This window comes from Arcticibacterium sp. (genome assembly GCF_055134445.1).
This window is the reverse complement of the sequence record NZ_JBSRVI010000006.1, coordinates 1-54,251: the sequence shown is the minus strand read 5'-3', so window position 1 is coordinate 54,251 and position 54,251 is coordinate 1. Positions and strand designations below refer to the sequence as shown.

The window sequence follows — 54,251 nt, the reverse complement described above, 5'->3', positions numbered from 1 at the left end:
TCTAAAAAAGTCCTTTCGCGAATTCCATTAGCTTCATTCAAGATTTTTCATCAGCCTAAAAAGTAATTACTCTAAAAATAAATCGGACGCTATGGATATTATGAGGTGGAACGCTCATAAACTTAAGGGACAGCCAGACTTAAAACGATGAATTGGTAAATATTTTAGCGAAAACGCAGCACATAAGCAACTCTAAATAAGCACACTAAAGTCATTGCTAAATATATTAGCCAATCTTTGCTAGCAAATTGTGCAAAGTTGCAATATCTTTGTATCAGACAAAAAGAAAAACCTCAAACGCTAATAATATTACCAATGGCAGAAAACAACGAACGCCTAAAAATACTTCAAACCACAATTGACAAATTAGACAAAGCTTTTGGCAAAGGTACTGTAATGAGACTTAGTGACACCAAAGTTTTGGATGTACCTACTATTTCTACAGGATCGCTTGGTCTGGACTTAGCTTTAGGTATAAATGGTTTTCCAAGAGGTAGAGTCGTAGAAATATATGGACCAGAATCTTCTGGTAAAACTACACTAGCCATGCACGCCATTGCAGAGGCACAAAAAGCAGGCGGAATTGCGGCATTCATTGATGCCGAGCACGCTTTTGATAGGCTTTACGCAGAAAAATTAGGAATCAACACCGCCAATCTTCTTATATCTCAGCCAGACTATGGTGAGCAAGCTCTAGAGATTGCGGAACATTTAATTTCTTCTGGAGCTATAGATATATGTGTGATTGACTCCGTAGCCGCTCTTGTTCCTAAAGCCGAACTAGAAGGTGATATGGGAGATAGCAAAATGGGCCTTCAGGCTCGTTTAATGTCTCAAGCACTTCGTAAACTTACTGGTACTATTAACAAAACTGGATGTACTTGCATCTTCATCAACCAGTTAAGAGATAAAATTGGGGTAATGTTTGGTTCTCCAGAAACCACCACCGGTGGAAACGCCCTTAAGTTTTACGCTTCAGTAAGAATTGACATTAGAAGAATAGGCCAAATAAAGAATAGCGACGCCGACATAGTGGGTAACCGTACCAGAGTTAAAGTGGTTAAAAACAAAATGGCACCTCCATTTAAAGTAGTAGAGTTTGATATTATGTATGGCGAAGGGATTTCTAAAGCTGGAGAAGTTTTAGACTTGGGTGTTGACTTAGATATTATCAAAAAATCTGGCTCATGGTTTTCTTACAAAGAAGACAGACTTGGACAAGGACGCGACTCTGTAAAGAATCTTATTAGAGATACTCCTGAACTCTTGGATGAAATAGAAATGAAAATCAAAGAAGCCATCATTGGTAAAGATGAAATACTTCTTGGAAAAGATGCAGAGAAAGAAAAATAGAAATACAAATAAAAAAATACAAAAGGTATAAATTATTATTATTAGGAAAGCGTTAAAGAGTAGGAGACATTCTCCTGCTCTTTTTATATGAAAAAAATCTTCAAGTTCCTCGCTTTAATTTTATTGGTGATATCTCTAACTTTCTATTTCTCATTTTTCAATGAGATTAACTATGGTCTTAAACAAACCAAAGGTCAGTTAAATGTCATTTACAACACCACTCCAATAAATAAAATACTGGAAGATGATAATTTCCCAGATAGTTTAAAGGCCAAAATTCTCTTAATTGAAGACATCAAAAAATTCACTGTAGATTCTCTAGGACTTAAACCTAGTAGAAGTTACAAGGATTATTATGACCAAAAAGGCGAACCCATCATGTGGGTTTTAACAGCCTGTCCACCGTATAGTCTTGAAAATAAAAAATGGAAGTTTCCAATTGTTGGTACTTTCGCCTACAAAGGTCATTTTGATAAAGAAGATGCACTGGAGGAGTTAGCACTACTCAAAAGCCAAGGCTTAGATGCTCGAATTTCTGAAATTTCTGCTTGGAGTACATTAGGTTATTTGTCAGACCCTATTTTAAGTAGTATGCTAGAGTTAGATGAGGGTTCATTGGCTGCACTTCTCATTCATGAATTAACGCATGGCACTCTTTTTGTAAAAAACAACCTAGCTTTCAATGAAAATCTGGCTGATTTTATTGGGGATAAAGGGGCATTACTTTTCTTGAAAAGCAAATACGGCGAAGATTCCAAAGAATTGAAAAAGTACAAAAAAGTAAAAGATTTTAATACGAAATTTTCCAAGCATATCAGGAGAGGTACAGAAAAACTTGACAGCTTGTTTCAAACCTTTTCCCCAGAAATGTCGTCTATAAAGAAGGACCAGTTGAAATATGACCTTATAGATGAGATTATGATTTCCGCTGATACATCAAACAGCAACCCAAAATATAAGTACAAAGGAAGAGGTTCTTTAAACAATGCGTATTTTACGGCATTCAGAACTTATCAAGGAAAACAAAATGAGTTCGAAGAGGAATTAAATTCAAAATTTAACAAAGAATTTAAGGACTACGTAGGACATTTAAAGGACGAATTTCAGAGTTTAGGGAAATAATGAAAAGACGACTAATACTTTTATTGACATTAAGCATAGCCTTTGCTGCATTTATTGACAGGGGCTATCGAACTGTGGAAAATAATAGCTTCCAAGCTGGTGAAAATTATACCTATAAGGTAAAGTATGGCTTCATCACCATAGGGCAAGCAAAGGTAGATGTTCACAGAAAAATATTTGAGGTAAATAACCGACCGTGTTACAGAGTAAATGTTACTGGAAAGACCGCGGGTGTGGCAAGTCTCTGGAAAGTCAGCAATGTTTACAGATCATTTATCGACACCACCGCTTTTATACCTCATAAATTTGAATACAGTGCTAGAGAAAACTCTTATGAAAGAGACCAAACCTTTACTTTTGATCATAATAGAAACACGGTAAAGAAACTGGAAAAAGAGAAAATCACCGAATACAAAGTACCTGAATATGTGCAAGATGTTATATCAGGCTATTACTTCCTCAGAACCGTGGATTTCTCCCATATGAAAATAGGAAGTAGCGTAAAAGCTCCTTTGTTTTTTGACGACGAGCTTTATAACATGCAGGTTAAATATGCAGGTAAAGATGAAATCAAGACTCGTTTTGGTAAAATGAGGGTTCTCAAACTAAACCCTATACTTCCTAAAAACGATTTGTTTGAAGGTAATGAGGCCATAAGAATATTCGTTTCTGACGATGAAAACCGTGTGCCTATTAGAATGGAAATTGAATTTTCTTTTGGGACGATATCCATGGAAATTATCAATTACAAAAATGTCAAAAATCCTTTCATTTGGTCCTGACAGCTTTTCCTTCATATCTTTCAGGCATTAACCTTTCTTTTACTTATTGGTAAATATTTATTAGGACTTCCGAAGTTTCTTTTAAATATATTTATTCATATTTAGGATCTAAAACCTTAAATAAATGAGCCAATCTGAATTGCAAATGGTCATAGATAGAATGATATTGACCATTACAGCCGAAATACCAAATTTTAAAAACAGTCCTATAGATTGGAATATATCAGAGGGAAATGTAGCTCTCTGCATTTTAGACGATTCTGGAAATGTTTACGGAAAAATCTGGGGAAATGACAAAGTAAGAGGTAGAGGATTTTATGATATCGCATATAGAAAAGCTTCCCAAGTTTGGATTACAAACATGAAGACAGGAGAATACGAGGTTGAAGTATTTTCTGGACGAATAAACTATAAAGATTTCGGAATTGAACTACCTGATTTGATGGGATGGGAAGGTGGCCAGCCGATTCAACTTGACATCGACACTAGAATTTATTGTGGCTTTAGTGGCTTTGAAGGAGTTAATGACTTATCTCTGGTTAAAAATGCCGCCGAAAACGCTACATCTAAAACCTAACCGACCTTCTAGTTCTTCCAAAAATATAATAATCCAAAGAGTACCTACCTGGACCCCACATAAATAAAGAAATATAAGGAATAAGAAAAAGTAGTCCTTTTTCCATGCCATCAAAACCTTCTGAGATTTTCACAACAAAAGTAATCACGAAAAGTGTAAAAATGAGGATGGACAATGCCGGTCTGGTAAACAACCCGAACAATAGCAAAAGAGAGCATCCTAGTTCGGCGAAAGTTGCAGAAATTAAGGAAAATCCTTGACCCATACCTATAGGATCTGAGAAGCCAAATTCTCCATTCAAGATTTTTTGCAGCTTTTTAAATCCATGAGGAAGCATTAAAATGGCCATGCCTACTCTTAAAAAGAAAATTGCAAAATCTACATAAGGAGGTAAAGCAGTTACTCTAAAAAATCTATTTAACATACTCAAAAATGTTGTTTATCAAAAAATAGGATAACGGAATAATTCCATCCCGAATTGCCAAGATATGACATTAATTATTCTACTTCCTCATAGTCTACATATTGGCCTCCCTTAAAACCCTTAGTGTCTGTATCCTTAGGAACATAGTCAACATTTATTTGACCTTCTTGCTTCATATTAGATTGCTGACCCTTGTTGGCCTTTTTCTGCTCATTGACCATTTGTTTCCCTACAATCAACCAAAATAAGAATCTTCTTACTGGCGGTACAAAGGCAATTATGAGTATAACGATTAAAATTATTTTGAACATATTGTCTAACTTTTTCTGAAAGTAAAATTATATAAAAGCACCGTTTTTTTCACTAGAGTAACTCTAATAATAACGGCAAAGTTTCCTCGCTGCTTGGTCTTGGAGCATTATCATTTACCAAAATTCCTTTTTTGTCGATAACCATATATCTCGGTATGCTAGAAACCCTGTATTTTATAGAAACATCATAAGAATGACCATTTTCTCCAAAATCTTCTAAACCTAATTTCTGAACTGCCCCCCTCCATTTGTCTAAGTCTTCGTCTATAGAAATGTAAAGAAAAACTATCTCCTTCTTTTGCTTACTTGTAAGCCCTTCATGCATCGCCTTACTATAAGGAAACTCCTGCCTACATGGTCCACACCAACTTGCCCAAAAGTCTACATAAACTACCTTACCTTTAAATTTCTCAAAAGTAAAAGCGTGGTCATTTAGATCCATTATTGCGGGCAATTCAGTATCCTTTTCTTTTGCTTTAGAGAGTTCCGTTGCTCTGCTAGTTTCTGCAGTTAACAGTTCGTCATAAAAAGAGTCCGACAGGAATTCCTTCAATTTGTCACAATAAACCTGGCTAGTCCAAAACCTAAAAGCAGAAGTGCTCAGCACCTTATAGTTATTCTCTATCAGTCTGGTTAAAGTGTAATCTAAAACATCTCCTCTTAAATATTCTTCCGCAAATTCGGCTTTATCTTTCATGGATAAAACACCGTCTGCATATTTATTAAAACCTTTTTTTTCAGAATTAAAATACGTTACAAAATAGGGCAAAAACTCCCTATAAGATTTAGACAGCAATCTTTTTGGATTATTTATCTTATTTAAATCTAAAGCGGAAGTCATAATTCTAGGCAGAGATGTTACTTGCTTTAATCCGGTATTTTGGTTACTTCTGTTAATAGCGTAAGCCAAAAGTAAATGCCAATAATTATAATTAATGTTGGCTTGAGTTAAGTCTATAAATTCCTCTGAAAGTCTGTCGTATTTATCATAAGACTTGAGAAACTCCATTTGCTTATTTCTCTCCTCAAAAAGACTTAATTCCCAGTCATCCACACTAACTTGGTTTAACTTCTCATATTGAATCTTCTTATTGAAATCATCCCCAAATTTCGCATCAAATTCTTCAACAAATTTGGCGTGAGTTGGTTCTTTAAGCAATTTACCGATAACATCCTCTTGAGAAAATGTGGCAAGGGTATAAACATCGTCCTCATTGGCATTGAAAACCTCGGAAAACGCTATCTCATAAGGTGTTAAGGCCACAGAACCCAATAAAATAGAAAACAAAAGAATGGTGTATCTCATAAGTATAATATAGACCGAAATAGATTAGTAATAAAGTCTAAACGATTATCAAATTATAAAGTTCTTCAAATATGCCATAGAATTTCTATATAATTGACTCAAAAGCAGACATAACCCTAAGAACATACACTATTCTAATTACTTTTTTGTCAAAAAGTCTCATTTTTGTGGCTTCAAAATCATCAATCTAAATGAACTTAATTAAAACTCTTCTTCTTTTTTCTATCTCAACTTTGACTTTTGCTCAAACGCCAATTGAATTTGAAATTGACGTCACCCAAAATACGGATACCTTTTACGTTTCAGCTAATTTGGCAGAACCCTTAAGCAAAAACAAGGGATTATATCAATTTGCAGCTACCGCACCAGGCACTTACCAAACTCAAAACATTGGCCGCTTTGTTAGTGATTTTAAAGCGTTTAATAAAAAAGGGAAAGAGATAAAAGTTTCCTATAAAGAACCCAATCAATATATCATTTCTAAGGCAAATAAAGTAAAAAGTATAAGTTATAAGGTCGCTGAGACATTTGACACCGAAGTCGAATCTTACCCAGTTTATATGATGTGTGGCAGTAGCATTGAGGATGACCATTCCTTAATTAATGCTCATACCATGATAGGATACTTTAGCGGCAAACAAAGCCAACCCATAAAACTGAGCATAAAAGGAAGAGATGGATGGCAAACGGGAACGGCTCTTAAAGAGGCTGAGGGTTTTCTATGGGCCGACTCTTTCGATGAAATAGTAGACTCCCCTATTCTTACTGGAAATTTGACTTTTGCAGAAACCAAAGTGGCAGATACGCCTGTTCGCATTTTCACTTATTCTGAATACGGCAAATTTACCTCTCCTGCCCTACTTGAAAACATGAGAGCAATGTTAGAGGCATCTAACCAATTTCTGATAAAGCTTCCTGTTGATAGATATACCTTTCTATACTACTTTATACCTAATCCTGATGGAGTAACCGGAGCTTGGGAACACGCTTACAGCTCTGAATACGTCCTAGCCGAGAACGAACCTACAGCGGCTTACATGAAAGAGGTTACAGATATTGCTTCTCATGAGTTTTTCCATATTGTAACCCCTTTAAATATTCATTCAGAAATTATTGAGTCTTTCAATTTTGTAGAACCTACGCCATCAAAGCATTTGTGGTTATATGAAGGGGTTACAGAATGGGCATCTAACATTCTATTATATCGAGGTGGTGTAGTTGATTTTGACTCCTATATCAAAAATGGCATCCGTCAAAAAGTCCTTATCAATGATAATTATTTTGACAAATCTTGGAGTCTTGCAAGAATAGCAGAAGAGTCTTTCAATGAAGATGGAGCTAAACAATATGGCAATATCTACTATAAAGGGGCATTGGTAGCAGGTTATCTAGATATCAGGCTACTAGAGCTATCCAATGGAAAAAGAGGATTGAGAGAACTTATGCTAGAACTGGTGAGTAAATATGGAAAGGGTAGACCTTTTTCTGAAAAAAACTTTTTCGAGGATTTAGTTAAAATGACTTACCCAGAAATTGCAGACTTTATTCACGATTATATTGAAAACGCTGAGCCGCTTCCTCATAAAGAATATCTTGATAAAATAGGATTGAGTTTCTCTGGTGAAGGAAAAGACTTAGAAATAAGAAAAATAGTCAACCCTAACGACAAGCAACTTTTACTTTTTAACGCTTGGAGCAAGAATTTATAATCTAAAATTAAATGTATCAATTTCTACTTAGCAGCCATTCAATCATTCGCTGGTTAGTATTGTTGGCATTATTAATTTCTACATTTAAAGCATATCAAGGATGGATAAATCATAAAAGGTTTACCATCCTTGACCAAAGGTTATTTAAACTCACCACTTCAATAGTCTATCTGCAATTCACTTTTGGAGTTTTGCTCTATAGTCTAAGTCCAATTGTCAAGCACTTTTGGTTCCATCTCCCTTCGTCCATTCAAATGAGAGAAATCCGCTTCTTTGGCATGGAGCATATTACGATTATGGTCATTTCGGTTTCATTGATAAGTATAGGTGAAGCAAAATTAAAGAAGTCCGATCTGGACATTGAAAAATTTAAGATAATAGCCATTTTTTTCACAATTGCCCTTCTACTAATTCTTTCTTCTATTCCTTGGTCCTTTTCTCCACTTACATCAAGACCGCTTTGGAGATGAAACTTATTCCATAAAAATAGGAGAATAATGTACGGAATATATAACACTTTTTCTTCATAACTTCAATTGTATCAGGCATAAGAAAAGATTTTTTAAGATAAATCACACTTACTGCACTTCTTCAAAGCTTAGCATTTTAATTTCTAAATGGAAGCATTAAACGGCTATTCAAATAGTACCGCTTATTCGAGCTTACATTAAGATTGAGTTTGATATTGCATGATAACGGGTAACCCACTATCTTCATGCTTTAACCCTATTAAAAATCATGAATAAACTCTCTTTACTCCTTTTTCTTAGTACGTTGATATGCTCGTGCACAGAAAGTGAAAAAGGCAGTGACTCCCAAGTAAATATCGTATACATTATGGCAGACGACCTCGGCTATGGCGATGTTGGAGCTTTTGGTCAGAAATTAATTAAGACACCAAACATTGATAAACTGGCTACTGAGGGTATGATGTTAACCAGACATTATGCAGGAAACACCGTATGTGCTCCTTCAAGATGCACCTTAATGACAGGTAAGCATAATGGGCACGCCAGAATTAGAGGTAACAAAAGGGTGCCACTAGAAGACGAAGACTTCACTGTAGCAGAATTACTAAAAAAGGCGGGATACGTCACTGGGATTGTGGGTAAATGGGGACTAGGCGAAGAGCAAAGTTCTGGTATTCCAATCAAACAAGGTTTTGATTACTTCTATGGTTATCTAAACCAAGCCCATGCTCATAACCATTACCCCGCTTGGCTTTATGAAAATGAGTTGAAAGACAGCCTAGGAAATGAAGTGGAATACATGACCACAGGAAATAATGCCGGTATAAGCGGACATTCCACCAATAAAAAAACTTACGCTAATCATAAATTCATAGAAAAAGCAATAGGATTTATTGAAGAGAACAAAAGCAAACCTTTTTTCTTGTATTTGCCTGTTACAGTGCCTCATGCCAATAATGAGTCACAGCACTTTAATGAATCTGGAATGGAAATACCAGACCTCGGTATTTATGCCGATGAAGATTGGCCAGAAAACCAGAAAAGACATGCTGCCATGATCTCTGAGTTGGACAGAACGGTTGGTCTGGTTATGGAAAAACTTAAAAGCGAGGGGCTAGACCATAAAACGCTCGTGATTTTCACTTCTGATAATGGCCCACATGCGGAAGGTGGAGCAGACCCAGATTTTTTTAATAGCAATGGAGACCTTAGAGGTATAAAAAGAGATCTCTATGACGGCGGAATTAGGGTACCAACCATAGCCAGATGGCCCGAAAAAATAAAGGCAGGAACCTCCTCTGACCATGTATCTGGATTTGTAGATTTGTTTGCTACATTGAAGGCTTTGGTAAACGTGAGTGACGAACATCCAACGGATGGCATTTCCTTTTTACCAACTTTGCTTGGTCATGAACAACCAAAACACGAATTCCTCTATTGGGAGTTTTACGAACAAGGCGGAAAACAGGCCGTAATCTTCGATGAGAACTGGAAATGCATTAAACTCTTTTTAAACGACAGTACGAAAAGCAAAGTGGAATTATACAATATTGCTGAAGATCTGGGTGAACAAGTAAACCTAGCAGATTCCAACCCCGAACAACTGGCCAAAGGATTGTCCATTATAAAAAGAGAACATATTTTTTCTCCAGATTTTAAATTCAATTTTGAATGATAAATAAACTTTCTGAAGACCTTCTTCTAGCCGTTAAAAAGAATGAAGAGACTTCAGCACTAGAAGCCCAAATGGCTACGCTAGACCTAAAAGAACTTGAAAACGAAATTTCTAATGATGAAAGTAAAAAAGCCTTTTGGATAAACTGTTATAATGCATTTTATCAAATTCTTAGAAAGAAAAATATGGTAAATCTGTCAGAGATTTACACCACTAAAGCGATTGATATAGCTGGTCAGAAATTGAGTTTAGACGACGTTGAACACGGGATATTAAGAAAAAATCGGATAAAGGCCTCTCTAGGATATCTCCCGAACCTATTCGCACCTGCATTACTAAAAAAACTCGCGGTCGATAAAATTGATTATAGAATCCATTTTGCTCTAAACTGCGGAGCAAAGAGCTGTCCACCTATCGCTTTTTATCATACACAGAAGATAGAACAACAGCTAGAAATGGCTACGATGTCATTCCTAGAGTCTGAGACCACTATTTTCTACGACACCATGGAAATCCAAACCAGCAGCTTACTAAGCTGGTATAGAGGAGATTTTGGTGGCTCCAAGGGCATAAAGTATTTGCTTCAAGAAAAACTTAACATTCCTACTAGAGGATTTAAACTCACTTACAAAACCTACTCATGGGAAGACCAGTTAGGAAACTTTAAAGAGTAAAAATACTTTTACACAAAATTGAAAAATGAATTCAACCCAATCAAAATGAAAAATAATAGAAGGAACTTTCTTAAAAATGTTGCCATAAACTCAGCAGGTTTGGGTTTATTAGGCTCTGTCCCATTAAACCTTTCTGCTCAGAAAAGTATCATAGCGTCGTCATCGTCTACACTTAAAACTTGGGCAAAGCCTAGATTGAAATTTGCCGTCATAGGCATGAATCACGGCCACATTTACAGCATGACAGAAGCCATTAAAAGAGGTGGAGGAGAACTGGTTTTGTTTTATGCCAAAGAACAAGAACTGAATACGGCTTTTGGTAAAAGATACCCCGAGGCTAAACTTGCCAAAAGTGAAGCAGAAATACTCGAAAATCCTGACATTAAACTGGTGCTAAGTGCTGGTATACCCGTTGAAAGAGCTCCGCTAGGAATTCGAGTAATGAAAGCAGGAAAAGATTATATGTCTGACAAGCCAGGCATTACAACCTTGAAACAACTGGCAGAAGTAAGAAAAGTACAAAAAGCGACCAAGCAAATTTATAGCATCGTTTACAGCGAAAGACTTGAAAACAGAGCGACGGTTAAGGCCACAGAATTAGTGGCAAGTGGTGCTATCGGAAAAGTAATTCAAACGATAGGTCTTGGGCCGCATAAAATGAGACCTGAAACTCGTCCAGATTGGTTTTACGATATGAGCCAAGTAGGTGGTATTATTACAGACATTGCTTCGCATCAATTCGACCAATTTTTACACTTTACCAATTCTACGGAAGCCAAAGTTCTGGCCGCTCAAGTAAAAAACATCAATCACCCCCAATACCCCGGTTTTGAAGATTTCGGGGATGCTATGGTGACCGGAAATGGCGGTTCTGGATATGTGAGAATAGACTGGTTTACACCTGACGGCCTTAAAACCTGGGGAGATGGAAGATTGACAATTTTGGGAACGGAGGGCTTTATTGAAATAAGGAAAAATATTGATATCGCGAGGTTTGATTCAGGAAACCACCTTTATCTGGTCGACGGAAAAGATACCATTCACATGGACTGCAAAGACGTAGATTTACCCTTTGGTTCTCAAATGGTAGATGATGTATTAAATAGAACAAATACCGCTATGACACAAGAACACTGTTTCTTGACCATGGAATTAGCGTTAAAAGCTCAAAAATTAGGACTAAAAAACTTTTAAGTATTATGTTATTTAAAAATATACTTTTCGTACTCTCTCTTTTCCTTATCGTTTCGTGTGGCTCTGACAATCAATCTATGACTAAAGAGTCTCAAGAAAACGTCCCCCCTCAGCCCAATATTTTATGGATTTCGGCAGAAGACTTAAGTCCCAGAATGGCAGCTTATGGCGACTCCACTATAGCTACTCCAAACCTTGATAGACTAGCAAAAGAAGGTGTTGTATACGACCATGCTTATACATCCGCAGGCGTATGTTCGCCTAGTAGAAATGCTATTATTACGGGCAGATATCAAACCAGTAACGGTGGACAGCATATGAGAACCATGGGCATACATGAGCCTGTGGAATTGGGTCTGCCGTCCATGTACAACTCCGTACCACCTGCAGATGTGAAATGTTTCCCTGAATACTTAAGAGCTAAGGGTTATTATACCACCAATAACGACAAAACAGACTATCAATTTACCGCCCCTCCTACCGTATGGGATGAAGTAAGTAAAACAGCAGACTGGAGAGGAAGACAAAAGGATCAGCCCTTTTTCTGTGTTATCAATTTCACGACTACGCACGAATCTCAAATTTGGGCGAGAGCCGATCATGAGCTAAGAGTGGATCCAGCCAAAGTGCCCCTTCCACCCTACTATCCAGATAATATAACCTCAAGAACAGATGTAGCCAGGCATTACAGTAATCTTTCTGAACTGGACGACCAAATAGGTGAAGTACTGGCTAAGTTAGAAGATGACGGACTCCTAGAGAATACCATTGTTTTTTTCTGGGGAGACCATGGAGACGGACTTCCTTTTTATAAAAGAGAAGTTTACCGAAGAGGTTTGCATATTCCTTTAATTGCGAGGTTTCCAAACAAGGAAAATGCGGGTACTAGAAACAACGATTTTATCAATGCTATAGATTTTGCACCAACCATGTTATCACTAGTGGGTATAGAAAAACCTTCTCAGATGCATGGAAAGGCTTTTTTGGGCGAATTCAAATCCGACAACGATCATGAATTTATTTTTGGTGCAAGAGACAGAATAGACAACGATTATGACCGCGTTCGATCGGTCATGGACAGGAAATTTCAATATGTCAGAAATTATGAACCTGAAAAACCATTATATATGGATGTGGACTTTAGGAAAGGAATTCCTACCATGAAAATGCTTCTGGCCATGAAAGATGAAGGAAAACTCAATAAAGAGCAGTCCTTTTGGTTTCAAGAAACCAAGCCCAAAGAAGAGTTTTACGATTGGACAATAGATCCTTACCAATTAAATAACTTGGCAGAAGACCCCACTTATTCAAAAGAGATTAAGCGATTAAGAGACGTCATGGACAATTGGATAGCATATACTGAAGATTTAGGAGCTATTCCAGAGACAGAAATGCTAAAAAATATGTGGAATGGAGGTACTTCTGCACCAATCACATCAGACCCTATTGTTTATAAAACCGGTAATAAGGCAAAGCTCATGAGCATGACCGAAGGAGCCTCTATTGCCTACCGTATAAAAGGCGTTAAGAGGTGGGAAGTTTATACAGAACCCTTCATTTTAGGAAATGGAACTTACGAAACTATGGCCATGCGAATAGGCTACGAACCTAGCCGTATTAAAGAGTTTTAAGGCTTATTAGGTCTTGTAGCACAGAATTTATCTCATAGCTCTCTTTTTTTGCGAAAGAGGAATTGTATATATTGGCCTCTCATACTAAAAAGTACCATGAAAAACATTTTCGATTCGGCGGTTACAAATGAAGTTATTCACAGAATAAATCAGCTAACACCTGAAACTCAGGCACTATGGGGTAAAATGACGGTGGCACAGATGTTGGCTCATAACTGCGTTACCTACGACATGATTTATGACGACTCCTTTCCAAAAGCGGGAGCGTTCAAAAAAATCATTATGAAGCTTTTTGTAAAAGGCATAGTGGTAGGTCCTAAGCCATACAAAAAAAATAGTCCTACGGCACCGGCTTTTGTGATTACGGATAAAAGAGACTTCCAAAAGGAGAAGAAAAGATTGATTGAATTTCTTAATAAAACGCAGCAACTAGGTGGTAGTTATTTTGATGGTAAAGAATCCAATTCTTTTGGAAAACTAACAGAAAGTGAATGGAATACCATGTTTTATAAGCATATAGATCACCATTTAACACAATTTGGAGTTTAATAGAATGAGATTAGAGGAACTTAAGCGTCCGCCATTTCTTCAAAAAGGAGATACAATAGCCGTGGTTTCTTTATCTTCTGTTTTAGATGAGAAGCGGCTTTTATTGGGTCAAGAAATCATGCATGAACAATTTGGACTCAAAACACAGTTAGCAAATAATGTGCTTAATGTTTATCATAATTTTGCTGGAACAGATTCTGAAAAGATAAGCTCATTTCAACAAATGCTGGATGATCCTAAGCTTAAAGCGATAATAGCGGGTAGAGGTGGCTATGGTGCTTCAAAAATCATTGACAAAATGGACTGGACGGCCTTTAAGGAAAATCCAAAGTGGATTGTAGGTTTTTCGGATATTACGGTCGTTCATCAGAAAATACAAAGTTTAGGTTATCAGTCCATTCATGGGCCTATGATGGTCACCTTAAGTAACGATAAAACCTCCACGACCTCGCTTAAAAATGCTCTTATGGGCAAAAAACTCTCCTACAAAGAACGTGGACACGATTTTAATAGGATAGGAAAGGCTAAAGGTCAAATTATTGGAGGAAACCTTTGCCTTTTGGCTCATAACATTGGTTCGCCCTCAGACATAAGTTTTGACAATAAAATTCTTTTCCTAGAAGATGTAGGAGAATACTATTATAATATGGACAGGATGATGGTTCAGCTAAAAAGAGCCGGAAAACTGCGTAAGTTGGCAGGCCTTATAGTGGGACAATTTACTGACAATAAAGACAATAGCACACCTTTTGGAAAATCTGCCTTTGAAATAATTCAAGATCATGTAAGTGAATATGATTATCCTGTTTCGTATGATTTCCCGATTGGGCATGCCCAAGAAAACCGAGCCGTGAGGTGTGGCGAAATAATGAAACTAGGCGTTCTAAAAAGCAGCGTTAAACTAAGCTCTTAAAAACTAAAAAATATGAATAATACCAATCCTCTAAAAGAAATTCAAAAAATTTATATGATCAGTGCTTTCGGAATTTTACTTCTAGCAGCGGTTTCCTTTTATCTCATTCAATCTGGTAATGCTGGCCGAAATGCAGATTATATGGATATTCTCTTTAAAGCTATTCCTATGTCCATCGTTATAGGTCTTTCTGCTTCATTTTATTTAGGTAATAAGCACCTAAAAACAGCCTTAAAAACGAAAGGACTTAGCCAGAAACTTGAGCATTTTAAACAGTCCACTTTGATCAAAAATGTTTGTTTAGCGATACCCGCAGTGATAGCTTCTGTGGCTGCCATTCTTACAGGGGAATCCCAGTTTTTGTTTATATCATTGGCTATTTTGGTGGTTATGTTGATCGCTTTTCCATCTAGAAACAAAGTTGTTTCTCAGTTAAAGTTGGAACAGAAAGATATTACGGAACTGGACAAATGGATGTCTAATTAATTGTTTTAATTGCAATGAAAGAAGTTTTAGAAAAATTCTACACAGCGTTTTCAGGAAAAGACGCCGAAGCCATGGTCTCTTACTATCACGATGACATTTATTTTAAAGACCCTGCATTTGGAATATTAAAAGGTAAAGACGCTAAAGATATGTAAGAATGCTCTGCAAGAACGGCGGAACTGATACCGTAATAACCTTTTCTGAACCTATAGCCGACCAAACCAAAGGACTTGTCAAATGGGAAGCACGTTATACTTTTAGCAAAACGGGCAAGAAAGTTCATAATGTAGTTTTGGGGAAATTTAAATTCAAAGACGGGAAAATTATTGAACATATTGATACTTTCAACTTATACACTTGGGCTAAGCAAGCCATGGGATGGAAAGGCATTTTACTCGGTAACACCAGATTTTTTAGAAAGCAATTGCAAAAAACGACTGGAGCGGCTTTAGCAAAGTTTCAGACCATCTGAAACCCTTCAAAAAAAATAGACCTCAAAAGCCTTCCTACAAACATTGGGAGGCTTTATTTATATCCGGTTCAAGCTGCCACATATCAATAAATGCCATTTATCTCCAACTAATACACTTTGAACTTCCAAATAAAGCCTTTCACCGCTATGTCACTTTTCAGATGAGTGATACTGCAACTTCCTGAGCCATCTCGTCATCTGAAGTACAAATTAGTTCAAAACCACTCATCCAGTTTATTGAACCACTTGTGTATAAACTATTACCTTGTTATGCATAATACCCATAATTTTGAACCAAGATTTAAAGGGAACCCGTTGTTCAACCCTCTGTTTCTCCTTGATCTAAAAAAGCTATTACGACATAAAAAATACAAAAAAATGAAAAAACTATTACTTAGCTTCTTCGCCCTTACAATGACATTGAGTTCATGGGCACAGTCTACTTATTCGGTCACAGGAAAAGTACTTGACGAAAATGCAGATGTGCTGCCGTTTGCCAATGTTCTTTTACTAAACTCCTTGGATAGCACATTGTCCAGAGCCATTGCTTCCGATATGGATGGAGAATTCTTCATGGATAACATAAAATCTGGAAACTATTTTGTGAAAATATCCATGGTAGGTTATTTAGATTTCCTTTCTCCAAAATTCAAATTAAATTCAGATTCGCCCATCTTTAAATTTCAACCTATCAAACTTCAAATATCTGCAAATGAACTTGGTGAAGTAACTGTCGTAGCTAAAAAACCATTCATAGAACAACAGATAGACCGCATGGTTCTCAATGTAGAAAACAGTATCGTGGGAAGTGGCAACACCGCCCTAGAAGTTTTGGAAAAAGCACCAGGAGTGGTAGTTGATAGACAAAACAATGCCCTAAAATTAAAAAACAAAAATGGTGTCCTGGTACAAATTGACGGAAGAAGGAGTTATTTATCTGAAGAGGCTCTCATGCAAATGTTGAGTAACATGAACTCAGATGAAATTACCTCTATAGAAATCATCACCAATCCTTCTTCAAAATATGACGCCTCAGGGAACTCAGGTATCATAAACATCAAACTCAAGAAAAACAAGGCATTCGGAACCAATGGTACCTTAGTTTTATCTGCTGGAGACGCCTATCTTCCAAAAGCTACTGATGATCTTTACAGAGGCTCGGCTAATCTGTCCTTGAACCATAGAAACGAAAAGTTTAACGTTTTTGGAACAGGGAATTTAAGCAGAAACGCTTTTTATAACGATAACCACCTCATGAGAACCACTAACTTTGAAGGACTTAAAAGTACGTTTGACCAAACTTCACAAAGGAACGGAAGTGGAATATACAGCTCGGCTAGAATTGGAGCAGACTTTTTTGCGAATAACAAAACTACGATAGGTGTCATGCTAGACGCCAACAACTGGAACGGCACCATGAAGTCAAACGGATTAACAAACATTATGGAAAGCCGTAGTGACATAGAAACAAGAAGCTCACTTATTCCATTATCTAACCGAGAAATGGACAACTGGAACTACTCGGCCAATTTTAATTTAAAGCATAACTTTAATGATAAGGGCAAAGAGATGACTTTTGATGCAGATTACAGCGGTTTTAATAACTATGCCTTTCAAAGTTTTGACACAGAGTATTTTGACGCCAACAAAATCATCACCAATAATATTATTCAGCGAAACACTACACCATCAGACATCAACATATATGCGGCTAAAGTAGATTTTGTAATACCAACAGCGGATAAATTTAAAATTGAATTTGGAGCTAAAACGAGTTTCGTGAAAACAGATAATGACTTTGCGTTTGAAACAAGAATAGACCAAGAATGGATTATTGACCCAGGTAAAACTAACCATTTCATCTATACGGAATTTGTGAATGCCGCATACTTTAATATTGGAAAACAATGGAATAAAATAGGTTTCCAAACAGGTCTTAGAGCAGAGCACACGCAGTCTGAGGGTAATTCTTTGACATTAAATAAAATAGTGCCACGCTCTTATTTAAGCTTATTCCCTACCGCATTCTTGAATCAAAAAATAAACGACAAAAACAATCTAAGGTATTCTTACAGCAGAAGAATTGGAAGACCAAACTATCAGCAACTTAATCCTTTTTTATTCTTCTTAGACCCTTATACTTTTGAAAAAGGATATGAATATTTAAAACCGCAGTTTACCGACAATTTAGAGCTTACTTACTCTTATAATAATGCGGTATCTTTAACCTTGGGTTACGCATATACCAAGGACAATATGTTTGGCGTAATAGAGCAAGATGACCAAACTCGTCAAACTTTTCAAACAAACACCAATTTAGAAAAGGTAGAGAATTATTCTGCAAACCTATCTTTCCCTGTTCCAATCACGAAGTGGTGGAATATGCATAATAATGTAAACTTATATTATGTAAGATACCAAGACAGTAATTTAAGTGGGGGTGTATTAGACGTAGATCAAGTGGCCTTTAACTTTTATACCGGAAGTACATTTACCATGAAAAAAGGCTGGTCTGCTGAAGCTAACATGTGGTTTAACTCACCGCAAGTTTTGGGAATTATCAAACAAACTTCTCCTCAGTATTCTGTCAATGCGGGAGTTCAGAAAAGTTTCTGGGATAAAAAAGCTCGTTTAAAATTAAACATCAATGACATATTCTTGACGTCCTTCTTCAATGGTGCCATTGATTATCAAAACATAGATTTAAAAATCGAAAACAGGTGGACAAGCAGGAATGTAAATCTTAGCTTCACCTATAATTTCGGTAACCAAAACGTAAAAGGTAGCAGAAAGAGAAGCACTGCCACAGAAGAGCTAAAAAGCCGTGCAGGCGGAGGTTCGAATTAAGACTTTTAGGTACAGTTTAAATGAAGGTAAAAGAGCCTCTGACACGTTTCAGAGGCTTTTTCTATATAGCCTCATAGTATTTTAGTGCCAAATCTTCAACAAAAGTACTTTCGGATCCAGCCTGCATAAAACCAACGTGCCCCCCTTTTTTGGGTTTAACCAAATGAAGCTTACAGTTATTTTCTGCGGTACCTAAATCATAACAGGAGTTTCCCAAAAAGGGGTCGTTTTCTGCCTGCACAATTAAAGTAGGTACATTAATGTTTCCCAATATGGGCTTAGCAGATGCTTTTTTGTAAAAATCCATGGCGTCCTTATAGCCATGAAGTGGTGCCGTGTATTTATTATCGAACTCAAAGAAATCTTTGGAAGGAACATCTAGGTCTTTGTGATTAAGGAGTGGATTATCAGGAAACTGACCTGCTTTATATTTAATCTTAACAGCAAGCTTATTTAAAAAACGCTGCATGTAAAAGCGTTTCCATTTTTTCTGAAGTTCTAAAACAGAATCTTTTAAATCTAATGGAACAGATGCCACGGCTGCAAAGATGACTTCTTTAGGTAGTTTTTCTGGGTGCTCGGCTAAAAGTCTCAAAGTTAAACTACCACCCATACTAAACCCCGCCACCACTACTTCTTTATAGTTCATTTCCTTTAGGGCATATTCTAATACATACCTTAAATCTTCGGCATCTCCATGATGATAAAACCTTGGTAGTCTATTTATTTCTCCACTGCAACTTCTGCAATTCCAGCCTAAACCATCAAAACCTTGATCTACAAATTTCTTGATCATTCCAGTGACATAATGCCTGCCGGCATCACCTTCTAGACCATGGGTCACTAATATAAGTCTATCGCTACCCGTTTTAACCCACTCTAAATCTAGAAAATCGGTATCTGGTAGCTCAATCCTTTCTTTCACATAAGGTAAGTTTACCGTTCTAAAATAGCTCGGATAAATGGTTTGAAGATGGCCGTTAAACTGCCAAAAGGGAGGTTTAAAAGAAGTTTTCAATGATTTAACTGTTCTAAACATAAAAAACACCAGCACATTAAAACAATGTACTTAATGATAACCTAACCCCAAAACCATAGTGATAGTTTAAAATTTGATAAAAAGAATGCTTTCGCTTTTCTTTGTAAAAAATTAACCCACTATACCTTCTTAAGAAAAGAAGACATAGCGGGTCAGTAGAATAGCTTTTTCAAGCTTATATCACATTATAAAAACAGCTTATTAGGAAAGCTAGTTTTAGTTTAACGCATAATTGCTTTTTTGGTTAATCTCTCCTTTTCATTTATAAATGTTACAAGAAGGACACCACTTGGACTGTTTATTGGACTAATTTGATATCCTTCTGATGTTAGGTTAATGTTATAAGAAATATCTCTTCCTGTTATATCAGAGATGCGGACCATCGGGTTATTCATATTAGTCTTTACTTCTATCCTATTATTTTTAACAGGGTTTTCGAAGACCATATAACTCCCTCCTTTTTCATAATTCACAGAAATAATCTTGGAAAAGACAAAACCTCCGTCCATATCCCTCAGTTTTAATCTATAATAGTTAACCCCTTCGATTGGGCTCATATCATTTTCATTGTAAATAAAGGTATTGGCATTATTAACCATTGCAATCCCCTCAAAGCTTTTTGCATCCCTGCTTCTTTCTAAAACAAATGAATGAAAATCCTGATAGTCCGAAACTTCCCAAGAAAGCTGAACCCTTTTTTCGATTTGCGTTCCTTTCAAAGAATGAATCTTTACTGGAAAAACACCCCCATTGACCCCTACGGTTGGCCCTGTTTTTAAAGTGTTATTTGTTAAAGCACCAGTTTCTATGATTGAGGTTAGTTGAAATGAATCTTTTGGAAGGTTACTCAACCAAATGACACCATCACCGCTGAGAAAATCTTCCCCTCTTAACACATCTACAACCTTCTTAATTAATGCACCTAAAAGATCTAAAGGATTTTTTACCCAAGTTTCCACTTGTTCAATATAGCCCTCTACAAACTCACCACTTCCAGCTATGATACCATCATTAATCATATTTCCCTTAATTAGAATATCACCTTCCACAATAATTTGGTTGTTATTAACACCTGGAATATTTGTGGCTCCAGGTACTCCGATTTGGAGGTCGGCACCTACTCCTATATAACCGTTATTATTAAATACTCCGTGTGAAAATAGATCCCTAGTTACATCTATTCTTGCAGAAGAAGCATTCGTAATTGTCCCTAGAGCACTCTCTAAATAACCGGCCAACACCCTTCCTCCATTTAAATTGTTCAAGGTGCATCCTGCTAGTCTAATTCCTGCTTCACCTAAGACATCAAAGTCCATGACGGCATTTTCTCCATCATTATTTATCAAACAACCAGCTACTATCTCAACAATTCTATCTCCAAGCAAATTGACTTGAGCAAAATTATTCAAAACGCCAATTTGTATAGGAGAGACCAAATAAGTTGTACCATCGGCATACTGTCTGTTATGTATTATACTGATAGAGTCTTGGTTAATATTAATAGTTCCAAGATTAGAAGCACCTAAAATCTCTATGCTTTTACAACTCAGGTTTATGATACCCGAATTTAAAAGATTTTGGGTAAGTAATGAACCCGAATTAAAGGTAAGTAGCCCACCTAGATTATTCCATAAAGTATCTCCAAAAGTGACCGGACTTGATGTATCACAGATAAGCGAACCTCCGTAATTCTTTACTTTTCCTGCCAAGTTAATTACTGGATTACCTAAACCTATCTCCACTAAGCCACCGGTGTTAATGCCTAAATCAAAATTCCCAGAAAACCCTGAAACGGATAAGGCTGGAGCTGCAGGAATCCATTTTCCATTTTCTGTGACACAAATAGATGCCCCGCCTAAATGGTCTGTAATAAAGCCAGTCCATTCGGAATCAACACATATCCCACCATTATTTGATGGTAAATTGGCTGCTCCAGTGGCTACAGTCCAACCAACCCCGCAAACGCATTGCCCTATTAATATATAAGGCATAAAGAGAAATGAAAATAAAATTATCTTTTTCATGGCGTATGGATTTAAGGTTGAAACTGATTAGAACCAAAATCGGATACGGAACCCGTCTTCAGGGTAAGAGACGCCACTGAACCTAAGTTTTTTAGTTTAGGCTTTTGATAATTCTTCTTTCTTGAGAAACTGCTGTTTACTATGTGAACCTTTTTCATGATTGTATATTTTTACTAAAACTTTTGAGTATTACAATCTGAAAAAAGGGAAAACTATGCCATGAGGTTGGGAAATTTTGTTCAATAAAAAGAAATATTAATTTATTGACAATTGTCAATAAATTTAAGATGCAAATAACCAAAAAATGATTCGGCTGAATTCCATGCCAAAATAAGGAAACGTCTTAAAAAGAAAAAGCCTCTCTAAAAAGAGAGGCTTAAGTACCCAGAGCCGGGGTCGAACCGGCACGATATTGCTACCATTGGTGTTTGAGACCAACGCGTCTACCAATTCCGCCATCTGGGCCTAATTCGTGTTGGGAGTGCAAAAGTAGAGTATCGGACACTATTCACAAAGGTTTTTCAAATCTTTTTATAAAACTTTTTTAGGTGCCCACTTTACCTGCTATTCATATCTTAAAGATTCTATTGGATCTAGCTTTGAAGCCTTGTAAGCAGGATAAAAACCAGAAAGCAATCCTACACTAATACAAACCACCAAGCCTATCAAAATCCAACCCCAAGGAACAAGAAAGCTAGATTCATCAAACATGAGTGAAGAAACCAAGTTTCCGCCCAAAATACCTAGCAACACGCCTACTATGCCACCGAATAGGCATATAATAATCGCCTCTATTAAAAACTGCAATCTTATTTTCATTGGGCTAGCCCCTAAAGCCTTTCTAACGCCTATTTCTCTGGTTCTTTCTGTAACAGATACCATCATAATATTCATTAGAGCTATGGAAGCCCCTAAAAGCGTAATGATAGATATAACCAAACCTCCTATCTGCATGCCTCCTGTAATATCCTCTGTTTGTTTCACCAGACTATCGGCTCTTTCTACCTTAAAGCTATCGTCTGCACCTATTTTATCTCCCCTCACCCTTCTCATTACTGCGGTAGCCTCACCTATGGCCTCTTCAATATTTGAAACATTCTTAACGGAAGTAGTTATCTCATAAGAAAATGAACCATTGGTATCATATTGCCTTCCCACACTCAGTGGAACTAATATAACTCTATCATCTCCGCCTCCAGATAAACTACCCTTCTGATCAAGAACACCCACTACCTTAAACTTATCTCCGTAAAACGAAATCTCCTTTTCTAAAGGAGACTCTTTCGGAAAAAGTGTTTTAGCCAGTTCAAATCCAATCACCGCAACTTTGCTGGATAATTGAAGGTCTATCTGACTAATATTTCTTCCGTTTTGAAGCTCGTAGGCCTTAATGCCCAAAAACGCCTCATCTATACCTATAATTCTGGTGTTAGGATTCGTTTTGATGGAGCCTCTTTTTACCTCCGCACTTCCAGTAACACCCGTATATACACTCACCAAAGCAGTCTCTTCCTTCATAAAGAGCTCCTTAAATTTTTTGGCCTCTCTGTAAACTATTGGAGGAACTTTTTTCTCCTTAATACCACTGCCTCGTCCTTGTCGCTGTTCCACTAGAATGTCAAAAGTATTCGCACCAAGACCCGCCATACTTTGATTTACATTATTTTGAATACCATCTACAGCAGTAAGAATGCCTACCAATGCCAAGATTCCAAAAGCAATGATGGCTGCCGTTAAAACTGCTCTAAGCATATTGGCTTGAATAGATCTAAATCCCTCCGCAACATTTTCTTTTAAATTCATCTCGTCTAATTGGATCAATTATTGATTTTTAAACTATTTGACAGCATTTCTTACACTATTCGGAAGCCAAATCGGTTATATTTACAAAATTGGACAGAGTAATTAAAACTAACAAACCAATGAAACGAGTCTTATTGCCGCTTATCATTTTTTTGACTATTTCTGGGTCTCTCAGAGCCAATCAGCTCTTAATTCCTATGGATAATACGCAAACAAACCATCTTAAATCTTATGGTTTGGTTTATTGGATATTGGCAACTTACGAAATCGAGGTGGATTGGTTACTCAATTATAGAGGAGGCAGTTTTATGGTCCCAGTGACCCAAGAATTTATCAACGAGTGCATCATTAGAAATATTAGTTACGAAGTAATTTCTGAAGCTGACGGAGCTCAAATATTAACGATAGTAAAAAATCCAGATGCAAATATGGATGCCGTTAAACTTCAAAAGATACCCAAAATAGCTGTTTATTCACCAAAAAGCACTCAACCTTGGGATGATGCCGTAACCATGGCACTCACCTATGCCGAAATTAAGTATGAAAAGATTTTTGACGAAGAGGTATTAGAAGGAAAACTTCCAGAATACGACTGGCTGCATCTCCATCATGAAGACTTTACTGGTCAATATGGCAAATTCATTAAAATGAGAGGCCAGTCCTGGTATCAGCAGCAGCAAATGGAAGCAGAGGAAATAGCAAGCAAATTTGGCTACGATAAAGTGAGTCAATCTAAACTGGCCGTAGTTAAAAGAATAAAAGAGTTCGTATTAGGTGGCGGCTACATGTTTGCAATGTGCAACGCCACAGACACCTATGACATCGCTTTAGCCGCAGATGGATTGGATATTGTAGAAACACCTTATGATGGTGATGCCGCCGACCATTCCGCCGATTCTAAACTTGATTTTAATAGCACTTTTGCTTTTAAAGATTTCTCTTTGATTTATGACCCGTATACCGTTGAATTTTCAAATATTGACAATACAAGCCAAGAAAGAGGCATACAAGAAAATAATGACTATTTCAATCTCTTCGAATTCTCAGCAAAATGGGATCCTATTCCTACCATGCTAACTCAAAACCATCATAACCTTATTAAAGGATTTATGGGGCAAACTACCGCATACAAGAAAAACCTTATTAAACCTGAAGTAGTTATACTCGCCGAAAACAGAGAATTAAACGAAGCCAGATATATTCATGGAACAGTAGGCAAAGGGTTTTGGACATTCTATGGTGGCCACGACCCAGAAGATTATCAGCATTATGTGGGAGAAGAGCCCACAGATTTGAATTTACATCCAAATTCTGCAGGCTATAGACTCATCCTTAATAATGTATTATTTCCTGCTGCCAAAAAGAAGAAACTTAAAACCTAGGCGTGTACTAACTCTCGTTTTGTTTCATTAAAACGCTCTGTTTCTTCAAGAGCAGAATAGCTCGTGTACAAATACCAGCTAGAAGCCATCAAAACTATATTCTTAACAATGTATTGTCCTGTTAAGGTCAATATCATAAAAGATTGCCATATTTCTGCCCTTAGAAGAATTAAGGGTAAGAAAGCACAAATCATGTGCATAAAAAGAGCATAAAATGCTATTTTGGTAAGTTTCGGAAAAAGCCAGATTAACCCTAATGCACATTCTCCAGCCCCAAAAACAGTTAGAAATGAATCAATATCCATGAATGGAGAAAGTGTTAAGTTGAACAACTTTACCACCAATTCCTCTGCAGGTGACACACCAATAATTTTCAAAAACCCAAACCAAAAAAACACGACAAAAAGTGCCATTCTGTTTATTTTATCTACATTTCTAGTAGACCTTATATTTTCTATCATTATATATCTTGTTATGAGACACAGCCGAAATCATTTGAAGTATGAATCGGCCATATACTCTTTGTGCTTTTAAATCTGATTTAATGTATTTGGCTGCCAATGCTTTTATGACCTATCCCAATAGTTAAACCGAAATTGATAAGATAATCGGCAAACGCAGCATCACCCGCCCTTGGCGTTCCCGTGAGTTTTTCAGTTTCCAAGTCTGTCAAACTCTGAGGTCTGTTTCTGTACAACACTACCGGTACATTTAGACTAACCATCACTTGATTTTTCATAAAAACAACCCCTGGATCTAAAGAGCCCGCCATTCCTGGTCTTCTAAACCCTAGGCTACCTCCTATGACATCTTTTACAGGAACGCCTTCAAATCTTCCCCCTAAGCTTAGGCTTAAATTTGGGTTAAAAAATGAATAGCTTAGTCCAGCAGAAAGGGAATATTGGTCAGTCACCGACATAATAGACTCGTTTTCTAAAAGAGGGCTTAAGGTTTCTCTATAAGTTCTTGTATGATTGACTTCTTTAGGATTAGAAAGATAAAACCCAGAACCATATACGCTAAGTCTCGTTCCTAATTGCTTAAAACCTTGTAAACCTAAAGTAACACCAAAACCGCCATCACCTGGCTGAATAGATTGGTCTACTGGCCTTAGCTCATCCGTTCCATTTGGACCGACATTATAGAAAGTACTTGTAGCTCCATATTGCCCAGTTGGAAGCTTAAGACCCAAGTTTAAAGACATATTGGCGTTATGAGCTTTGGTTACATCTCTCACCCAGTATCCCACGCCTATTCTAGCATCACCCAAGCCCTTTGAAAACGAAGAATGCCTTTCTGTTCTACCATGTTCATATAAAGAACTGCGTTCATTATAAACTAAAGGGAGATTAGCCGTAATGAAGGTCTTGTTTCCTAATCCATAGGTAAAATTCAAATCTAAAGAATGACTGTAATTAATAACCTCGGAGCCATTAGCCACCCTGTCTGGCTCTTCATGTGTTCCTCTAAAGTGTCTAAACGATTTGAAATATCTATAGTTGGCACTAAAAAGTGCGTAACCTTTACCTGTCTGAAGAGAAGAATTAGGGTTTCCTGAACAGGTAGAAAAGTGCCTAATAGCCACACAGCCTTGTGCAGAAACATATATATAAGGAATGATAAGCAATAGTAATATTGCAAGTAGTTTTTTTAACATCTTGATTATAATTTAATGTATACAGCAATGCACCAACATGCTCTATTGGTGATTTTTAAATTTAGCCCTTACATTAAATTAGTTGCGGAGGAGGCGTATCAATTAGAGATATGACGGAGTTAAAAGCAGCATTATGACAAAAAATCACTCGCTGTTTTTCTGTGAAATAAAGATTCAAATACTGAAATCCATCATCTGAATTTGTCTTAAGCTTCAAAAACATCCAATTGGATAACAGAGAGCGACTATCAGAATTCTGATTCAGTGGGTCGTCTTCACTAGCACCTACACTATCAGATAGCATACTAAAGATTTCTCTAGCGTTATTGTTTTTTATATACTTAAAATAGAGCGTATCATTAGCAAAATTCCTTTCTACCAATGTATAGAACTCGCCATTTTTTTCTAAAAGCCCATTCCCTTTTTTAGGAGCATCCCATTCAGAAGCATAAGGGAGAGCCATTGACATCTTTATTTCTAAAATTTGAGGTCCTTCTGCTTTACTTAAATGAGATGCGGTGGTAATATCACCCTCTCTTTCTAGCAAGCTTAAAAGTATAGTAGGAACTAAGAAGAGGTTCGCCAAAAAGCAAACCGCTAAAAGTATTCCACCAAACTTTAGTTCTTTCCTATTATTCACCACAATCAAATTTCATCCGAAATTTATATTAATTTAGAAAGAACTCCAATTCTTACAGCGAAATATACAATATTCCTACCTAAAAGAGCCTAGTCAAGAAACATGCCATTCAAAAAATGAATAATATGCTTTTTGATTTTCAATTTCACTATCGTCACACAGGTCTACAGAATGGTACTGAAAGTATTTCTATTTAATTTTGGTCCCTTTTAAGAACTGTTCTGGATTGATTTTTGCAGCACAAAAGGAAGCTCACTTATCTAACTATTATGTATAAAAAGTTCTACCAAGCAATCCTAATTATAGTGTCTGCATCTATTTTTTGGTCTTGTAACCCTAAAGATGAATTAGAGATTAAGGCTAACGACATCGACATTGCCCTTGAGAATGCTCTTATAGCCAGTTCAGATGGAGTGGGTAAATCATTTTATCAAATGCCTTCTAGTGATGATTTCTCTAAGATACCTCAAGATCCCCTAAATAAACTTACCGCTGCAAAAGTAGAACTGGGTAAACTATTATTTCATGAAACGGGCATTGGTCAACATCCTACCAAGTCTATTGGTATGAATACCTATTCTTGTGCCAGCTGTCATCATGCCAAAGCGGGTTTCCAAGCTTGTATGCCACAGGGTATAGGCGAAGGTGGTATAGGATTTGGTCATTATGGTGAAGCCAGAAAGAAAAACCCTGCATATGCCGATGCCAATATTGACGTGCAACCTATTAGGTCTCCCTCTGCTATGAATTTAGCTTATCAAAAATTAGTTCTTTGGAATGGTCAATTTGGCGGAACGGACAAAAACATTGGTACAGAAGCTTCTTGGACAGCTGGAACCCCAAAAGCAACGAACAAACTCGGTTTTGAAGGTATAGAAACTCAAGCTATAGCGGGTCGAGATGTTCATAGATTAATGATCGACAAGATTTTCATGAGCAATGTAGGCAACTACAAAGATCTCTATATTAAGGCATTTGACGAAACAAGTTTTAATAATCCTCAAGAGTTAAACAAGAATGGCTCTTTAGCAATGGCCGCTTATGAAAGGGTTTTATTGTCAAATCAATCGCCATTTCAGCAATGGTTAAAAGGAGACTATAACGCACTGCTAGATGAAGAAAAACAAGGAGCTATTTTGTTCTTTGGTAAGGGTAACTGTGCCAGTTGCCATAACGGACCATCTTTAGCAAACATGGAGTTTAAGGCTATTGGCATGAAGGATTTAACCAAAGGCAGCTACGGAAACCTAGAGGTATATAACGTTACTGATCAAAGTGTGGAACACAAAGGTCGAGGAGGCTTTACAAACAGACCTGAAGACATGTATAAGTTTAAGATACCTCAAATTTATAATTTAAAAGATTCTCCCTTTTACGGACATGGAGCATCTTTTACATCAATAAGGGATGTGGTTGCCTATAAAAACAAAGGGGTCTCTGAGAATCCTGTAGTTCCTAATGCTCAATTAGACCCTAACTTTAAGCCACTGAATCTAACAGAAAACGAATTAGATCTGATAACATTGTTTATTAAGAATGGTCTTTATGACCCTAATTTAGAACGATATACTCCAGCCAGTTTACCATCTGGCTTGGGCTTTCCAAACAACGATATTCAAACAAGAATTGATCTAGGATTTTGATTTAGTTCTCAATCCTAGCTCTTTAAAAATTTCTGTTTCTTTCTGAGCGTAAAAGGAACTGGTAGATATCAAGTTGGCTGCTACATTAGCCACCATGCCGGCCAATAAAAAATAGAAAATGGCGGAGTGTCTATCTGTCATTTCAAGCACCAAAATAGCTGCTGTAAAGGGAGATCTCGTTACTCCAGTAAGGAAGCCAATCATACAAACTAACACCATAAGATTATGGTTCTCTTGGCCCATATGAAACGTACTTACGAGCAAATGACCTAACGCCGCTCCTGATGATAAGCTGGTGGAAAAAATACCTCCAGCTCCACCAATACTAAATGAGAGCAAACTGCCAATCATTCTAGCAGGAAGCATAAACCAAGGTAATTCCTCACTGGTAAACAGTATTTCATTAATTAAATGCTTTCCTGTACCCATAGAAAAATTCCCTGTAAAAAAGACTAAGGCGGCAAAGAGCATCGAAATGCCTAAAACAAACAAAACCTGGTGGCCTCCTTTTTTAACTTTCTTCCTTAATTTTGAAATTTCTGTAATGCCTTTGGTGAAAACGGAGCCTAAATAGCCGGAAATAAATGCAAAACCAGCTACCCAAAATAAACTTAAAAAAGGCAATTTACTTATTTTAGGAAAACCTAAAAAAAGGTAAGATCCAAGAAACAACTGAGCCGTAAGACCAGAGATGATAACGGCTCCAAAAACCGCAGTACGAAATTTACCTATATGTGATTTTGTGAGCTCTTCCACCACATAAACTATCCCCCCAAGTGGTGTATTAAACGCCGCTGCCAATCCAGAAGCTCCCCCGGTAATAAGCATCACTTTTTGAGAAACCTTCGGCCATTTCTCTGGAATTAACCTATAAACCGTTTCAAATATAGAACCTGAAATTTGGAGCATTGGGCCTTCTCTCCCGATAGCACCTCCACCTAGCAATAATGCTAAACTGCTAACAATTTTAATTAAAATGATTTTCAGGTTCAGAAGCTTATCCACCAATAAACCATTTCTAGTACCCGCAATATTGACTGCTGCCATGAGCTGCGGAATACCCGAACCTCCGGCATTTTTCTCATATCGCTGCACCAGATACCAGCTTAAAAACATAAAAACCGGGGCTATTACAAAAATTAAATAGGGATTAAATTCAAAGATAGCTATGCTGGTCGTTTCTACAAATTCAAAAGCTTTCTCATAGCCTACAGATACAAGACCCACTAACACAGAAGCTATCCAGAAAGGGATAGCTTCATAGGGTATTTTACTTAATAAATTCGCTGGCATCCGCTGAATAAGCTTCAAACCAAAGCGTGATTCTTTCCAATCTCGCAGTTTACGCTGCCAAGCTATTTCCCACGGTTTTAAATGGTATTTTGGTCTCAAGAAAAAATCACACTTTAATATTCCTAATCTACTTCAAACTTGACAGATAACTCACTAAATCTACCAATTGTTTCTCTTCGAAAGGAAATTTAGGCATAAGAGATATATTTAACTGCTTTACGGAGGTTACATCTTTCAGTAAATAAATAGTTTGTTCAGATTGTCCTAAAAGTTTAACATTTAATTCATTTTCAGTCTTAGAAGTCACGATCGCCTGAAACTGCGTACCGTCCTTTAATTTTATCTCCTGAGTTTCGTATCCAAAACCCATTCCCTCGGAAGGATTAAGTATAGCATTATAAAGACCTTCTTTAGATAGCTTCGCTCCTATTTGACTAAGTCCAGGTCCAAAGTCCACGCCTTTTCCACTTGCCAAGTGGCACGAGGAACATAACATTTCAAAGGTCTTCTTCCCTTCGGCCACATCACCAGTTTGTTTTATCATTTTGGCAAGGTCGAGTTTTGATTCTTCGTCTTCGCCAAAAAACTCAGAAGCCTTTGCTCTGATGTCTTGATGCCAAGTTCTCATCATATGATCCTTGGCTATATCCATTACGTCTGCGGGTACTTTGTCTGCCTTAATTAATTCCCATAGACGCGACTCGCTGTCCCAGCCATTCATGGCCTTCATAGCTTCTTGTCTTAGAGATAAATCCAATTTAGGATTTTGAAAAATACTAATTAACAAATTGGTTATTGGTTCAGAATCCACAGCACCAAAACGTTCGGTTGCATTTTTCGCTTTTGCAATATCCGAATCCAGACAAAGGCTCTTTACTTCATCCATGCCATAAAATTTCACAAAAGTGTTGGCAGCAGATTGAATATTGCTTGTTTCAATGTCCGTTCTAAGAATCTTAAGGAGTCCTTCTTTTTGACCCTTTAGGTCAAATTTGGCCACTATATCTAGGAAGTCTTCACTACTTAATTCGTTCACAAAGTTAGAAACCTCATCTTTTAATTTAGGATAAGCCCCAAGATCATTGATGTCAAGTTGTCGGAAAATAACAGTCTTCTCTTCCACTTCCTTTGCTTTGCCTAACAGGTTTAGCAGAATGCCATTCTTGTCGCCAGTTTTTTGAAAATCCATGGCTCGGTAATACCTCCACTTAGTATCCATAGGTTCATTAGCTATTATCTGTCCAAGTAAATCTAAGGTTCTAGAACTTCTACTTCTCCAAACTATATCTTTTGCTGCTGAAGAAGTAGCCCATCCATCATCTACGGCATCTAAATATTTAGATAAGTAATCGTTCCATTGATCCTCTGCGGCTATGCCCAACGCTTCCAAATACCATCTATCTTTCCCATCATACATGGACGCTAATTTTAGCCATATTTCTGGAGCACTTTTATAACGAATAGCCAATGCCACCTCTCTTCTCACCTGAGCCGAAGCATCTGCGGCCAGTTCATTATACAAGGTGGAGAAATCTCCTTTTAATTCTCTAGCCGCTCTTACAGAAACAATCCTGATATGAGCATCTGCATCTTTTGAGGCCTCTGTAAGATAATCTTTGCCATTAGGAAGTTTACTTAATAACCATAAGGCTCTGGCTCTCATTCGAGGGTCAGTGGACTTATAAAGCTCTTTTAAACCATCCTCTGCTTCGGTTCCCATATCATGAAGTTTATTCCATGCTATATATCTGGTAGCAACATTTGGGCTTTGTAAAGCCATAATGTTTCCTGCCAGACTTTCAAAATCTGGCTTGTTAACTTTATAAGTATTTCCTTTAGGAGCTACTCTATAAATTCTTCCTCTGTTCTGATCGCCAATGGCATGCCCACCCACGCCCGGGTCGTACCAATCTGAAATAAACAAGGAGCCATCAGGTGCCACTGTCAAATCTGAAGGTCTAAACCATCTATCCCTTTTAGACCCATCCAATATATTTAAAATCTTGGCCGTGTATCCTGCACCATCATCCGTAACAGGATATGCTCGTACCACGTTTGGCCCAGCATCTGTATGAATCATCTGATTCTGATATTTTTCAGGAAGTAGTTTACCTTCATAAACGACCATTCCGGTAGGAGAACCTGCATAGGTTTGAAGTACATTAGGCACAACACCAGGGTCGTTTAAGTGCCAATGTCTCAATGGAATGGAATCCTCCATATTTACCCTTCTGGTTCTCCAGTCTGAGCCTGTCATTTCATCTTTAAAGCCATAATTTCCGTAATCCATGACATAGTTTATCCTAACCCCTCTATTGCCATCGTCATCGTTGTCAGATTGCCACATGAGACCATAAGAATCTACAGCTACCTCGTAATTATTTCTAAAGTTCCAAGCCAACAATTCGACATTGTTGCCTTTCAAATCTGCCCTATAAACCATGCCTTCTCTGTATGGTTTACCATCGGATCTCATCACTCTTCCTTTACTATCATAAAGCGGTTTCCCATTTTTAGTCAACAAACCCTTTCCTGCATTTCCATAATTAAAGTAGAATTTCCCATCTGGTCCAAAAGTAAATGCATGCATTCCGTGGTCGTGGTCTTCTCCGCCAATTCCTTCGAACAAAATTTCTTTTTTGTCTGCTACATCGTCTCCGTCCTCATCTGTAAAAACAAAAACATAAGGACTCACAGAAACCACCACTTTATTTCCAAACACGCCTATTCCTAAAGCAGCATTAATGTCTTTGCCCTGATAGAAAACCTTGCTTTTATCTGCTTTTCCATCTCCATCCGTGTCTTCCAGAATTAAGATTCTATCACCTTCCTCATCTATCGTATTTTTAGGATTAAGCTTAGACCTGTAATTATACCCCTCACAAATCCATACTCTTCCCTTGGAATCTATATCCATGTTGGTAGGATTTCGCATCATTGGTTCTGATGCAAAAAGTGTAACTTCTAAATCCTTATCCCCTAAATCAATTCCTTCTAATGCATACGCTGAACTTCTTTTTTGTTCGTCTGAAAGGGCATCATATTCGTTTTGTGATAATTTCTGATGGCCACTATTACATGAAATCAGTAAAGCAGAAGCAAAAAGAAAAGACAGGATTTTCTTCATTTTAATAGAATGTTTTTGGGTTTAGATATCTTGTATTATTACTTCCAATAATTCTTTTAGCGAACAGAAACCTATTGAGATTAAAGTCATCATAAAACTCCGATTTAGGATTAAAGCTCCCATTTTTAACCATGCCCGAAGAATGAATAAAGTCTAAATCTCCAAGATATATGGCTACATGAGTAACCTTAGGGCCTTTATCAGACTGTCGTCCAAAAAAAAGAAGATCACCTTTTATCAGATTTTCGAAACCGTTTTCAGTGTCAATTTCATCACCAATCAAAGCCTGCTGAGAAGCATCTCTAGGGAGATAAATCCCATTCATCAAAAATGAGGTCCTAGTGAACCCACTGCAGTCTACACCTTTCCAGCTGGTACCGCCCCATAAATAAGGCACACCCATCAATTCTTTACTTCCATCAGGTGCATTTTCAGGCTTAGCATTATGGACGAAGTCTGATAAAGATTTCAAATGATGATGTGGCAAATAAGCTATCCTTCCATCAGGATATTGAATTCTTGAGTATTGACTTCCCTTATTCAAAAGTTTGAAAATATTACCAAAAGTGATATCCGAAACTTTTGCACCGCTTCCCTTCTCGGATGCATAACTAAAACCAAAAGGCTCTGTGTAAAGCACCTTATCCTCATCTGTGTCAAAAAAGTTTTCAAATGAAATGGCAGAGCTTTCTATGAAACCTATATACGCATCAGGTGTTTGAACCCGATACCAATATCCCGACTTCTCCAAAACTCTTAGTGGCGTACCCAAAAGGGCCTGAGTAGATAACTCTGAAGATTCTTGAGCCTTAGCTCTAATATTACCAACAGATACATTGATAAATGCCAAAGTATCTGACTTTAAGCCTTCAGAAGGTAGTTTTTCTAAGGCATTGGTAATGCCAGCACCTTTTAATAAATCTTTAACCTTTTGGCTGACAATAACATTGTCAGTTTGCCCTTTAAGAGAATCATTTATGATCTCATAAGTAAATACAGCGGTTCGTTGATCTGGTGTATAAGAGGATTTAATTTCCTCTAGGGCGTTTTCTAATGCTTCATTCGATTCAGAGATTCTGCATGAACCTAAGAAGAAACAAATAGATGTAATGAAAAATAAAGTTACTTTTTGTCTTGAAAATGATTCCATCCTTGAGCAGTAATCTGAACTTTCTCGCCAGAGTTTGTGACTAAAATATTGCTTTTATCCTCAGTAACGAAACCTATCGGAGTAATTTCTGGAATAGCTTTAACCTTTTCATAATCCGCCTGACTGACCGTCATCAATAGTTCATAATCCTCTCCACCATTCATAACTACGGTTATTGGACTGATATTAAATTCATTAGCTGTTGTCAAAGTCTTATTCTCAATTGGAATATTATCTACAAAAACCGTCAAGCCTACACCAGAGCTTTTACTAAGGTGTAATACCTCAGATGCCAATCCATCAGAAATATCGATCATACTGGAAGGTACAATCCCTTTTTCTTTTAAATCATGGATAATATCAGTTCTACCTTCCGGCCTCAATTGCCTTCCTACGATGTACTCGTACTCACTTAATTCGGGCTTCATTTCTGGATTATCAAGAAAAACCTGCTTTTCTCTCTCCAAAACCTGCAAACCTAAGTATGCTGCTCCCAAATCACCCGTGGCACAAAGCACGTCGTTAGGCTTGGCTCCGCTTCTGTAAGCAATAGCCTCTTTAGCCACTTCACCCACTGCAGTAACAGAAAGCACCAATCCAGACCTAGAAGAAGTGGTATCTCCGCCTACTAAATCTACTTTATAATTCTCGCAAGCGGCGTTAATTCCCGCATAGATCTCCTCTACGGCTTCAACCGAAAAACGATTACTAAGCGAAATACTAACGGTAACCTGTTTAGGTATACCATTCATGGCAGCTATATCCGACACATTTACGGCCACGGCCTTATAACCTAAATGTTTTAAGGGGGTGTATGAAAGGTCAAAATGAACGCCTTCTACCAACATATCTGTAGAAATCAAGGTGTAGTGCGTACCAGAATCAATAACGGCCGCATCATCTCCAATTCCAAAGATGGTTGAAGGTTGATAAATTTTAACTTTCTCTTTCAGCCTGTCTATCAAGCCAAACTCTCCTAAATCTCCTAGTTCCGTTCTTTCCATTTTCGATTAGAATAAACAAAAAAAGGCAGGCTAATTGCCCACCTTAGTTTTTAAATAAAGTTTTTTATTGTGGTATAAGTGTATACCTATTCGTGGTATTCCCTGTTTTAGGATATATGTCGTTCATCGTAATAACAAACTCTGAACCGTCCTCTGAAATACTATTTATCGTAAAAGTCAATGTCCCTCCTGTTCCTGTTGGCTCTGGTGAAATTCCAGAAATTACCAAAGTACTTTCTCCCTGAACGGCATAAGTACCCGTAAAAGTCTGACCACCTATCTCTGTTATAGAAGCTTGCGGTGGAGAAGAAAGGTTAAGTCTGTAGGCAGAATAGCCCGGCTTTAAATTCGAACTTCCTCCAGAAGAATAAACTGTTGAACTGTTTTCAACCACATTCCTTGCTACCCAAACCTTTGCGATTCTCTCAGAGATGGGGCTTATCTTCTCTTTACAAGAAAAAGTAAAACTAACCAACATCACTGCTACTGCTAAAAGACTGCTTGTTCTTTTCATTCAATCGTTTAATTTTCGATTTTTAAATATATGCGAAATTATTTCTTAATAGTGCAAAGCACAATTTTTTTGCCAATTATTTCAAACTTAATAAGCTAAAACTTGTTGTCTACTTAAAATACGACATTTCCTCTTCAATGGATGCTTTAAAGAAATACAAAAAACAACAACTGGCTTTAAGAAACGGACAAGATAAAGATGAAATCTGGGTGGCCTTTAACGGCATCATTTATGACGTAACTAGCTCCAGGCTATGGAAAAACGGTAAACATTATGAGCACTGGGCGGGTCAAGATCTCACAGAAGAATTGGCCGATGCTCCACATACGGCATCTGTTTTTGAAAAATTCGTTAAAGTAGGGCAGCTAGAAGAATAAACTTATTCTAAACATCATCTCCCTATGAATTTTAGAACTTAATTCCTTTGTCGTGTTATTTTTGCAAAGCGTTATTTATGACGCCAACCAGATTTAATATTTTGAAATTTTAATTTTAGTAATGAAAAAGTATCTAGACACTTTCCTTCTTTTTGGTAGCCTTGGACTCATCGTTATCTGGGTAGACCAGTTTATTTACAAAGATGTGGATTTTAAAGACTGCTATTTCTTTCTCATGTTTTCTATTGCTGGTTTCTTAATATACCTATACAGAAGAGGCTTAAAAAAAATGGAAGAAGATAAAAATAAACCATCCAAACCCAAAATTAAGCCTACTATAAACCAGAAATCAAAGAAAAAGTAAAACAATAGGAAGCAAGAAAACACCATCGCCCACCCATCGGTAACGGTCTTGCTCTAAAAAGAGCTCTTGTTTGGCAGGCATAAAAGAGAGTATCTGACTCATTATCGCTAATAATAAGCCAACTTGATGTATATAATCCCAACCACCTGAGAATAAGAAAATGGCTGAAAACAAGACTACAAAGCCTAAAATGCGGACGATTCTTACGGTAGTTTTTTGACCAAAAAAATCAACTGTATTGTCGGACGCTTTCTTTGAAAAACCTTCAAAATAGGAAAAAATTAGAAGGTTTTGTGAAGCAATTAGGAAAAACATAAAAGCCAATATCCACCCACTGAGATTAATAGAAGAATGCTCTACGTAGGCTATTCCTATTACTGCCAAACAATAACAAATGGCCGTAGTTGGTTCCTTTAACCATTGCATTTTATTCGTTTTCAATATTTTATTCAAAATGAAAAAATAAAGTACCAAACAGGCCGAAAGTATGCAACCGTACCAAAAAACTGCTTTTGGAATAAAAAAACATAATACACTAGCTATTAAGGTTAGCACTACCACCAAAACAGATAGGTTGAATTGATGCTCTGCATGAAACCGATGCCTTTCCGAAGGGTTTTCTGGATAAACTTTCAAGTCTAACAGTCTATCTAAGATGTAAATAATCCAAGTAGAAATACCCAAAAGAAGTATGGAAGGAAAATCAATCTGTCCATTTCCATCTGGTAATTTCCAGAATATCATAGAGCTGAGCATGGCTCCCAAAACCACGTTTAAACTGAGAAGATTAAAAAAATGAAAAGCTTTCTTTAACACGTTTCTGCGGGAATAATATTCATACCTAATTCTATTTCTCCCTCTTTGGCTATTACAAAGTTTCTGCCAAACAGAACCTTTTTGCCTTCTCTCCTATACTGGGCAAGCGTTTTCAAGGGTTCCTTGTCTCTTTCTGAGCCATCTAGTTTGTTGGTCACCATAATACATCTAGCACAGTTTTTCACGCCTATAATTTGAGTTTCTCCTATGTTTAATGCTCTTAAAGCATCTTCCTCAAAAGGCTTAACGCCGGAAATAACAATATTGGGTCTAAACCTCAACATCTCCACAGGACTTTCTAATCTACCGTTCAAATCTGCTAAACTAGCCTCACTTATCATTAAGATAGGATATCCGTCTGCATTACTTACGATTTCATTCCCACTGATAGCATATTTAAGGTCAACTTTTCTCCTTGAGCTTTCAGGCTGAAACATGAGCTTGACCTTTTTCAATAGCACCTCAGAAAACCATTGACTAATACTTGGAGAAACTTCTAGAGCATCAAAAACATCGTCCCATACTTTGATGGCCTCCTTTGGAGTGGGAATATCTTCAGATTGAAACGGCACCAGTACGGCATTTCCAGTTCTATCATCCGAAACCCTTATACCATTATGTTCAATAATGGTTTTTAAATGCACCATTTCGGGCATTTCTCTTTGAGTAATATGATAGTTGTTTTCATCCACTAGCACCCACCTTCTATCAAATTCTAGCCCCCTAGCCGTCAATAAACTCTTACTTAGGCTTATTCCTGATAAAGATTTGATAGGATAAATATAAAGCGAAGTGATCTGCATGACGCAAAGTTAAATCACCCAAAATATTTTACAGTATTTATTTGCCAAACTTTAATCCAAACGAAAACACCTGTGTCATATATTTCCTATTCGCCTGACTGGAAGAACCCGCAATACTCGTATTTTGTATGACCTCTAATTCCTGATTTTGAACTTTATTTTGAACCATTTGGGCGAATATCGTAATGCCTCCAATGCCCAATTCGCCTACCAAACCATACCTAAATGGCAAAGTACTGACTCCACCAACCACTATCGGCGTAGTCGGAATGTCGTCTTTTATTTTTGTGATGGAATTACCTACCACATTTATTCCTACTGTTGGCCCAAAACCAAGAGAAACCACTCTTCTTTCCGTATTATCATTTATAATCACCGTAGGCACTAGTTTAAAATTAAAGCCTGCTTTCACCACATTATATGGCACAGTAGTAAAAGCTTGAGTTCCACGCTGTCCGTCAGAATATTCCCATAATATATTGTCAGAATTGGAAACAAATGAACCAGAAGCCAAGGTATCTTGACGATAGCTGGGTGAAAAAGGAAAGTCAGAGCCACTCTGTTTCACTAGATTAGAAACATTAGAATCAAAATTCCCTTTGGCTTTACCAAATTTCTCAAAACTAAAAAATGCCTCTAAGCCTCCTTTAAGTAAAATGGAACTGTGCCCAGATTTATATAATTCAAGATGGCGATTGGCAGAAGCTGCTAAATAGGGTGACTGAAAAACTTTTATAACGTAAGCTTCTTGACCGCTAACATTATTAAAAAGCGTATTAGACTGATTTCCAGTATAAGCGTTTAATAAGGTGGAAATTAAACTCGCATTAAAAATCTCATAATCTTCTGCAAAATTAAAACCCAAATAGTAGTTCATATAATACTTAGAAAGCGTTTTCTTTTCTTTCAAAAGGTACCGCTCTCTAGAATTATCTTTCAAAAAGGCCTTTTTTGTCTGACTGTCGTCCAATTTCTGCTTCATTTCCAAAAGCATTTTATTGAAGTCATAGTTTTTCAAATCGTCATAAGCACTCGGGTCCTTTGCAATGAAAATCAATTCAGAACTATTCCCAATAATTACCTGAAGTGTGTCTGACTGGCATATGACCTTCCCTGACCATAGAAAAAGCAAAACGAATAATATTTTCTTCATGGTTTAAAGTTTGGTTTTCGTTTCCGTTTTGGTGGATTCCACAAATTTCGCCCAAAGCTTCCCTATGGTTTTTTTCTCTTCAGATTCCCATTCCCCAGTCCTGTTATATTCTCCCACTTTCTGAATAAAACGAACCACCTTGACATCAGAAGTAACCAACATTTTATCTTCTTCTGGAATCACTAATGTTATTTTTTTACCGGACATACCACTTTTTGTGTTATCGTCTTCTATTGGCTTTACAGCCTCCAAATTTGGAAATTTCGTATGGACTACCGCTACCGAAGCCAAGGCTCTAGGCTCTGGTTCCACAAAACTTTCCATTTTTAAATCCACAATAGGTTTCAAAGTGCTCAAATTCACCGCATTCTTAAATCCATCATCATTCCTTTTCTTAGTTTGTGACTTTATCATACCGTTTTCCGCGAATGCCAATGGAGCTTCTAAATCCATTTCAGGCTTCACTTCTTCTGACACTAAAACATCATTGCTTTCCACATTTAAATGGATACTAGAATTCGCCGTCACATCAGAAATTGCCTTAGTTTCTTGATGGTCAAAACGCCAAAACAGTAAAATGCTAATTGCAGCCACAGAAGCTGCCAAGCCTATCGGCCAAAATGCGAATCGCTTCTTTTTTTGAGTCTCTTGCTCTATTTTAGACCAAACAGCGGCTTTATTCCACGCTACCTCAGAAACTCTGTCTTGAAGAATATTCCTTATTTCTTCAATATCTGAATCTAGTTTCCTTTCCATAGATATTTGTAATTTTATTTCTTAACATTTTCTTTGCATGGCTTAGCTGCGACTTAGATGTCCCTTCAGAAATCTTAAGTTCTTCTGCTATTTCCTTATGCGAATACCCCTCCATGACATACATATTAAACACGGTTCTATAGCCTGGCGGCAAATGAGCCACCAATTCTAAGATTTCATTAAAAGCCATTTGTTTTAATACATCAGGTTCTAATGCCAAATTCTCTGCAACGCTTTGCGGCAGCATTTGAAAAGAGCTTTTTCTTCTAAGTTCTGATAGACATTCATTAACAACGATTCTCTTTATCCAAGCTTCAAAACTTCTTTGATTCTCAAAATTCCCATTTTTTGCTGCTTTAAATATTGACATAAAGGCATTTACAACCATATCCTCAGCGGCCATGGCGTCGCCCATGTACCGTTTTGCCAAAGCAAAAAGTACATCACTATATCTCTCAAAGACCTCTTTTTGAGCTTTTTCGTTATTGCTCTTTAGAAGTTCTATAGTTTTCAGCAAAATCAATTTTGATTCTATTTGTCTATATAATGCCTTAAAACTAAAAAAGGTTGTACGGTACAATTTAGAATTACATAAAATTATGCTTCCATATTTAACTTTCCTTGGCTAATTTCGCAGCTCCAATAGAAGCAAGAAGCTGTCTAAATAAAACGATTTAAGCCAAAAGATGAGAGAAATTCAATTCAGAGATGCTATAAAAGAGGCCATGTCGGAAGAAATGCGTAGAGATAAAGACGTTTTTCTTTTAGGTGAGGAAGTAGCTGAATATAATGGTGCCTACAAAGCTAGCCAAGGAATGCTAGACGAATTTGGACCAGATAGAGTATTAGATACCCCTATTGCCGAGTTAGGTTTTTCTGGCATAGCTGTAGGAGCTGGTATAAACGGTTTAAGACCTATAGTGGAGTTTATGACCTTTAACTTCTCTTTAGTGGCTATAGATCAAATTATAAATGCCGCCGCCAAAATCATGTCAATGTCTGGTGGACAGTACTCTTGCCCTATAGTTTTTAGAGGACCTACAGGTAGTGCAGGTCAGCTAGGGGCTCAGCACTCTTCCAATTTTGAAAATTGGTATGCCAACACTCCAGGACTAAAAGTAGTTATACCGTCAAACCCTTATGATGCTAAAGGTTTATTAAAATCCGCCATCAGAGATAATGACCCTGTCATCTTCATGGAGTCGGAGCAAATGTATGGCGATAAGGGTGAGGTGCCAGAAGGAGAATATTTAATCCCAATTGGCAAAGCCAAAGTGGTAGAAAAAGGTACTGATGTAACCATCGTTACTTTTGGAAAAATGCTCCCAAGAGTGGTTATGCCTGCCGTAGAAGAATTAAAAAAACAAGGAATTAGTGCGGAAGTTATAGATTTAAGAACTGTAAGACCTATAGATTATGCGACTATCGTGGAGTCTGTTAAGAGAACAAATAGGTGTGTAGTGGTAGAAGAAGGACCTCCATTGGCGGCGATTTCTTCAGAAATTTCTTATCATTTGCAGCGTAATGCTTTTGATTACCTTGATGCTCCAGTAATTAGGGTAAATAGCATGGATATTCCATTAAACTACGCCCCTACGCTTATTGAAGCTACATTACCAAATGTTGAAAGAGTAATAAAAGCAGTAAAAGAAGTTACCTATAAAGCATAAATCAAGCTTTTAGGTTAATTCCCCTTAAAGCCCGAAGAAATAATCTTCGGGCTTTTCTTTTTACCAAAATACTTTCTAATTATACATTAGAATTCGCAGACGACTTCAAATTATTAGCACACTTAATTACTCATGAGCAAAATAAAAATATTAGTTGTAGGTGCCGGAAACATGGGTGCATCTCATGCCAAAGCCTATCACGATATGCCCGAATTTGAGATTTGTGGTATCGTATCAAGAGGAGATAGTAAAGTCAAATTAAACGAAAGCTTAGCTTCCGATTATCCCCTATATGAAGACTATTATGAGGCTTTAAAAATCACAAACCCAGATGCTGTAAGTATTTCCACATACCCAGACACACATGAAACCTATGCCACAGCGGCTTTAGAAGCAGACTGCCATGTGTTTATAGAAAAACCATTAGCAGATAGCGTAGAAGGCTCTATCAGGGTAGCTGAACTGGCAAAAAAGAAGAACAAAAAACTGGTAGTTGGTTATATCTTGCGGGTTCACCCTTCTTGGGAAAAGTTTGTTGAGATTTCCAGAACAATGGGTAAACCATTGGTAATGAGAATGAATCTCAATCAACAAAGCCACGGCTACATGTGGGATGTACATAGAAACCTTATGAAAAGCCTTAGCCCTATAGTAGATTGTGCGGTGCATTATATTGACATTATGTGTTTGATGACACAGTCTAAGCCTGTCAAAGTTTCGGCCATAGGAGCCAGACTTACCGACGATGTTCCAGAATGGAATTATAACTATGGACAGCTACAAATAAGATTTGAAGACGGCTCTGTGGGCTGGTATGAGGCTGGCTGGGGGCCAATGATGAGCGAAACCGCATTCTTTGTAAAAGACGTGATAGGACCGAAGGGCTGTGTCTCTATTTTAGCCAAAGAAGCTGCCAGTTCTGGAAAATCTGATGATATTGACTCCCACAGTAGAACGCAGTCGCTCAAGGTACACTATGCCGATATTGACGAAGAAAATAACTTCACAAAAAAGGATGAATGGATATTCCTTGATGACGAACCAGACCATCAAGAATTATGCAATAGAGAACAGCAATACTTTTTAAAAGCCATCCAAGAAGACTTGGATTTAACGGACCATATCAATGATGCCGTAAACAGTTTAAAAGTGGCATTTGCTTGCGACCTGTCGGTAAAAACTGGGGAGATGGTGGAGATCGTATAGTGTCTAAGCTCAAATCTCAAAAAGATATCAACAAGCTGATAAGATAGTTATTAAAAGAATTTCCTTCCTTCCATTTTTTTTGTCAATTTTGTCTTGACCTGAAATATAAGGTACTTCATGAATAAAGAATTAGAAAAGATAGTTGATAATTTAGAGACCGTTTTTAGAGGCGATGCTTGGCATGGGCCTTCTGTTTTGGAAATGCTTAACAGTTTACCAGAAAAAGTAGTAGACCAAAAACACGGATTTTCTAAAAGAACCATTGCAGAATTAACCTACCACTTAGTGGCGTGGAGGAAGTTTATCATTGAGAAATTAAATGATAATATTCATTACACCTTAGAAACGGAAGAAGATAACTGGGGTACTCAAGAAATGACATCACAAGCTAACTGGAGTAACCTTATCCAACTTTTTAAGGATACCCAAACCTCTCTGGTTAACATTTTAGAAGAACAAAACGACGATTTATTAAGTCGTAGAGTTCCTGGAGAACATTACGATTTTTATAAACTTTTAACTGGTATGACACAACACGACACCTACCATTTAGGCATGATATGGGTATTGTGGGATTAATGAAATTTTAAATGGAAGAACAGAACGAAAATAGCATTCTCGTCGAGAGAATTAAAACCTTATTGAACGCAGGGTTTCATGGCGGTGCTTGGCACGGTCCGTCAGTGCTAGAGGCTGTAAAAAACATCACACCTCACGAAGCCAGCTTTAAAACGCCTACCGTACATACTGCGGCTGAGCTCATTTATCATATCACCAGCTGGAGAATTTTTACCATAAAAAGACTTCAAGGCGATTCTGATTATCAAATTGACAACGAAAAAAAGAATTTTGGTTCCGCTCCTAAAATCGACCAATTTGAACTGGAAACGCTTTTAATGGAATTAAGTCTTAGCCAAGATGAATTGATAAAAGAATTAGACAAGGTAAACGACGATTTCCTTAGTGAGATAGTACCAGGATCTGAATACGACTACTTCACACTTATAAATGGAATTATTCATCATGACATTTACCATTCTGGGCAAATCAACATTTTGAAAAAGATAGCAGGAGCCTCAAACGAAGATGAGGACACCGATGAAATAAGCAGTAGATATTTTGACGATGGTCTTGGAGACGCATTCTAATTGAAAATATCTACTTAAAAGCAAAAATGCCGATGTGAAATTCACATCGGCATTTTTAATATCTCTAGAATATTTTAATTGGTTGCCCTGATTAAAACGGAACTTCTTCCTATAACAGAGATTCCTATATAACCCCTCATATCTAATTTGTCTTTGCCTTTTTCCGTGATGATACAAGAATAAGTTTTACCGTTTCTCGGGTCATATACCGTTCCATCCTCCCACACATACTCACCCGCTTTATTAAAACCTTTCAATACCGATAAACCCATCAATGGTTTAGTGGTTAAATCAACTTTCGGATTATTTACATCTAATTTGGGTTTACCATCAATGTTAGGTTCTTTAATCCAAACTATTTTCCCATAAAGCTTGTCGCCTTCCATATGAAATTTAATTCGGCTTGTTTTTTCTTCATTAAACCATGTACCATCTGTTATTTTTTGAGCGTAAGCCGTACAAGAAATTGCAAAAATTGCCAAGATAAGAATTAGTCTTTTCATTCCGTTAATTGTTTTATTAGCATCGTTTTCAAAAAGAAATATAAGGATAAGCTTATCATAAAACCAAAAAATGCACCAACTAATACATCTCCTGGATAATGCACACCCACATAGATACGACTGTAAGAGACTAAAATTGCCCAAAAGAGCATTAGTTTAGTAAATAATTTATAATCCCTAAAAACAAAGAATATACCTCCAAAAAGAGCAAAAGAGTTAGCCGCGTGTGAAGAAGCAAAACCAAAAGCCCCTCCACAACCTCCTACCAAATGAATGATAGTATCTAAAGCTTCATTATGACATGGTCTAGGTCTTTCAAAAAAAGGCTTCATAAGACCCGAAGTAACAAAATCTGCTAGCCCTACAGCCGCTACTAAGTACAGGATATAAATGATGGCTTGCTTAATAGCAAATTTCCTCCATATGAAAATAATCAATATGAAGTAAAAAGGAATCCAAGTGTTTCTGGCAGTTATCCAAGACATAAACACATCCATTGATGGAGTGTTTAAACCATTTAAGAAAGTAAATAAATGCTGGTCTGCCAGCTGAAGTCCCGTTACTATATCTCCCATTTATTGCTTACTAGATAAGGATTAGGCATCAAAACCTAAGGCTTTCCTCACCTGAGCCATGGTTTGTTTTGCAATCAATTCTGTTTTTGCTTCTCCTTCCCTAAGCTTCTGCTCTAAAGCATCTTGATTTTCCATGTAAAAATTAAAGCGTTCTCTTTCTTCAGAAAATGTATCTAGAATGAGATCTAAAAGAGCCTTTTTGGCATGACCATAACCATAATTTCCAGCTAAATAACTAGCTCTCATGGCGGCCACTTGTTCTTCTGAACCCAATAATTTATACAAAGCATATACATTACAATTATCTGGATCTTTAGGATCTTCTAAGGGTGTTGCATCAGTAACTATGCTTTTAATAGACTTATAAAGAGCTTTTTCTGGGAGAAATACATCAATATAATTATTGTACGATTTAGACATTTTCTGCCCATCTGTACCAGGAATGGTCATTACGGAATCATCAATTTTAGGCTCCGGTAAAACAAATACTTCTCCGTAAGTTCTATTAAAAGCTGCGGCTATATCTTTAGACATCTCTAAATGCTGTTTCTGGTCTTTACCTACAGGAACAAAATTGGCCTGATACAAAACTATATCTGCTGCTTGCAAAACAGGATAGGTAAATAAACCCGCGTTCACATCTGATAATTTATCAGACTTATCTTTGAAAGAGTGGGCGTTTGCCAACATTGGATATGGCGTTAAACAGCTCAAATACCACAACAATTCCGTATGATAACTCGCCAACCTAGATTGACGATAAAAATAATTTTTGTCAGTATCAAAACCACAAGCAAGCCATGCCGCTGCCACAGCACTGGTGTTTTCTTTCAATACCTTCGGGTCTTTCACAGAGGTGAGACTATGTAAATCTGCGATAAACAAGAAAGATTCATTTTTAGGGTCTTTTGAAAGCTTTACGGCAGGTAAAATTGCTCCTAAGATATTTCCTAAGTGTGGTTTTCCTGTTGCTTGTATGCCGGTTAGAATTCTGGCCATTCTATTTAATTGATATTTTTTGTAATTGTAGCTGCAAAATTAGAGATTTAGGCCATGATAGACCCAAATACTTTCCAGTTTTTAAAAGAACTAGACCAAAACAATAACAGAGAGTGGTTTCTCGACAATAAAAAATGGTACGAAGAAAGTAAAGCAGATTTTGTTTCCTTCTGTGCGGAAATACTAGAGGAACTAAAATTGTTCCAAGAAGATCTATTAAACACCGACATAAAAAAGTGCATACTGCGAATAAACAGAGATATTAGATTTTCAAAAGATAAGAGACCCTATAAAAATTATTTTGGAGCCGGCTTTGGCCCTGGTGGAAGAAGTAGTGGAAGGGTTGATTTTTACTTCCAAATTCAGCCAGGTGGTCAAAGCATGTTGGGGGCAGGCATGTGGGACCCCGGAGCTGAAAACTTATCAAAATTTAGGCAGGAAATAGATTATAATCCACAGGATCTTAAGCGTATTATCGAAGACAAGTCTTTCAGGAAGTTCTTTAATGAAATAGCGGGTGCTCAATTAAAAACAAAGCCCAAAGGCTATGACATCAATCACCCAGAAATTGAACTATTGAAATACAAAGAGCTTTTTTTCTTAAAAAGATTTGAAGACAGTGAGGTTGTAAAAAAAGATTTTGGCAAGACCATTGTAAATGGCTGCCTCTTGCTTAAACCCTATCAAGATTACTTAAACCATCTTTTCTATGAAGTCGTTTAGCTCGTTCATCTAATACTATTCAAAAAGCAAATTCCATTTCAAGCCATTCTTCAGGTTTCTTATACGTTAAAGTTCGCCTAATAACATCTGTATGGGAATATTCGTGACTTTGATTTACAAAACGGCTTGCAGATGCCACCCTTCTACCTTCACAGCCTTGAGCGATAGAACAATTAATGTCTTCCCGAATGACTTTCCATTTTATGGAATGAAAAAGTTCTTCTAATCTTAGGTCAAAATCAGTCCCAATCTTTTATAAAGCTTATTGCGATGAGCTAGGTTTACCTCATTCAACAGTTCATTTGAAGGCTTTAAATGCCGATAAGGCAGATTTTGTTTAAGAATAAACTCTTCTGGTTTTTCTTTTGAGAGTTTCATCAGGAAACTGCTCATAGCTAAGGCCAAATCTCACTTTATGATAAACCCGCATTATGCATTAGAAAATCTCCCGATAGCTATCGGGACGGTAGCTAAATCGCTTCAAATCAGCTCGTAAATCCATTTAAACTTAATCACCAGAACCCTTACATTATTAGCTCAGGGTAAACGCTATGCTAATCTATTTTAAATGTCTGATTTATTCCTCTTTTACTACTCATTACAATTCTCCAATGCATAAACCGGGATAAATGTCAAAAATCAAATGGGCATGAGAAAGAGAGGTCATTATCCAATTACTGTTCATATCAATTTTGTATTCATTGACAATTTTACCAGAAAGTTTAAGATAAGCTTTGTCTCCAAGAAAAGACACAGGAATTTCAGTTCCAGTTTGAACAAGTTTCTAGGTGCTCGGTTTGTACTTACCTTAACCCTTTCGCTATGGTATCTTTAAATCCTCCCTTTTAAAAAAAAGTTTCTAACTTTTTTCAGGAAATTGAAAACCCATTGGAAATCAAACCTTTTTTTAGCTGAAATCATCTTTATCAAGATGATAAAACTAAGAGTTGTTTCTTTATACAGATTACTAAAATGTAATATTTTTATATAGCCAAAATTAAATTTGGTGCCAAATTCTAGAAAAAATCCAATTTTCAGTATTATTTTCTTTATAAATGAACTTTTAGTCTCGTTTTTTTTTTGTATAATTGAACAAATTGTATAACAGGCTAAATAACATAAATGTCGCAAAGTAAAAAAGGTAGGCCGCCTACCAAAAAAGTCGGACTAAAAGAGGGTTACTACATTGAAGTTAAAAACCAAGGTTCAAGTTCAGGCATCAAACTTCGAAAAGAAAATATGATGCAAGTAGAAATGGCTATAAAACAATACGAAAAAATTAAGGTTGTTTCTTATGTTGGCCAGGTAAAGGCTGGAAAATGGTTGGATGGTAAGTTCAAAGGACAAAAGACCGCCAGTTAATTTATAAGAGTAATTCTTAAATTAAGCTCATTGAAAAATCCCTATCTTAGGAATATTCTTCAATGAGCTTTTTTATGAGTGCCGGTAACACCTCTGATGCACCACCTTCATAAAAAGTCATTGAGCTTGCATCTGAACTATTGGGTGGTAAAACCTTATCCACTATGAATTTTGGAGATTCCCTAGGAACGTACCGAACCAATCCCGCTGCAGGATAAACCTGCAGGCTGGTTCCGACCACCAAAAACAATTCTGCTTTTTCACAGATCTTAATAGCTGGCTCTATCATGGGCACCGCCTCACCAAACCACACAATATGTGGCCTTAATTGTGCTCCATCTTCAGCTAAATCACCCATTCTTATGGCTTTTAAGCCTATATTATAGACTTTCGTATCATTCTTTACACTTCTTGCCTTATTTAACTCTCCGTGCAAATGAAGCACATTTGTGGAGCGACCACGCTCGTGAAGGTCATCTACATTTTGGGTGATAACCTGAACGTCAAAAAACTGTTCTAAATCAGCCAAGGCTGTATGTGCTGCGTTGGGTTTAGCTTCTGATGCAGCTTTTCTTCTTTGGTTATAAAATTCTAGAACGAGCTCTGGATTATGGGCAAATGCCTCCGGCGTAGCCACATCTTCTACCCTATGGTTTTCCCATAGTCCGTCACCATCTCTAAATGTTTTTAGACCACTTTCTGCACTAATTCCAGCCCCAGAAAGTACTACCAAACGTTTTTTCATTTAATTATAGTTTTAGCTAGATGATAGCTTCTTTAAAATTACCATAGACCTTTCAGCATCCTCTTTAGTTACAAAAATATGGTCATGATGGTATCCAGCTACCACATTACAGCTAATATTTCCTTCAGTAAGTGCGTTAGAAAAAGCTGCTGTAAGACCTACATCATCTAACGCAGAAAACACGTTTAGTGTAATCCAAGAAGCCACAAAATCATAAACTAAGCCTAGTTTATCCGCTTTATCTTTTTCCAAGATCAAACTTAGACCCTCTTTCTCTTTTACTAAAGAAAAAATATCCGCTAAATCTATTCTATCTAATGAAGTAACAGTCACAAAAACAAAATCTCCCGAAAGTAATTCAGGAGACATGTTTTTAATAAGTTTTTCAGTACTATTTGTAGCCATTATCCTTTAGCTAGTTCCAAACACTCTTCTAAAGTAAGTTCCTCTGGCTTTTTATCCTTAGGAATCTTAATGTTTCTCTTTCCAGCTTTAATGTATGGACCATATCTACCATTCAAAACCTGAACGGTATCATTTCCTTCAAAAACCTTAATGGTTTTTTTGGCGTCATCTTGGCTTTTAGCTTCAATAAGCTCCGCCACTTTAGCATTATCAATAACTAGAGGATCCTCTCCTTTAATACTGATATACTTGCCTTTATATTTAATGTATGGGCCAAACCTTCCTTTACCCACCAAAACAGATTCGCCTTTGTACTCTGCCATATCTCTTGGCAAAGCATTTTCTGGATCTTTCCTTTTAATTTCTATTAATTCCAAAGCTCTCTCCATGGTTACTTTGAAAGGGTCTTCTCCTTTTTCCAGGTTATAATACTTTCCATTATGAAGAATATATGGACCGTATCTACCTTCATTTACCACTAAGGCGTGGTCTTCAAAAATACCTAATTCTAATGGAAGCTTAGGACCCTTAATGACCTCAATCGCCTCTTCCATTGTCAAATCGGCTATGATAGTCCCCTTTTTAAGACTCACAAACTCTGGTTTATCTTCATCTGTTGATTCACCAATCTGAAGATAAGGCCCAAATTTCCCAAGTTTGGCAAAAACCTTTTTACCGTCTTCGTTAGGATACATGCCCAGCTCATGAGAATTAGAACCTACAGAACTATCAGCAGCTTCAGCCTTTTCTATTTTATCATGAAATTCTTTGTAAAAATTAGTGATCATGTTTTGCCATGGCAGTTTGCCATCGGCCACATCATCAAACTCATTTTCTACATTGGCTGTAAACTTATAATCAAGAATATCGTCAAAGTTAGCAACCAAATAGTCATTCACTATCAAACCAATGTTGGTAGGAAAAAGCTTTGATTTCTCAGTACCAAAAGTTTCGGAGCCATGATTTGGTTTTACCTCATCATTTTCCAAAACATATTCTTTGTAGTCTCTTTTCTCTCCCGCCCTATCTTCTTTAACGATATAATTTCTTTTAATTACAGTAGATATGGTAGGTGCATAAGTAGAAGGTCTACCAATACCCAGCTCTTCTAGTTTTTTCACCAAACTAGCCTCTGTATACCTGGCAGGGGGTCTTGTATATCTTTCTGTACTTTTTAAAGTAGCTAACTCCAGATCCTGTCCAATATTTAAAGGAGGAAGCATGTCTTTATTCTCTTCGTCCTCGTCGTCCGTAGATTCTAAATATACTTTCAAAAAACCTTCAAATTTAATAACTTCACCAGTAGCTGTAAGTTCTTCTGGTCTGGTAGAAACACCTATTTTGGCAATAGTTCTTTCAATAACCGCATCACTCATTTGAGAAGCAATTGAACGCTTCCAAATCAAATCGTAAAGTCTCTTTTGATTTCTATCCGCTCCGGCCTCGGTCACAGAAAAATCTGTAGGTCTGATGGCTTCGTGAGCTTCTTGTGCTGATTCACTTTTAGTTTTAAATTTCCTAACCTCTACAAATTCCTCCCCATAAGCAGACCTAATCTGAGCAGTAGCATTGCTAATGGCATCCTCAGAAAGGTTAGTGGAATCTGTTCTCATATAAGTAATCTTACCACTTTCATAAAGCCTCTGAGCCACCTGCATGGTTTGAGCGACAGAAAAGCTTAGTTTCCTTGAAGCCTCCTGCTGTATGGTAGAAGTGGTAAACGGAGGTGCTGGCTTTCTTTTACTAGGCTTAACCTCCAGATTATTTATTTTAAATTTAGCACCAACACAATCGTTCAAAAACTTAACAGCATCTTCTTCTGTTTCAAAATTTTTGCCGAGTTCCGCTTTAAGAATTTTATTCTTTTCTATATTAAATAGAGCAGTTACTTTATAAGAAGACTGAGCCTCATGTGTTTCTATTTCACGCTCTCTTTCTACTACTATTCTTACCGTAACAGATTGAACTCTTCCGGCAGAAAGATTTTTCCTGTCTGCACCAGATAACCTAATTTTCTTCCATAAAACTGGAGAAAGCTGAAAACCCACCAATCTGTCCAGAACTCTTCTTGCTTGTTGAGCATTCACCAAATCTATATCAATTCCTCTTGGAGTCAAAATAGCATTAGTGATTGCTTTTTTTGTAATTTCCCTAAAAACTATTCTTTTGGTATCATCAGCCAGACCCATTGCTTCTTTTAGATGCCAAGAAATGGCTTCTCCTTCACGGTCATCATCGGTAGCGAGCCAGACTTCAGCTCCTTTGGCCAATTTCTTTAACTCCGTAACCACCTTTTTCTTATCTGCCGAAATCTCATAAGTGGGTTCAAAATTATTATCCACATCCACGCCTAGCTTCTTATTCGGCAAATCTCTAATATGGCCAAAACTTGATTTGACAATAAAATCTTTTCCTAAATAACCTTCGATGGTTTTTGCCTTTGCTGGTGACTCTACAATTACTAAATTCTTAGACATATATTTTTGGGCTGTGTTAGCTTAAGTCTCAATTTTGCAACAAATTAAGTACATATAAAACCGAAACTGAAAGAATAAATTCATTAACCATACCAAAACAAGGTGAATAGGCTAGAATTATGAAGAAAAGCAGTAGAAGTTAAATAACTTATAATAAGCAACATAAAGCTTCGCTCGAGCCGCTTATTTGTTTTTTAGCCAGTAAACAATAAAATTATAACCAACTATCCTTAGAATATATATACGCATGACTTTTCCCTGTTTTAGGAAAAAACCAATTGTTCATCCACTATGATTATTTGACGGTTTTTCTGTTCCTTTTAGTAGGGGGAACATAATCAAAACCATTTTGTACTTTTAAGTTATACTCAAAAAACTCCATGGCTCTTTTAAGGTTCTTTCTATTTACAGCTATAAAGTAAGGTTTACGCCCTTCCTTTCTAACCAACCTCGTATCTAATTTATAGATGGTTCCTTCTGGAAACTTAGAAATAAACTGCCTAGGACAACTAACTTTTAATTCACAAGGTACCTGTTGACCATCAATCGTTTTCAATCTCATGGTATCTTTATTGGCATCTAAAATAGCCTCCGCAAAAACATCTAGAAAAAAACTTTTATTAAGTTCAGGTATCTGTTCGATAAAGGATAACTGCATATTTTATACTTATAAATTCTAGCACAAAAATAAAATTTTTAGCATTCTACACAAAGAAAAACAAATGTTAGAATTCTTAATGGGTTTTAACGTTTGAATTCTCTACCTTTGCACCTCGTTTCTGAAAAAAATCTATAAATGGCTGAAGTTAAGATATTTTCTGGTACAAATTCCAAGTACTTGGCAAACATGGTTGCCGATTTTTATGGTAAAGAGTTGGGTAAAACTTCCATAAAGAAATTTGCAGATAGTGAAATATCTGTGGCATATGACGAGTCTGTACGCGGATGCGACGTCTTTTTAGTTCAAAGTACCTTCCCAAATGCGGACAATATCATGGAGCTTCTCCTTATGATAGATGCCGCTAGAAGAGCATCCGCTCACTATGTAGTAGCCGTAATTCCTTATTTTGGCTATGCCCGTCAAGACAGAAAAGATAGGCCTAGAGTAGCGGTTGGAGCAAAATTAGTGGCCAACATGCTCATGGCAGCTGGGGCAGATAGAATCATGACTCTTGACCTTCATGCTGGTCAAATTCAAGGTTTTTTCGATATACCAGTAGACCACTTGGAGGGAACTTCGGTTTTCGTCCCTTATTTAAAAACAAGAAAATTGGATAACCTAATTTTCGCTTCTCCTGATGTAGGAGGTGTGGCAAGGGTTAGAAAATTTGCAACGCATTTTGACGCAGATATCGTCATTTGCGACAAACAGAGAAAAAAAGCCAACGAAATAGCTTCAATGCAGCTAATCGGAGAGGTAGAAGGAGCTAATGTAATACTAATAGATGACCTGATAGATACAGGGGGAACTATATGTAAGGCAGCAGAAATCATCATGGGCAGAGGTGCCGCTTCTGTAAGAGCCATCTGTACCCATCCTGTTTTATCTCATAAAGCTCATCAAAATATTGAAAACTCTGTTTTAGAGGAACTGGTTGTAACAGATTCTATACCACTAAAACAAGAGAATGAAAAAATCAAAGTCGTATCTGTAGCCGAGCTTTTTGCGAAGGCTATTGGTAGGATAAGAGATAACGGATCCATAAGCACACTTTTTATAAATTACCAACATCAAATAATTAATTAAAATGAAAAAAACCGAGATTGTAGGGTTTAATAGAGCGAATCTTGGTCGTTCTGCCTCAAATCAGCTTCGTGCTGAAGGGCAAGTGCCATGTGTACTTTACGGCGGCTCAGAGCAAGTATCTTTTTACGCACCTGCTTATTTATTCCGTCCGTTAATTTATACACCAGATGCTTTTGAAGTTAAATTGAATATCGAAGGAAAAGAGTACTCTGCTATTCTTCAAGATAAACAATTTCACCCAGTGAATGACACTTTAATACATGCTGATTTCCTTGAAATCACTGCTGATAAAGTTATTAAAATTGCAGTACCTATTAGATTAGTAGGAACTCCAGCAGGTCTATCTGCGGGTGGTAAATTGCAGCACAAATTACGTAAACTTGCATTACAAGGACCAGCTTCTGCTATTCCTGAATATGTTGACGTAGACGTAACTACTTTGAAATTAGGAGATTCTGTAAAAGTTGAGGTTTTAGACCTTCCAGGTTTAACAATTCTTGACCCTGCATCAAATCCAATCGCCAGTATTGTTATACCAAGATCTGCTAAGGTTGCCGGTAGTACGGGTGATGATGATGATGATGAAGACGAAACTGAAGGAGCTGAAGAAGCTGCTGCAGAATAAAACATCGTTTTATTTAAGTATAAAAG

At 37.0% G+C, this 54,251-nt stretch carries 55 protein-coding genes and 1 tRNA gene; 28 read left to right on the top strand and 28 right to left on the bottom strand.

Going from position 1 to position 54,251, the window contains the following annotated elements:
• Positions 1-315: 315 nt before the first annotated feature.
• The 4 genes from recA to ACTBZY_RS00655 all read left to right on the top strand — a co-directional run bounded on the left by recA (position 316) and on the right by ACTBZY_RS00655 (position 3,834).
• Positions 316-1,353 carry a recombinase RecA gene (gene recA / locus ACTBZY_RS00670; protein ID WP_463044389.1) on the top strand — a complete coding sequence of 346 codons (1,038 nt, stop codon included), beginning with the start codon at positions 316-318 and terminating at the stop codon, positions 1,351-1,353.
• Positions 1,354-1,440: 87 nt separating this feature from the next.
• Entirely contained in the window at positions 1,441-2,475 is a 1,035-nt protein-coding gene (locus ACTBZY_RS00665) for an aminopeptidase (RefSeq protein WP_463044388.1), read from the top strand.
• Complete coding sequence (locus ACTBZY_RS00660) at positions 2,475-3,257, top strand: DUF3108 domain-containing protein (protein ID WP_463044387.1); 783 nt, start codon at positions 2,475-2,477, stop codon at positions 3,255-3,257. The genes ACTBZY_RS00665 and ACTBZY_RS00660 overlap by 1 nt, the downstream gene beginning before the upstream one ends.
• A gap of 124 nt (positions 3,258-3,381) precedes the next feature.
• Positions 3,382-3,834: a hypothetical protein gene (locus tag ACTBZY_RS00655; RefSeq protein WP_463044386.1), complete on the top strand. Its 453-nt coding sequence runs from the start codon at positions 3,382-3,384 to the stop codon at positions 3,832-3,834.
• Here ACTBZY_RS00655 and ACTBZY_RS00650 read toward each other — a convergent pair.
• From ACTBZY_RS00650 to ACTBZY_RS00640, 3 genes are all read right to left on the bottom strand, one after another.
• The gene (locus ACTBZY_RS00650) at positions 3,824-4,258 is read right to left on the bottom strand and encodes a DoxX family protein (RefSeq protein ID WP_463044385.1); all 435 of its coding nucleotides are present in this window, start codon (positions 4,256-4,258) and stop codon (positions 3,824-3,826) included. The genes ACTBZY_RS00655 and ACTBZY_RS00650 overlap by 11 nt on opposite strands.
• A gap of 74 nt (positions 4,259-4,332) precedes the next feature.
• Positions 4,333-4,569, bottom strand: a complete 237-nt coding sequence (locus tag ACTBZY_RS00645; RefSeq protein ID WP_463044384.1) for a DUF4834 domain-containing protein — start codon at positions 4,567-4,569, stop codon at positions 4,333-4,335.
• 52 nt (positions 4,570-4,621) lie between these two features.
• Positions 4,622-5,875 carry a TlpA family protein disulfide reductase gene (locus ACTBZY_RS00640; protein WP_463044383.1) on the bottom strand — a complete coding sequence of 418 codons (1,254 nt, stop codon included), beginning with the start codon at positions 5,873-5,875 and terminating at the stop codon, positions 4,622-4,624.
• A gap of 191 nt (positions 5,876-6,066) precedes the next feature.
• Between ACTBZY_RS00640 and ACTBZY_RS00635 the strand changes: the two genes are divergently transcribed.
• From ACTBZY_RS00635 to ACTBZY_RS00580, 12 genes are all read left to right on the top strand, one after another.
• Entirely contained in the window at positions 6,067-7,584 is a 1,518-nt protein-coding gene (locus ACTBZY_RS00635; protein WP_463044382.1) for a M61 family metallopeptidase, read from the top strand.
• Between the two features lie 11 nt (positions 7,585-7,595).
• Complete coding sequence (locus tag ACTBZY_RS00630; RefSeq protein ID WP_463044381.1) at positions 7,596-8,054, top strand: hypothetical protein; 459 nt, start codon at positions 7,596-7,598, stop codon at positions 8,052-8,054.
• Positions 8,055-8,322: 268 nt separating this feature from the next.
• Positions 8,323-9,729 (top strand): arylsulfatase, encoded by a 1,407-nt coding sequence (locus ACTBZY_RS00625; protein ID WP_463044380.1) that lies wholly within the window; start codon positions 8,323-8,325, stop codon positions 9,727-9,729.
• Positions 9,726-10,403, top strand: coding sequence for a DUF547 domain-containing protein (locus ACTBZY_RS00620; RefSeq protein ID WP_463044379.1), 678 nt, complete (start codon positions 9,726-9,728; stop codon positions 10,401-10,403). The genes ACTBZY_RS00625 and ACTBZY_RS00620 overlap by 4 nt, the downstream gene beginning before the upstream one ends.
• A gap of 45 nt (positions 10,404-10,448) precedes the next feature.
• A complete protein-coding gene (locus ACTBZY_RS00615; RefSeq protein ID WP_463044378.1) occupies positions 10,449-11,597 on the top strand; it encodes a Gfo/Idh/MocA family protein in 1,149 nt (382 codons plus the stop codon).
• A gap of 5 nt (positions 11,598-11,602) precedes the next feature.
• Positions 11,603-13,228, top strand: a complete 1,626-nt coding sequence (locus ACTBZY_RS00610; RefSeq protein ID WP_463044377.1) for a sulfatase family protein — start codon at positions 11,603-11,605, stop codon at positions 13,226-13,228.
• A gap of 96 nt (positions 13,229-13,324) precedes the next feature.
• Entirely contained in the window at positions 13,325-13,777 is a 453-nt protein-coding gene (locus tag ACTBZY_RS00605) for a DUF1569 domain-containing protein (protein WP_463044376.1), read from the top strand.
• Between the two features lie 4 nt (positions 13,778-13,781).
• A complete protein-coding gene (locus ACTBZY_RS00600) occupies positions 13,782-14,690 on the top strand; it encodes a S66 peptidase family protein (RefSeq protein ID WP_463044375.1) in 909 nt (302 codons plus the stop codon).
• Positions 14,691-14,702: 12 nt separating this feature from the next.
• The gene (locus tag ACTBZY_RS00595) at positions 14,703-15,176 is read left to right on the top strand and encodes a hypothetical protein (RefSeq protein ID WP_463044374.1); all 474 of its coding nucleotides are present in this window, start codon (positions 14,703-14,705) and stop codon (positions 15,174-15,176) included.
• A gap of 14 nt (positions 15,177-15,190) precedes the next feature.
• A complete protein-coding gene (locus tag ACTBZY_RS00590) occupies positions 15,191-15,331 on the top strand; it encodes a nuclear transport factor 2 family protein (RefSeq protein ID WP_463044373.1) in 141 nt (46 codons plus the stop codon).
• Between the two features lie 2 nt (positions 15,332-15,333).
• Positions 15,334-15,648: a nuclear transport factor 2 family protein gene (locus tag ACTBZY_RS00585; protein WP_463044372.1), complete on the top strand. Its 315-nt coding sequence runs from the start codon at positions 15,334-15,336 to the stop codon at positions 15,646-15,648.
• A gap of 378 nt (positions 15,649-16,026) precedes the next feature.
• On the top strand, positions 16,027-18,495 hold the full coding sequence (locus ACTBZY_RS00580; RefSeq protein WP_463044371.1) for a TonB-dependent receptor: 2,469 nt from the start codon (positions 16,027-16,029) through the stop codon (positions 18,493-18,495).
• 61 nt (positions 18,496-18,556) lie between these two features.
• Here the strand turns inward: ACTBZY_RS00580 and ACTBZY_RS00575 are convergent, their stop codons facing one another.
• From ACTBZY_RS00575 to ACTBZY_RS00555, 5 genes are all read right to left on the bottom strand, one after another.
• Positions 18,557-19,513, bottom strand: a complete 957-nt coding sequence (locus ACTBZY_RS00575) for a YheT family hydrolase (RefSeq protein ID WP_463044370.1) — start codon at positions 19,511-19,513, stop codon at positions 18,557-18,559.
• Positions 19,514-19,755: 242 nt separating this feature from the next.
• Complete coding sequence (locus ACTBZY_RS00570) at positions 19,756-21,558, bottom strand: hypothetical protein (protein WP_463044369.1); 1,803 nt, start codon at positions 21,556-21,558, stop codon at positions 19,756-19,758.
• 11 nt (positions 21,559-21,569) lie between these two features.
• Entirely contained in the window at positions 21,570-21,716 is a 147-nt protein-coding gene (locus tag ACTBZY_RS00565; RefSeq protein WP_463044368.1) for a lasso RiPP family leader peptide-containing protein, read from the bottom strand.
• 223 nt (positions 21,717-21,939) lie between these two features.
• Positions 21,940-22,023, bottom strand: a tRNA-Leu gene (locus tag ACTBZY_RS00560).
• Between the two features lie 99 nt (positions 22,024-22,122).
• Positions 22,123-23,361: an ABC transporter permease gene (locus tag ACTBZY_RS00555; protein WP_463044367.1), complete on the bottom strand. Its 1,239-nt coding sequence runs from the start codon at positions 23,359-23,361 to the stop codon at positions 22,123-22,125.
• Positions 23,362-23,480: 119 nt separating this feature from the next.
• On the opposite strand from ACTBZY_RS00555, the gene ACTBZY_RS00550 reads away from it, so the two are divergent.
• Complete coding sequence (locus ACTBZY_RS00550; protein WP_463044366.1) at positions 23,481-24,743, top strand: asparagine synthetase B; 1,263 nt, start codon at positions 23,481-23,483, stop codon at positions 24,741-24,743.
• On the opposite strand, the gene ACTBZY_RS00545 is transcribed toward ACTBZY_RS00550, so the two are convergent.
• The 3 genes from ACTBZY_RS00545 to ACTBZY_RS00535 all read right to left on the bottom strand — a co-directional run bounded on the left by ACTBZY_RS00545 (position 24,740) and on the right by ACTBZY_RS00535 (position 27,040).
• Positions 24,740-25,204 carry a hypothetical protein gene (locus ACTBZY_RS00545; RefSeq protein ID WP_463044365.1) on the bottom strand — a complete coding sequence of 155 codons (465 nt, stop codon included), beginning with the start codon at positions 25,202-25,204 and terminating at the stop codon, positions 24,740-24,742. The two genes, ACTBZY_RS00550 and ACTBZY_RS00545, sit on opposite strands and share 4 nt — an antisense overlap.
• 80 nt (positions 25,205-25,284) lie before the next feature.
• Positions 25,285-26,400, bottom strand: a complete 1,116-nt coding sequence (locus ACTBZY_RS00540; protein ID WP_463044364.1) for a TonB-dependent receptor — start codon at positions 26,398-26,400, stop codon at positions 25,285-25,287.
• A gap of 73 nt (positions 26,401-26,473) precedes the next feature.
• The gene (locus ACTBZY_RS00535) at positions 26,474-27,040 is read right to left on the bottom strand and encodes a hypothetical protein (protein ID WP_463044363.1); all 567 of its coding nucleotides are present in this window, start codon (positions 27,038-27,040) and stop codon (positions 26,474-26,476) included.
• 305 nt (positions 27,041-27,345) lie between these two features.
• Between ACTBZY_RS00535 and ACTBZY_RS00530 the strand changes: the two genes are divergently transcribed.
• The gene (locus ACTBZY_RS00530; RefSeq protein ID WP_463044362.1) at positions 27,346-28,683 is read left to right on the top strand and encodes a cytochrome-c peroxidase; all 1,338 of its coding nucleotides are present in this window, start codon (positions 27,346-27,348) and stop codon (positions 28,681-28,683) included.
• Here ACTBZY_RS00530 and ACTBZY_RS00525 read toward each other — a convergent pair.
• The 5 genes from ACTBZY_RS00525 to ACTBZY_RS00505 form a co-directional block, all read right to left on the bottom strand.
• Positions 28,672-30,075, bottom strand: a complete 1,404-nt coding sequence (locus tag ACTBZY_RS00525; protein ID WP_463044361.1) for a chloride channel protein — start codon at positions 30,073-30,075, stop codon at positions 28,672-28,674. The two genes, ACTBZY_RS00530 and ACTBZY_RS00525, sit on opposite strands and share 12 nt — an antisense overlap.
• A 28-nt stretch (positions 30,076-30,103) precedes the next feature.
• Positions 30,104-33,103 (bottom strand): PVC-type heme-binding CxxCH protein, encoded by a 3,000-nt coding sequence (locus ACTBZY_RS00520; protein ID WP_463044360.1) that lies wholly within the window; start codon positions 33,101-33,103, stop codon positions 30,104-30,106.
• A 1-nt stretch (position 33,104) separates the two neighbouring features.
• Entirely contained in the window at positions 33,105-34,253 is a 1,149-nt protein-coding gene (locus ACTBZY_RS00515; protein ID WP_463044359.1) for a C40 family peptidase, read from the bottom strand.
• Positions 34,226-35,257 (bottom strand): thiamine-phosphate kinase, encoded by a 1,032-nt coding sequence (thiL, locus tag ACTBZY_RS00510; protein ID WP_463044358.1) that lies wholly within the window; start codon positions 35,255-35,257, stop codon positions 34,226-34,228. The genes ACTBZY_RS00515 and thiL overlap by 28 nt, the downstream gene beginning before the upstream one ends.
• A 64-nt stretch (positions 35,258-35,321) precedes the next feature.
• Entirely contained in the window at positions 35,322-35,771 is a 450-nt protein-coding gene (locus tag ACTBZY_RS00505; RefSeq protein ID WP_463044357.1) for a hypothetical protein, read from the bottom strand.
• 137 nt (positions 35,772-35,908) lie between these two features.
• On the opposite strand from ACTBZY_RS00505, the gene ACTBZY_RS00500 reads away from it, so the two are divergent.
• Positions 35,909-36,148 (top strand): cytochrome b5 domain-containing protein, encoded by a 240-nt coding sequence (locus ACTBZY_RS00500; protein WP_463044356.1) that lies wholly within the window; start codon positions 35,909-35,911, stop codon positions 36,146-36,148.
• A gap of 121 nt (positions 36,149-36,269) precedes the next feature.
• Positions 36,270-36,512, top strand: coding sequence for a hypothetical protein (locus tag ACTBZY_RS00495; RefSeq protein WP_463044355.1), 243 nt, complete (start codon positions 36,270-36,272; stop codon positions 36,510-36,512).
• Here the strand turns inward: ACTBZY_RS00495 and ACTBZY_RS00490 are convergent.
• Genes ACTBZY_RS00490 through ACTBZY_RS00470 form a run of 5 tightly spaced genes read right to left on the bottom strand, consistent with a single transcriptional unit; the run spans position 36,498 to position 40,557 of the window.
• Positions 36,498-37,328: a hypothetical protein gene (locus ACTBZY_RS00490; protein ID WP_463044354.1), complete on the bottom strand. Its 831-nt coding sequence runs from the start codon at positions 37,326-37,328 to the stop codon at positions 36,498-36,500. The genes ACTBZY_RS00495 and ACTBZY_RS00490 overlap by 15 nt on opposite strands.
• On the bottom strand, positions 37,322-38,131 hold the full coding sequence (locus tag ACTBZY_RS00485) for an MOSC domain-containing protein (RefSeq protein WP_463044353.1): 810 nt from the start codon (positions 38,129-38,131) through the stop codon (positions 37,322-37,324). The genes ACTBZY_RS00490 and ACTBZY_RS00485 overlap by 7 nt, the downstream gene beginning before the upstream one ends.
• Before the next feature lie 37 nt (positions 38,132-38,168).
• Positions 38,169-39,284 carry a hypothetical protein gene (locus ACTBZY_RS00480; RefSeq protein WP_463044352.1) on the bottom strand — a complete coding sequence of 372 codons (1,116 nt, stop codon included), beginning with the start codon at positions 39,282-39,284 and terminating at the stop codon, positions 38,169-38,171.
• A gap of 3 nt (positions 39,285-39,287) precedes the next feature.
• Positions 39,288-40,040 carry a hypothetical protein gene (locus tag ACTBZY_RS00475; protein ID WP_463044351.1) on the bottom strand — a complete coding sequence of 251 codons (753 nt, stop codon included), beginning with the start codon at positions 40,038-40,040 and terminating at the stop codon, positions 39,288-39,290.
• Positions 40,012-40,557, bottom strand: a complete 546-nt coding sequence (locus tag ACTBZY_RS00470; protein WP_463044350.1) for an RNA polymerase sigma factor — start codon at positions 40,555-40,557, stop codon at positions 40,012-40,014. Before ACTBZY_RS00470 ends, ACTBZY_RS00475 begins: the two co-directional genes overlap by 29 nt.
• 169 nt (positions 40,558-40,726) lie before the next feature.
• On the opposite strand from ACTBZY_RS00470, the gene ACTBZY_RS00465 reads away from it, so the two are divergent.
• The 4 genes from ACTBZY_RS00465 (at position 40,727) to ACTBZY_RS00450 (ending at position 44,064) form a co-directional block, all read left to right on the top strand.
• Positions 40,727-41,710, top strand: coding sequence for a pyruvate dehydrogenase complex E1 component subunit beta (locus ACTBZY_RS00465; RefSeq protein WP_463044349.1), 984 nt, complete (start codon positions 40,727-40,729; stop codon positions 41,708-41,710).
• Between the two features lie 132 nt (positions 41,711-41,842).
• Positions 41,843-42,916, top strand: coding sequence for a Gfo/Idh/MocA family protein (locus ACTBZY_RS00460; protein WP_463044348.1), 1,074 nt, complete (start codon positions 41,843-41,845; stop codon positions 42,914-42,916).
• Between the two features lie 117 nt (positions 42,917-43,033).
• Positions 43,034-43,495 carry a DinB family protein gene (locus ACTBZY_RS00455; protein ID WP_463044347.1) on the top strand — a complete coding sequence of 154 codons (462 nt, stop codon included), beginning with the start codon at positions 43,034-43,036 and terminating at the stop codon, positions 43,493-43,495.
• 11 nt (positions 43,496-43,506) lie between these two features.
• Complete coding sequence (locus ACTBZY_RS00450) at positions 43,507-44,064, top strand: DinB family protein (RefSeq protein WP_463044346.1); 558 nt, start codon at positions 43,507-43,509, stop codon at positions 44,062-44,064.
• A 74-nt stretch (positions 44,065-44,138) separates the two neighbouring features.
• Here ACTBZY_RS00450 and ACTBZY_RS00445 read toward each other — a convergent pair whose 3' ends face one another.
• The 3 genes from ACTBZY_RS00445 to trpS are packed head-to-tail and all read right to left on the bottom strand — an operon-like array spanning position 44,139 to position 46,141.
• On the bottom strand, positions 44,139-44,567 hold the full coding sequence (locus tag ACTBZY_RS00445) for a DUF2147 domain-containing protein (protein WP_463044345.1): 429 nt from the start codon (positions 44,565-44,567) through the stop codon (positions 44,139-44,141).
• The gene (locus tag ACTBZY_RS00440; RefSeq protein ID WP_463044344.1) at positions 44,564-45,142 is read right to left on the bottom strand and encodes a phosphatase PAP2 family protein; all 579 of its coding nucleotides are present in this window, start codon (positions 45,140-45,142) and stop codon (positions 44,564-44,566) included. Before ACTBZY_RS00440 ends, ACTBZY_RS00445 begins: the two co-directional genes overlap by 4 nt.
• 21 nt (positions 45,143-45,163) lie before the next feature.
• Positions 45,164-46,141, bottom strand: a complete 978-nt coding sequence (trpS, locus tag ACTBZY_RS00435; protein ID WP_463044343.1) for a tryptophan--tRNA ligase — start codon at positions 46,139-46,141, stop codon at positions 45,164-45,166.
• A gap of 54 nt (positions 46,142-46,195) precedes the next feature.
• Between trpS and ACTBZY_RS00430 the strand changes: the two genes are divergently transcribed.
• Both ACTBZY_RS00430 and ACTBZY_RS00425 read left to right on the top strand, forming a co-directional pair.
• Positions 46,196-46,864, top strand: coding sequence for a DUF2461 domain-containing protein (locus tag ACTBZY_RS00430; RefSeq protein ID WP_463044342.1), 669 nt, complete (start codon positions 46,196-46,198; stop codon positions 46,862-46,864).
• 1,122 nt (positions 46,865-47,986) lie between these two features.
• Positions 47,987-48,226, top strand: a complete 240-nt coding sequence (locus ACTBZY_RS00425) for a hypothetical protein (RefSeq protein WP_463044341.1) — start codon at positions 47,987-47,989, stop codon at positions 48,224-48,226.
• 46 nt (positions 48,227-48,272) lie between these two features.
• Here ACTBZY_RS00425 and ACTBZY_RS00420 read toward each other — a convergent pair whose 3' ends face one another.
• The 4 genes from ACTBZY_RS00420 to ACTBZY_RS00405 form a co-directional block, all read right to left on the bottom strand.
• Positions 48,273-48,971, bottom strand: a complete 699-nt coding sequence (locus tag ACTBZY_RS00420) for an SIR2 family NAD-dependent protein deacylase (protein WP_463044340.1) — start codon at positions 48,969-48,971, stop codon at positions 48,273-48,275.
• A gap of 12 nt (positions 48,972-48,983) precedes the next feature.
• The gene (locus tag ACTBZY_RS00415) at positions 48,984-49,376 is read right to left on the bottom strand and encodes an ACT domain-containing protein (protein WP_463044339.1); all 393 of its coding nucleotides are present in this window, start codon (positions 49,374-49,376) and stop codon (positions 48,984-48,986) included.
• Positions 49,376-51,853 (bottom strand): type I DNA topoisomerase, encoded by a 2,478-nt coding sequence (gene topA, locus ACTBZY_RS00410; protein ID WP_463044338.1) that lies wholly within the window; start codon positions 51,851-51,853, stop codon positions 49,376-49,378. The genes ACTBZY_RS00415 and topA overlap by 1 nt, the downstream gene beginning before the upstream one ends.
• Positions 51,854-52,148: 295 nt before the next feature.
• A complete protein-coding gene (locus ACTBZY_RS00405) occupies positions 52,149-52,511 on the bottom strand; it encodes a hypothetical protein (RefSeq protein WP_463044337.1) in 363 nt (120 codons plus the stop codon).
• Between the two features lie 138 nt (positions 52,512-52,649).
• Between ACTBZY_RS00405 and ACTBZY_RS00400 the strand changes: the two genes are divergently transcribed.
• A complete protein-coding gene (locus ACTBZY_RS00400) occupies positions 52,650-53,600 on the top strand; it encodes a ribose-phosphate pyrophosphokinase (RefSeq protein WP_463044336.1) in 951 nt (316 codons plus the stop codon).
• 1 nt (position 53,601) lies between these two features.
• Complete coding sequence (locus tag ACTBZY_RS00395; RefSeq protein ID WP_463044335.1) at positions 53,602-54,225, top strand: 50S ribosomal protein L25/general stress protein Ctc; 624 nt, start codon at positions 53,602-53,604, stop codon at positions 54,223-54,225.
• The last annotated feature ends 26 nt before the right edge of the window (positions 54,226-54,251 follow it).

Excerpts from the sequence above, each read along its gene's own strand:
- recA (WP_463044389.1), top strand. The coding sequence starts at position 316 with ATGGCAGAAAACAACGAACGCCTAAAAATACTTCAAACCACAATTGAC.
- ACTBZY_RS00665 (WP_463044388.1), top strand. The coding sequence starts at position 1,441 with ATGAAAAAAATCTTCAAGTTCCTCGCTTTAATTTTATTGGTGATATCT.
- ACTBZY_RS00660 (WP_463044387.1), top strand. The coding sequence starts at position 2,475 with ATGAAAAGACGACTAATACTTTTATTGACATTAAGCATAGCCTTTGCT.
- ACTBZY_RS00655 (WP_463044386.1), top strand. The coding sequence starts at position 3,382 with ATGAGCCAATCTGAATTGCAAATGGTCATAGATAGAATGATATTGACC.
- ACTBZY_RS00650 (WP_463044385.1), bottom strand. The coding sequence starts at position 4,258 with ATGTTAAATAGATTTTTTAGAGTAACTGCTTTACCTCCTTATGTAGAT.
- ACTBZY_RS00645 (WP_463044384.1), bottom strand. The coding sequence starts at position 4,569 with ATGTTCAAAATAATTTTAATCGTTATACTCATAATTGCCTTTGTACCG.
- ACTBZY_RS00640 (WP_463044383.1), bottom strand. The coding sequence starts at position 5,875 with ATGAGATACACCATTCTTTTGTTTTCTATTTTATTGGGTTCTGTGGCC.
- ACTBZY_RS00635 (WP_463044382.1), top strand. The coding sequence starts at position 6,067 with ATGAACTTAATTAAAACTCTTCTTCTTTTTTCTATCTCAACTTTGACT.
- ACTBZY_RS00630 (WP_463044381.1), top strand. The coding sequence starts at position 7,596 with ATGTATCAATTTCTACTTAGCAGCCATTCAATCATTCGCTGGTTAGTA.
- ACTBZY_RS00625 (WP_463044380.1), top strand. The coding sequence starts at position 8,323 with ATGAATAAACTCTCTTTACTCCTTTTTCTTAGTACGTTGATATGCTCG.
- ACTBZY_RS00620 (WP_463044379.1), top strand. The coding sequence starts at position 9,726 with ATGATAAATAAACTTTCTGAAGACCTTCTTCTAGCCGTTAAAAAGAAT.
- ACTBZY_RS00615 (WP_463044378.1), top strand. The coding sequence starts at position 10,449 with ATGAAAAATAATAGAAGGAACTTTCTTAAAAATGTTGCCATAAACTCA.
- ACTBZY_RS00610 (WP_463044377.1), top strand. The coding sequence starts at position 11,603 with ATGTTATTTAAAAATATACTTTTCGTACTCTCTCTTTTCCTTATCGTT.
- ACTBZY_RS00605 (WP_463044376.1), top strand. The coding sequence starts at position 13,325 with ATGAAAAACATTTTCGATTCGGCGGTTACAAATGAAGTTATTCACAGA.
- ACTBZY_RS00600 (WP_463044375.1), top strand. The coding sequence starts at position 13,782 with ATGAGATTAGAGGAACTTAAGCGTCCGCCATTTCTTCAAAAAGGAGAT.
- ACTBZY_RS00595 (WP_463044374.1), top strand. The coding sequence starts at position 14,703 with ATGAATAATACCAATCCTCTAAAAGAAATTCAAAAAATTTATATGATC.
- ACTBZY_RS00590 (WP_463044373.1), top strand. The coding sequence starts at position 15,191 with ATGAAAGAAGTTTTAGAAAAATTCTACACAGCGTTTTCAGGAAAAGAC.
- ACTBZY_RS00585 (WP_463044372.1), top strand. The coding sequence starts at position 15,334 with ATGCTCTGCAAGAACGGCGGAACTGATACCGTAATAACCTTTTCTGAA.
- ACTBZY_RS00580 (WP_463044371.1), top strand. The coding sequence starts at position 16,027 with ATGAAAAAACTATTACTTAGCTTCTTCGCCCTTACAATGACATTGAGT.
- ACTBZY_RS00570 (WP_463044369.1), bottom strand. The coding sequence starts at position 21,558 with ATGAAAAAGATAATTTTATTTTCATTTCTCTTTATGCCTTATATATTA.
- ACTBZY_RS00565 (WP_463044368.1), bottom strand. The coding sequence starts at position 21,716 with ATGAAAAAGGTTCACATAGTAAACAGCAGTTTCTCAAGAAAGAAGAAT.
- ACTBZY_RS00555 (WP_463044367.1), bottom strand. The coding sequence starts at position 23,361 with ATGAATTTAAAAGAAAATGTTGCGGAGGGATTTAGATCTATTCAAGCC.
- ACTBZY_RS00550 (WP_463044366.1), top strand. The coding sequence starts at position 23,481 with ATGAAACGAGTCTTATTGCCGCTTATCATTTTTTTGACTATTTCTGGG.
- ACTBZY_RS00545 (WP_463044365.1), bottom strand. The coding sequence starts at position 25,204 with ATGATAGAAAATATAAGGTCTACTAGAAATGTAGATAAAATAAACAGA.
- ACTBZY_RS00540 (WP_463044364.1), bottom strand. The coding sequence starts at position 26,400 with ATGTTAAAAAAACTACTTGCAATATTACTATTGCTTATCATTCCTTAT.
- ACTBZY_RS00520 (WP_463044360.1), bottom strand. The coding sequence starts at position 33,103 with ATGAAGAAAATCCTGTCTTTTCTTTTTGCTTCTGCTTTACTGATTTCA.
- ACTBZY_RS00515 (WP_463044359.1), bottom strand. The coding sequence starts at position 34,253 with ATGGAATCATTTTCAAGACAAAAAGTAACTTTATTTTTCATTACATCT.
- thiL (WP_463044358.1), bottom strand. The coding sequence starts at position 35,257 with ATGGAAAGAACGGAACTAGGAGATTTAGGAGAGTTTGGCTTGATAGAC.
- ACTBZY_RS00505 (WP_463044357.1), bottom strand. The coding sequence starts at position 35,771 with ATGAAAAGAACAAGCAGTCTTTTAGCAGTAGCAGTGATGTTGGTTAGT.
- ACTBZY_RS00500 (WP_463044356.1), top strand. The coding sequence starts at position 35,909 with ATGGATGCTTTAAAGAAATACAAAAAACAACAACTGGCTTTAAGAAAC.
- ACTBZY_RS00495 (WP_463044355.1), top strand. The coding sequence starts at position 36,270 with ATGAAAAAGTATCTAGACACTTTCCTTCTTTTTGGTAGCCTTGGACTC.
- ACTBZY_RS00485 (WP_463044353.1), bottom strand. The coding sequence starts at position 38,131 with ATGCAGATCACTTCGCTTTATATTTATCCTATCAAATCTTTATCAGGA.
- ACTBZY_RS00480 (WP_463044352.1), bottom strand. The coding sequence starts at position 39,284 with ATGAAGAAAATATTATTCGTTTTGCTTTTTCTATGGTCAGGGAAGGTC.
- ACTBZY_RS00475 (WP_463044351.1), bottom strand. The coding sequence starts at position 40,040 with ATGGAAAGGAAACTAGATTCAGATATTGAAGAAATAAGGAATATTCTT.
- ACTBZY_RS00465 (WP_463044349.1), top strand. The coding sequence starts at position 40,727 with ATGAGAGAAATTCAATTCAGAGATGCTATAAAAGAGGCCATGTCGGAA.
- ACTBZY_RS00460 (WP_463044348.1), top strand. The coding sequence starts at position 41,843 with ATGAGCAAAATAAAAATATTAGTTGTAGGTGCCGGAAACATGGGTGCA.
- ACTBZY_RS00455 (WP_463044347.1), top strand. The coding sequence starts at position 43,034 with ATGAATAAAGAATTAGAAAAGATAGTTGATAATTTAGAGACCGTTTTT.
- ACTBZY_RS00450 (WP_463044346.1), top strand. The coding sequence starts at position 43,507 with ATGGAAGAACAGAACGAAAATAGCATTCTCGTCGAGAGAATTAAAACC.
- ACTBZY_RS00445 (WP_463044345.1), bottom strand. The coding sequence starts at position 44,567 with ATGAAAAGACTAATTCTTATCTTGGCAATTTTTGCAATTTCTTGTACG.
- ACTBZY_RS00440 (WP_463044344.1), bottom strand. The coding sequence starts at position 45,142 with ATGGGAGATATAGTAACGGGACTTCAGCTGGCAGACCAGCATTTATTT.
- trpS (WP_463044343.1), bottom strand. The coding sequence starts at position 46,141 with ATGGCCAGAATTCTAACCGGCATACAAGCAACAGGAAAACCACACTTA.
- ACTBZY_RS00430 (WP_463044342.1), top strand. The coding sequence starts at position 46,196 with ATGATAGACCCAAATACTTTCCAGTTTTTAAAAGAACTAGACCAAAAC.
- ACTBZY_RS00425 (WP_463044341.1), top strand. The coding sequence starts at position 47,987 with ATGTCGCAAAGTAAAAAAGGTAGGCCGCCTACCAAAAAAGTCGGACTA.
- ACTBZY_RS00420 (WP_463044340.1), bottom strand. The coding sequence starts at position 48,971 with ATGAAAAAACGTTTGGTAGTACTTTCTGGGGCTGGAATTAGTGCAGAA.
- ACTBZY_RS00415 (WP_463044339.1), bottom strand. The coding sequence starts at position 49,376 with ATGGCTACAAATAGTACTGAAAAACTTATTAAAAACATGTCTCCTGAA.
- topA (WP_463044338.1), bottom strand. The coding sequence starts at position 51,853 with ATGTCTAAGAATTTAGTAATTGTAGAGTCACCAGCAAAGGCAAAAACC.
- ACTBZY_RS00405 (WP_463044337.1), bottom strand. The coding sequence starts at position 52,511 with ATGCAGTTATCCTTTATCGAACAGATACCTGAACTTAATAAAAGTTTT.
- ACTBZY_RS00400 (WP_463044336.1), top strand. The coding sequence starts at position 52,650 with ATGGCTGAAGTTAAGATATTTTCTGGTACAAATTCCAAGTACTTGGCA.
- ACTBZY_RS00395 (WP_463044335.1), top strand. The coding sequence starts at position 53,602 with ATGAAAAAAACCGAGATTGTAGGGTTTAATAGAGCGAATCTTGGTCGT.